Raw genomic sequence first — 57,671 nt, forward strand, 5'->3', positions numbered from 1 at the left:
GTAATCTCGGTGCTTTCTGGTAATTCCTGGTTTTCTCCAGGTATCGCATCTGAGATTTTTTTATATTCTTCTTCATCAATATTCCAGACATTATAAGTAGTTGTAATATCCCGTAACATTAATCCGAATTTCCAGTCATTTTTCTCAAACTGAAGACCAAAATCAAATCCAAAACCCCAGGAATTTGCAAATTTTCCAATAACACGCCTAATGATTTTAGCATTTACACCGTATTGAAAACCTTCAATAGGTAATTTCCTGGCATATGAAAATGTAAAACCATAATCTGCTGTAGAGAACAAACTGATACGATTGTAATCAATATTACCCTGATTGTCGATCAATTGAGTGGTGTCCATAATGTCATCGACCCCAAAACGAATCATCGAGATCCCCCAGGCACTCCTATCATCAATTCGGCTTGCATATCCAATATAATCGTATTGCGCAATATTCGCAAAATAATTGGCGTGCATTAATGAGATTTGATGATCTTGAAGATGTGTTAATCCGGCTGGATTCCAATAAACAGAATTGACATCATTAGTCGAAGCAACAACAGCACTTGACATTCCCAGAGCTGCAGCATCAACCCCAATATTCATAAACTCATTCGAATATTTTCGAACCGTTTGCGCATAATGAGAAGTGCAATTCCAAAACAATAAAAATACTAAGATTTTTTTCAACGTATTTATTTTTTCAAACCTAAGCTTGTTTAAATTTTCACCAAAAATATAATTTTTTACCGAGCTTATTTCTTCCTTTTCATAAATAATATAAAAGTAGGACGTCAGAATAAAAAACTCTATTAAAAACGCATATAAGAATGACTTATTATGCTAAATTTGCTCTTTAATCTTCAAAATTATAAAAGATGAATATCAAAAAACACATTCCTAATTTTATTACACTAATCAATCTTTTTTGTGGCTGTGTCGCAGTAGTTTTTGTTTCGGAACAAAATTATGAAATGGCTTTTTATATGGTTTGTTTAGGGATATTTTTTGATTTTTTTGATGGTTTTTTTGCAAGATTATTTAAAGTTTCGAGTCCACTTGGATTGCAATTGGATTCTTTGGCAGATATGGTAACCAGTGGAGTTGTGCCGGGATACGTTATGTTTTCGATGTTTACAAATAGTGCTCACGAATTAGGAACAAATCCAGTAATTCCATTTCTAGGATTTATTGTCACCTTAGGTTCATGTTATCGATTGGCTAATTTTAATATCGACACGCGTCAAACGGATTCGTTTATTGGCTTGCCAACTCCGGCAAATGCACTTTTTATTCTGAGTTTGCCTTTGGTTTTAAAATTTTCTGATTCATTAATGATTTTGGAAATTTTAACCAATCAATGGATTTTGCTTGTTATAACCTTATGTAGTGCGTACATTTTGAATGCCGAAATTCCGCTGTTTGCCTTAAAAATTAAAAAGTTTACTTTCAAAGACAATGTGCTTCAGATTGTGTTTTTAGCAATCTCTATTGTTTTGCTTTTGTTACTTCAATTTAGTGCAATTCCTGTAATTATCATTTTTTATGTATTGTTATCAGTCATAAATAATAAATTTTTGAAAAAGTAGTTTATCCGGAATGGCAAGAAAAACCACTTATCGCAAAACCACTTCCAAAAAAACCGGCAGATCTATTTTTAGCAGAATACTGCGTTTTATTTCTTTCTCGGTTTTTGCATTACTTTTTGTTGCAATAATCTATCATTATCGTAGAGGATTAGCCTATTATCTTGGCTTTAAAAGCAATAAAATGTCTGAAAAAGAAATTGAAGATAAGCGATTGTCTGATATCCGTAATTTTCAGGTTCTGGCAAAACATGAAGGAAAATCAATTGGATTGGATGTGTCGGAATATCAGGGCAAAATCAGTTGGTCGTATGTAGATACCTTAGAGCAAAAATATCCGTTGGATTTTGTATTTATCAGAGCAACAGTAGGCAGGGACAGAAAAGATTTTCAGTTTAAACGGAATTGGATTGGTGCCAAGAAAAACAATATGATTCGTGGAGCGTATCATTATTATCGTCCAAACGAAAATTCTATAGAGCAGGCTGATCTGTTCATTAAAACAGTAAAATTAGAAAAAGGCGATTTACCTCCTGTACTGGATATCGAAAAACTGCCAAAAAATCAATCACTGGATAGTCTCAAAAAAGGACTGAAACGCTGGTTGTTAAAAGTTGAAAATCATTATAAAGTACGGCCAATAATATATACCGGAGAAAGATACTATTCTGACTTTTTGGAAGATGAGTTTGGTGAATATCTTTTTTGGATTGCCAATTATAATTTTTACAGAGAAAAAATCGAAGACGAGTGGCTGTTTTGGCAGTTTACTGAAAAGGCAACTGTTCCTGGAATTGAACGTACAGTGGATATAAATATTTACAACGGAGATTTACAGCAATTGCAATATATAACAGTAGATTAGTTTTTATTGTGAATAGTAAGTTGCAAAAAGAAAATTGGTAAGAATTAAAACAACTATTTTAGTTCTTACCATTTATAATAGCTTAAAAGAATTTTTAGAATTCTAATTTCTTCTTTCTTAATTCGAAATTTTGACCCAAATAAACCCGGCGAACCATTTCATCTTCAACTAGTTCTTCAGGAATTCCTGCTTTTAAAATTCCTCCTTCAAACATTAAGTATGTTTTGTCAGTAATTGCCAAAGTTTCCTGAACGTTGTGATCTGTAATCAGGATTCCGATATTTTTGTTTTTTAACTGCGCTACAATTCTTTGAATATCCTCAACTGCAACCGGGTCAACTCCTGCGAAAGGTTCATCCAATAAAATGAATTTTGGATCTGTAGCCAAAGCGCGTGCTATTTCAGTACGTCTGCGCTCTCCACCCGAAAGCAAATCACCTCGATTAGTACGGATATGCTCTAAGCTGAATTCTTCGATCAAACTTTCCATTTTTGCAATTTGAGCTTCTTTAGAAAGCTTCGTCAATTGCAAAACACTTAAGATGTTATCTTCTATGCTTAGTTTTCTAAAAACAGAAGCCTCCTGTGCCAAATAACCAATTCCTTGTTGTGCACGTTTGTACATTGGGTAATCGGTGATATTTAAATCATCAAGATAGATATTCCCCTGATTTGGTTTTACCAATCCCACAATCATGTAAAAAGAAGTTGTTTTTCCGGCACCATTTGGTCCCAAAAGTCCAACAATTTCCCCCTGATTTACTTCAACGGAAATTCCTTTTACAACACTACGCCCTTTATAGGTTTTGATTAAGTTATCGGCTCTTAATTTCATTTGTTCAATTAGATAATTAGGTAATTTGAAAATGAGATAATTTCAATCCCAGATCGGCAAAATAAATAAAAATTAATTAATCAAATAAATGAATTAACATATCGTGTTAAATTATCTAATTGACTAATTGTCAAATTATCTAATTTTCCGACTCTTCCAGAGCTTCCCAAAATTCGTAAGCTCTTCTCAAATGCGGAATTACAATTGTTCCTCCAACAAGAGTTGCAATTCCCATTGCTTCCATCATTTCTTCTTTGGTAACGCCTTCTTTATGACTTGTTTCTAAATGATATTTTACACAATCATCACAACGTAAAACAGCAGAGGCCACTAAGCCCAACAGTTCTTTTGTTTTTACATCCAAAGCGCCAGGTGCATATGCATTAGTGTCTAGATTAAAAATTCGCTTTACAATTTTATTGTTGTCAGCGAGTAATTTTTCGTTCATTTTAGAACGATAGTCGTTGAACTCTTGAATGATATCAGACATTTTCTTTCATTTTATTTTTATAAACAATCCTTGAGATTAGGATGCTTACTTCGTAGATAATTAACATTGGTACAGCAACAATTGTCTGGCTCACAACATCCGGAGGTGTAACGATTGCAGCAATAATCAAAATAATTACTACAGCATATTTCCAGTATTTTCTTAAGAAAGAAGGAGTTACTAATCCTAATTTGGTTAAGAAATAAATAACTATTGGTAATTCAAAAAATAAAGCACTACCAAGAATACTTGTTTTTACCATTCCCATATACGATTCAAGCGTAAATTGATTTTTTACAATATCGCTGACAGAGAAAGTTGCAACAAAGTTTACAGACATCGGTATTACAATATAATATCCGAATATAACTCCCAGGAAGAAAAGCAATGAAGAAGTAAAAATAAATACTCTTGCATTTTTACGTTCTTTCTCATATAGAGCAGGACTGATGAATTTCCATATTTCCCATAATATATAAGGGAAACCTAAAATAAATCCGGCTAAGATACACATCCAGACAAATATATTGACCTGGCCTTCCATTTCAGTATTTTGAATAATAAAATTCAGTTCTGTTATGCAGATACTGTCTGCAAATCCCAATTGATGGGATAAGTCACAAAACCATACATAAGTGAAAAATGTAGGTCTGATAGGACCCAAGATAATTTGGTCAAACAAATAATCACTTATAAAATAAGTTGCAAAAGCCATTATCAATATTGCAATTGTACTTCTAACCAATAACCATCTTAATTCTTCAAGATGATCTAAAAACGACATTTCGCTAAGATTTTTCTTTGCCATTATACAATTCCCTCTTTTAAAATGTCATGTAAATGCAATACCCCTTTGTATTCGCCATTGTCAGAAACAATCAATTGTGTTATCGAAAAATCTTCTAAAATATTCAGGGCATCTACAGCCATGGTGTTTGAAGAAACTAGTTTTGGGTTTTTACTCATAATATCTTTGGCGGTTAAATCGGCTATTGAATCTCTGTCGTTTAGCATTCTTCTTATATCCCCATCGGTAATAATTCCTATTATTTTGTCATTTTCGATAACGGCAGTTACGCCAAGTCTTTTTTCGGAGATTTCAAAAATTACTTTTTTGACTGATGTCTCCGGTGAAACCGTAGGTTTTAAAGAATTCTCAATCATATCTTTTACACGAAGCAATAGTTTTTTTCCTAAAGCCCCACCCGGATGATAAACCGCAAAATCTTCAGGTTTAAAATCGCGCATTTCCATAAGGCATACTGCCAAAGCATCACCCATAACAAGCTGTGCTGTTGTGCTGTTTGTAGGAGCCAGATTTATAGGGCAAGCTTCCATATCAACAGTAGTGTTTAAAACATAATCAGAGCCTTTTGCTAAAAATGACGTTATATTCCCTGTCATTCCAATCAGAGTATTTCCAAAACGCTTCAATAAAGGAACTAAAGCCTTTATTTCAGGGCTATTACCGCTTTTAGAAATGCAAATGATAATGTCATCGTTCTGAATCATACCTAAATCACCATGAATCGCTTCAGAAGCATGAAGAAACATGGAAGGTGTTCCGGTTGAATTAAATGTGGCAACCATTTTTTGTGCAATGATGGCGCTTTTTCCAATTCCCGTAACAATTAATCGGCCTTTTGTTTCGTAAATACGTTGGGTTGCCTCGTAAAAATTTTCATCAAGAAAATCAATTAGCTTTGTAATTGCTTCGCTTTCAGAGAGTATTGTTTTTTTTGCGATGGCTAAAATATTTTCTTTTGTAATCAAATCAGAAAAGTTAAAATTTGTGAATGTGAAAGAAATTCGTATCTTTATGATGCAAATTTATACAAAATACCATTAATATAAAGAATGAATTCAAACGAAATTGAAATACATAAAGAATTAAAGAAGTATTTCGGCTTTAGCCAATTTAAGGGTTTGCAGGAACAAGTCATTACAAGTATTTTAAATAAGAAAAATACTTTTGTAATTATGCCAACCGGAGGCGGTAAATCTCTTTGTTATCAACTGCCTGCTTTAATTCAGGATGGGACAGCTATCGTTGTTTCTCCTCTAATTGCTTTAATGAAAAATCAGGTCGATGCCATTCGAAGTCTTTCTTCTGAAAATGGAATCGCTCATGTACTGAATTCATCTTTAACTAAAACAGAAATTGCTCAGGTTAAAAAAGATATTACCTCAGGTTTGACTAAACTTTTATATGTTGCACCGGAATCTTTGACAAAAGAAGAATATGTAGCTTTTTTACAAAGTGTGCCTATTTCATTTGTAGCAATTGATGAAGCACATTGTATTTCCGAATGGGGACATGATTTCAGACCTGAATATCGCAATCTGAAAAATATCATTAAACAGTTAGGGAAGGTTCCAATTATTGGACTTACTGCTACTGCAACTCCAAAAGTTCAGGAAGATATTCTGAAAAATCTTGATATGTCTGATGCGAGCACTTTTAAAGCATCTTTCAACAGGCCTAATTTATATTACGAAGTTCGTACTAAAACTAAAAATATCGAATCGGATATTATTCGATTTATCAAACAGCATAAAGGGAAGTCAGGAATTATTTACTGCCTAAGCCGTAAAAAAGTAGAGTCTATTGCCGAAGTTTTACAAGTTAACGGAATCAGTGCTGTTCCATATCATGCAGGTTTAGACGCTAAAACACGTGCCAAACATCAGGATATGTTTCTGATGGAAGACGTTGATGTAGTAGTTGCTACAATCGCATTTGGAATGGGAATTGATAAACCGGATGTTCGTTTTGTAATTCATCATGATATTCCAAAATCACTTGAAAGTTATTATCAGGAAACAGGCCGTGCAGGCCGAGATGGAGGAGAAGGACATTGTCTTGCTTACTACTCCTATAAAGATGTAGAAAAGTTAGAGAAATTTATGTCTGGTAAACCAGTAGCTGAACAAGAAATAGGTTTTGCTTTATTGCAGGAAGTTGTGGCTTATGCCGAAACATCAATGTCAAGAAGGAAGTTTTTATTGCATTATTTTGGTGAAGAATTTCCGGATGATGGAGATGGAGCTGATATGGATGATAACGTGCGTAATCCTAAAAATAAAATTGAAGCCAAAGATCAGGTGGTTAAGTTGTTGGAAATTGTTCGTGATACCAAACATATTTACAAATCAAAAGAAATTGTTTTTACATTAATAGGTCGTATCAATGCTGTTATCAAAGCACATAGAACAGATACTCAGTCTTATTTTGGTTCCGGTTCTGATCATGATGAAAAATACTGGATGGCATTGTTGAGACAAGTACTTGTAACAGGCTATTTGTCAAAAGATATTGAAACATATGGTGTTGTAAAAATTACTCAGGAAGGGTTGGGCTTTATTAAAAAACCAGTCTCTTTTATGATGTCTGAGGATCATGAATACAACGAGTCTGAAGATGAGGCTATTGTTACTGCATCAAAATCATCTGGAACTGCAGATGAAGTTTTGATGGGAATGTTACGTGAGTTGCGTAAAAAAGTAGCAAAAAAACTGGGTGTTCCTCCTTTTGTAGTTTTTCAGGATCCATCTCTTGAAGATATGGCTTTAAAATACCCGATTTCTTTAACAGAATTATACAATATTCACGGAGTTGGTGAAGGAAAAGCCAAGAAATATGGTAATGATTTTGTTGCTTTAATAAGCCGCTATGTAGAGGATAATGATATCATTCGCCCTGACGATTTAGTAGTAAAATCTACCGGAGTCAATTCAGCCAATAAATTATATATCATTCAGAATATAGACAGGAAATTGCCATTAAGTGATATTGCTTCTGCAAAAGGACTTACAATGGATGCCCTGATTAAAGAAATGGAAATGATTGTGTATGCAGGAACTAAATTAAATATTAAATATTGGGTTGATGATATGCTTGATGATGATCAGCAGGAAGAAATTCATGATTATTTCATGGAATCAGAATCCGATAAAATTGAAGATGCCCTTAAAGAATTTGACGGAGAATATGATATTGATGAGTTGCGTTTAATGAGAATCAAATTTATTAGTGAAGTAGCGAATTAAAATAAATTCCAAATTCCATTTCTTTGGGAAAATCAAATAAAAAATTCCAAATTTCAAACTTTCTATAGTATTGGAATTTGGAATTTTATTTTAAGTATTTTATTTTTTGGAGTTTTATTCCGCATAAATCTCCCCACGATGTGGTTTCAAAGCATCTCTTACCAGGATCATATTTTCATCAGTGACAACCATAAAGGCTATGGCCTGCATTTCATTGATGATTTTAAAGCCCGTAATGTTTAAAGGGAGTTTTTCAATTGCGATATATTCTTTCAGATGAATTTCATGGTGTTCAGCTGTTTTCGCTGAAGAAGGTCCCCGAAAATCCCAAATCAGTTTTATTTTTCTTGACATTATTTATAGGTATAAAGTTTCAAAGAAGCAAAGGTACAAAGTCTCAGTTCAAAATGTTATTTTTGCAGCTTCTTTTCATAAATAGAAAAGCTAACAGAATAAATAAGATACAATGCCAAAAGAACTTTTACTTCAGGTAACTCCGGAAATTGCAGCAAACGAAACACTGCTAAAAGACTATTTGTCTAAACAAATAAAAGTTTCTACAGTAGAAATTCAGCATGTCACGATTTTAAAAAGATCAATTGATGCTCGTCAGAAAGCCATCAAAATCAATCTGAAAGTACTTATCTATCTAAAAGGAGAAGTTTTTCAGGAGGCCAAAATAGAATTACCCATATATAAAGATGTTTCTAAAGCGCAGGAAGTAATTGTAGTTGGAGCAGGTCCGGCTGGACTTTTTGCAGCATTGCAATTAATTGAATTAGGCTTAAGGCCAATTGTATTAGAGCGTGGAAAAGATGTTCGCGGACGCAGGCGTGATTTAAAAGCAATCAATGTTGATCATTTGGTTAATGAAGATTCGAATTATTGTTTTGGAGAAGGAGGAGCAGGAACCTATTCTGATGGGAAATTATATACACGGTCTAAAAAACGTGGAGATGTTACCCGAATCTTGGAGCTTTTAGTGGCTTTTGGAGCTTCTGAAGATATTTTGGTTGAAGCACATCCCCATATCGGAACTAATAAATTGCCTAAAATTATTGAAGATATTCGAAATAAAATTATCGAATTTGGTGGTCAGGTTTTGTTTGATACCAGAGTAACGGATATTTTAGTAAAAAATAATGAAGTAGAAGGAGTTGCGACTCAAAACGGTGAAAGGATTCTTGCAAATAAACTAATCTTAGCTACGGGCCATTCAGCCCGTGATATTTTTGAGTTATTAGATAAAAAGAAAATTTTCATAGAAGCAAAACCTTTTGCTTTAGGAGTTCGTGCAGAACATTCACAGGAATTAATCGACAGTATTCAATACAGCTGTGATTATCGTGGAGAGCATTTACCTCCTGCACCTTATTCGATTGTAAAACAAGTTAACGGACGTGGAATGTATTCATTCTGCATGTGTCCGGGGGGTGTAATTGCACCTTGTGCAACAAGCCCGGGTGAGGTGGTAACAAATGGCTGGTCACCATCAAAACGTGATCAGGTAACTGCAAATTCCGGAATCGTTATAGAATTGAAATTGGAAGATTTTAAACCTTTTACAAAATTCGGTGCTTTGGCAGGAATGGAATTTCAAAAAAGTATCGAACAAAAAGCGTGGCATTTGGCCGGGCAAACTCAAAAGGTGCCGGCACAAAGAATGGTTGATTTTACCCAAAATAAAGTTTCAGCTGATATTCCGAAAACATCCTACGTTCCTGGAACAACTTCGGTAGAAATGGGACAGGTTTTTCCTGGCTTTTTATCACAGATTTTGAGAGAAGGTTTTAAAGAATTCGGTAAATCAATGCGTGGTTATTTAACGAATGAAGCAATTCTGCATGCGCCGGAAAGCAGAACTTCATCACCGGTTAGGATTCCGAGAGATCCTTTGACTTTAGAACATCTGCAAATAAAAGGTTTGTATCCGTGTGGTGAAGGAGCAGGTTATGCCGGAGGAATTATATCGGCTGCAATTGATGGAGAAAAATGTGCTTTGATGATTGCTGAATCTTTGAAATAATTTGCGGCAGAAAATAAAAGGTTTGTTGGATACAGAATATATGGATTTTAATAATCCAAAAATTGAAACGCAGGAAATTGGAATTAAAGATTTTAAAACGGTTTTACAGGGAATCTGTCAATATATGAAGATTGAAATTCCACAGATATTGAACCGCCTTCTTTAGGGAATTTGCTATGAGCAATGGAACTTACAACAGAAACTTTTACAGATTTATAAAACTGGTTTCGAGAGAAAATGCAGATTAAAAACTACTGGCGAGACTACCTGAAAATAGTTTAAAGATTTTCAAAAAGAAACAAAAGAATATCATGCAAAAGGTGAATGTTATTTTGAGTTTTTCGAAAGTATAAATGTATGGAACAGCGACTGAAAATTTCTTTTTTTATGTAATAAATGTCAATTTTACGCTTCTGTCTGAAAAAAAAATAAACATTTGTTACATTCTGTTTTTGATGAAGTTTTCTTTTATAAGATTAAAAATTCATAATGATATATTTTTTTTGTATGTAATTACTTTGTAATTGTGTTTTTTCTTCAAATATTTGGCGTAAATCTTTAAAAAAACCAGAATTTTCTATTTTAAATTATTCAAAGATTTGCTGTTTCTTTCTGCTATTTCTTAATGATGTTTGTTAAATTTTGATTTTTAATCATGAATTGTCATTTTTGAGTGGTTTTTTTTAAGGAATAAAAAAAAATATTAAAAAAAATATAGTGAAATTAAAAAAAAAATATAATTTTATGCAATCGATTACAAAAGGATATTTGCTTGCATTTTATTTTGGTGGAAATTATTCTAAACTTGCTTTTTAATTTTTTCTCCAGGGTATTATTCTCTTGAAATTATAGTATTATTTAATCCAAAAACAGCAAAAAAAATGAAAAAAATTAGAACTTATCTTTTATTACTATTAACAAGTACTACTTTTCTAATTCATGCTCAAAAAGCGCCAAAAATAGATTTGACTTTATGGAAGCTGACAATTCCTGAAGGTTCTGTTACAACATATAAAGCACCAAAAATTTTGGATTATGCTGAAAATAGAGAAATTACAAAGTTTATGTTTAATGATTTGACAGATAGGTCTTTAGTTTTTTATGTGTATCCTTCTATTAAGTCTAAAAGATCTTTTAATAAAACAGATTTAAAGGAACAAAACTCTTTTGGTGGTGATGCAAGCTGGTCTTTTAAGCAAGGGGCTAAATTAAAAGCGTCGCTTAAAATGGGTGAAATTTATAAAAAAAATGATATGCACCCACGTGTTATATTTGCTCAGATAGGTGGAAGATTAAAAGAAGAACAAGTTAATTTAATAGGGGCAAAAGATAAAACAGCCCCATCAATCTTAAAAGTTTTTTGGGACAATGGATATGTGAAATTAAGATCAAAAAGACTTGCTGATCCTTCTATTACCGGAGTTGATGTTTTAAAAGAGGATTCCTGGATCGATGATGATGGTTATACTTTTAAAAATAAAGTGGATTTTGATAAATTTACATTTCAAATTGAAATCAGCGATGGAAAGATGGAAGTTAGCGTGAATGGTGAAAAAAAGGTGTATTCTGGAGGTGATTATAAATTATGGAATTCATTTGATAACTATTTTACTGTAGGATGTAATCTTCAGGGTGATGAAACAGGAGCGTTTGCGAATGTGAAATTTTACTCGTTAGATGTTACTCACTAAGAAATTAGGATTTCTAATAGAAATTAAAAAGTCTGTATCATTTATTGATACAGACTTTTTTTTATGATTTAATTCAAGAGTTTGTTTTAATATTTCTTTTTTAATTTAGCTTTAAAAACTTTTTCAAATTTTTCTATTTTAGGTTGTATAACCATTTTACAGTATGGCTGATTTTTGTTGTTCGCATAATAATTCTGATGATAATCTTCAGCTTTATAAAATTTTATGAGAGGCTCTATTTTTGTTACAATCGGTCTGTCATAGACTTTTACTTTATTAAGTTCCGCAATAATACTTTGGGCTGCTCTTCTCTGATCTTCATTTTTATAGAAAATTACAGAGCGATATTGAGTTCCAACATCTGCACCTTGCCTGTTTAATGTTGTAGGATCATGTACCGTAAAGAAAACTTTGAAAATTTCATTAATATCGGTTACATTTTTGTCGTAAGTAATTTGTACCACTTCCGCATGACCTGTTGTTCCTGTGCAAACTTCTTCATAAGTTGGGTTAGCTACTTTTCCGCCAGAAAAACCTGAAACAACAGATTTAATTCCGTCCAAATTTTCATAAACAGCCTCAACACACCAATAACATCCTCCGCCAAGTGTAATGGTTTCCAGATTTGATGTATTTTTTGTCTTATTTTGCTGTGGGAAAACACTAATTGATAATGCAATAAAAAAGATTAAGATTGTATTTTTCATGTGGTAAATTATTTTTGAGAATCAGGAATAAAATCAAGTGCAATCGAATTCATACAATAACGTTTTCCGGTTGGTGCAGGACCATCATCAAATAAATGGCCTAAATGTCCGTCACATCTTCCGCAGAGCGCTTCGATTCTTTCCATTCCAAGTGAATTGTCATTTTTGTAAACAACGCTTTTTTTATTGTCTTGTTCAAAAAAGCTTGGCCATCCACAACTGCTTGCAAATTTTGTGGTTGATCTAAAAAGTTTATTTCCGCATGAAGCGCAGTAATAAGTTCCTTTTTCATTGATATTCCAATATTTGCCTGTAAATGGTCTTTCAGTATCGGCTTCGCGCATTACTGCATAAACATCTTCTGGTAATACTTTTTTCCATTCAGAGTCGCTTACATTTAATTTAGTTGTAGCTGTATTTGAATAATAAGGATTTCCGGGTTTGTTGATTTTGTTTTCTACAGCCCTATATTCAGATTCTTTTTTTGTGTTTTGCCCACAAGCCTGTAAAATAAAAAGCGGAATTAAAAAACAAATGCTAAAAATTATATTTTTTGTTTTCATGTTTTAAGATGTGTTAATCTGCATTTCAAAGTTACAATGAGATTTCTTGTAAAAAATACATATAACCTATTATTCAGATATATTTAAGTGTGTTTTAACTTTTTATTTATTTACGTAAAAGGTAAAGTTGCAGATTTTATCTATGATTTTTAAAGGTTTTTTTATTAAAAACAAAATTGCAAATTGTTGTAAATCTGGCAAATATGATAAAATCTGGCTTAGTTAAACTTTTCACAATCTTTTCTGAGATTTTTAAGCCATTTCTTTTTTCGTATTTTTGTTACATCAACACGCCTTATGATAGAAGAAAACGTAATATTAGTTAATCAAAATGACGAGCAGATTGGCTTAATGCCAAAGTTAGAAGCACATGAAAAAGCAGTTTTGCATCGGGCTTTTTCAGTTTTTATTTTAAATAGTAAAAATGAAATAATGTTGCAGCAACGTGCACATCAGAAATATCACTCACCTTTACTCTGGACAAATACTTGTTGCAGTCATCAACGTGAAGGTGAGTCAAATATAGAAGCCGGCACCCGAAGATTGTTTGAAGAAATGGGTTTTAGGGCTGAATTAAAAGAGCTTTTTCATTTTATATACAAAGCGCCTTTTGATAATGGTCTGACTGAACATGAACTTGATCATGTCATGATTGGATACTACAACGAAAGTCCTGCTGTCAACTTAGATGAGGTTGAAGACTGGAAATGGATGAAGATTGAAGATATAAAAGCAGATATTGAAAAACAGCCTGAAATTTATACTGTTTGGTTTAAAATAATATTTGATGAATTTTATCATTATTTAGAAGACCACAAATTATAAGAAAACCTACTAACGAAAACCTAAATGAGAGTAACCATATCCAGAAAAGCGCATTTTAATGCTGCACATCGATTGCACAGGAAAGATTGGACATCTGAAAAGAACGATTTAGTTTTTGGAAAATGTAATAATCCCAATTTTCATGGTCATAATTATGGTTTAACAGTAAGTGTTACAGGAAAAATTGACCCGGAAACTGGTTTTGTTTTAGATGTGAAAGTATTAGCGGATATTATACTCGAAGAAGTGGAAATTCCGTTTGATCACAAAAACCTGAATCTGGATGTTCCGGAATTTCAGGATTTGAATCCAACTGCAGAAAATATTGCTGTTGTGATATGGAATAAAATTAGAAAAAGAATTCAATCCGATTTTGATTTAGAAGTCGTTTTGAATGAAACAGACCGCAATTTTGTAACTTATAAAGGAGAATAAAGAATGTCGTTAAAAATAGGGGATATAGTTCCGAATTTTACTGTAAAAGATAGTCATGGTGAAGTTTTTGAAAGCCAAAGTGTTTTGGGACGAAAGCCGCTTGTGATTTATTTTTACCCAAAAGATAACACGCCTGGTTGTACTACCGAAGCATGCAGTTTTAGGGATCAATATGAAGATTTTAAGGATTTAGGAGCTGAAGTAATTGGAATTAGCAGTGATAGTGTAAAATCGCATCACAAATTTGCCAAAAAACATGAGTTACCATTTATTTTATTATCAGATGAAGATAAGAAGTTGAGACATCTTTTTGGGGTTAAAAATAATTTATTCGGACTTTTACCAGGAAGGGTCACGTATATTATTGACAGGAATGGCGTGGTAATATTGATTTTTGATAGTATAAATGCTGCCAGCCATATACCAAAAGCTTTGGAAACAATTAAGGAATTAGTATTGTAGATTAGCAAATTTGAATTATTGGAAGATTAAATTAAGATATTAGCCAAAAAATAAAACGTATGAAACTAAAAGCTTACCCTTTACAATTTGAACCGATTTTAAAAGAAAGAATCTGGGGAGGAGAAAAACTGAAAACTATTCTTAACAAGCCGATTGTTTCAAAAATTACTGGAGAAAGCTGGGAATTGTCGACTGTAGAAGGAGATGTAAGTATTGTAGTAAATGGAGATTTGAAAGGAAAGTCTTTAGTGGAGCTGATAGATCAACAGCCGAATGAAATTTTGGGAACTAAGGTCTATGAACGTTTTGGGAAGCAGTTTCCTTTACTTTTTAAATATTTAGATGCACGCGAAGATCTTTCAATTCAGGTTCATCCAAACGATAAATTAGCCAAAGAAAGACATAATTCTTTTGGTAAAACCGAAATGTGGTTTGTAACACAAGCTGATGCTGATGCAAGAATTATTGTTGGTTTTAAAGAAGATTCAAGTAAAGAGGAATATTTAGAGCATTTAAATGGTAAAACTTTGGTTTCTATTTTAGACGATGTAAAAGCTAAAGCTGGTGATGTATTCTTTTTGGAAACAGGAACTGTTCATGCTATTGGTGCTGGATTAGTAGTTGCCGAAATTCAGCAAACATCTGATATAACATATCGTTTGTATGACTTTGATCGCAAAGATGCACAGGGAAATACGAGAGAATTACATGTTGATTTGGCACTTGATGCAATTAACTATAATAAAGTAAATACGCAAAAAAAATACGAAACAAAAGCAAATACATCAAATGTAGTAGTAGATTGTCCTTATTTTACAACCAATTTTATTCCATTAGAAAATAAAGTTGAGGTTTCTAAATCCGGAGAAACATTTACGGTTTATATGTGTATCGAAGGAAGTTTTGAAATTGAATACGACGGTTTTAAGCAATCGTATAAAAAAGGAGATACAGTTTTGGTGCCTGCTGAGATAAATGCATTTGTTTTGAATGGAAATGCTTCAATTTTAGAAATTTACATTTCTTAACATATATTCTAAACATTATGCGTACTTTTGCAAACGCAAATTAAAATTATAATAAAATGGCAAACGTTAAAAATTTAAAGAAAGACATCAATTTCGTATTAGGAGATATTATTGAGGCAGTTTATTTGTTTGAGATGTCTACAACAGGAAATCCTACACCGGAAACGAATGCTTTGGTTGATGAAGCTATTAATGCTTTTGATACTTTGATCACAAAAGTTAATGCTAAAAATGTTGAAAACAAAAAAGCACACTTCAAGCAAATCAATGTTGAATTAGAACAAACTGCTAATCAATTGATTGCTAAAATCAACGAATTGTAAGCAAAAAAAAAGTATAAAAAGTTCAAATATATTTTGGAAAAACCAAAAACCGCCTTATATTTGCACCCGTAATGAGTCGCCAGCGTAGCTCAGTTGGCTAGAGCAGCTGATTTGTAATCAGCAGGTCGTGGGTTCGAGTCCCTCCGCCGGCTCAACAAAAAAGAAGCCATCACTTTTGTGATGGTTTTTTCCGTTATAATGAAGGGCAGTCTTATTTTTGGAACTTAAAAACCGCTAATAAATGTGCTTTAATGAGTCGTCGCCAGCGTAGCTCAGTTGGCTAGAGCAGCTGATTTGTAATCAGCAGGTCGTGGGTTCGAGTCCCTCCGCCGGCTCAAAAAAACCATCACAAAGTGATGGTTTTTTTTTGGGGAATAAATTCGAGTTTTGCAAAAATCAAGGATCGACCCAAAACTTGTGAATTAGTAAAAAATAAGTATAAAAAAAGCGCCCCGATTATAATTTAGGACGCTTCTGTTTTTTTTTTTTTTTTTAGTTAATGTTTTAATGCGCTTCTAACCAATCTTTGCCCAATCCTAATTCAACCTCCAAAGGAACTGCCATTTTAAAAGCATTTTCCATTTCGTGCTTGATCATTGGTTGGATTTTTTCGAGTTCATCATTGTGAACATCGAATACAAGCTCATCATGTACCTGAAGTAGCATTTTTGATTTCCAGTTTTCTTCCTGAAGTTTTTTATGTATATTGATCATTGCGATTTTAATCACATCTGCAGCGCTTCCTTGAATTGGAGCGTTAACGGCATTTCTTTCAGCAGCGCTTCTTACTACGGCGTTTGCAGAGTTTATATCTTTTAAGTAGCGACGACGTCCTAAAATAGTTTGTACGTAGCCGTTTTCACGGGCAAATTCAACCTGGTCTGAGATGTATGATTTCAATCTTGGATAAGTGTTGTAATAAGCTTCTATCAAAGCTGCACTTTCGCTTCTTGATAATGAAGTCTGATTGCTTAATCCAAAAGCGGAAACACCGTATATAATTCCAAAGTTTACAGTTTTTGCATTGCTTCTTTGTTCTCTGGAAACTTCATCCAATGGCACATTAAATACTTTTGCTGCTGTTGCTTTGTGAATATCTTCTCCATCCTGAAACGCTTTAATCATATTTTCTTCACCGCTTAAAGCTGCAATGATTCTTAATTCTATTTGCGAATAATCCGCAGAGATTAAAGTATGGTTTTCATCACGGGCGACAAAAGCTTTACGAATCTGACGTCCTCTTTCAGTACGAATTGGAATATTCTGCAAGTTTGGATTGTTTGAACTCAAACGACCTGTTGCTGCAACTGTTTGCATATAATCAGTGTGAACGCGCAGTGTTTTTTTATCAACTTGTTCAGGTAAAGCCAAAATATAAGTGCTTTGTAGTTTTACCATCTGTCGCCAGTCTAAAATTTCTTTTACGATTGGGTTGTCATTGGCTAAATAGGTCAAAACTTCTTCGCCGGTAGCATACTGGCCAGTTTTGGTTTTCTTTTGTTTAGCACCTCCAATTTTAAGTTTGTCGAATAATATATCGCCTAATTGTTTTGGCGAAGCTAAATTGAATTTTTCGCCTGCAGTTTCGTAAATGTTTTGTTCTAAAGTTTTGATTTCAACATCCATTTCTTTTGACATAGCACTTAAAAATTCAACATCCAGACGAATTCCTTCTGTTTCCATTGCTGCTAAAACACTTACCAACGGAATCTCGATGTCTTCAAACAGTTTTTTTGTTTCTGTTTTATCTAATTCGGTTGTAAATATTTCTTTTAATTGTAAAGTCACATCGGCATCTTCTGCAGCATATTCCTTGATTTCTTCAAGTGCAACATCACGCATTGATATTTGATTTTTACCTTTTTTTCCAATTAAAGTTTCAATTGATTTTGGAGAATATTTTAAATACGTTTCGGCTAAAATATCCATATTGTGGCGCATATCAGGATTGATCAGATAATGCGCAATCATAGTATCAAAAAGTTTTCCTTTTACAATAACGCCATAATTAGAAAGGATTTTTAAATCATATTTTAAATTCTGACCAATTTTTTCAATGTTTTCATTCTCAAAAAAAGGTCTGAATTTGTCGATCAGAACCTGAGCTTCTTCCTGGCTTTCCGGAAACGGAACATAATATCCTTTTCCTTTTTCATAAGAAAATGAAATCCCCACTAATTCAGCATGTAAAGCATCTAAGCCAGTGGTTTCGGTGTCAAAACAAACAGAATCTTGTTTTAGTAAATTTTGCAAAAGCAATTTTATTCCTAAATCACCTTCTATCGCCTGATAGGAGTGAGGAGTGTTTTCTAAAGTACTATAAAACGAAGTTCTTACATCTTCTGTATTTTCTTCGGTGCTTCCTCCTCCAAAAAGATCAAATTGATCTTCATTTTTAGGCTGTGGTTTTTTATATAATTTAATGTCCGGAGTAGCTTCAGCTAATGTATTTCCGCCTCCGACTTTAAATAAATTGTCAAATTGTTCAGCCATTCTTCTAAATTCCAATTCCTGAAAAATAGCATCGGTTTTTTCGATATCTGGACGAGATAATTCGTAATCGTCTTCATTAAAAACAACATCGCAATCGCAAATAATGGTTGCCAGTTTTTTAGATAAAATTCCTTTTTCCTTATTGGCTTCAATGTTTTCTTTCATTTTGCCTTTCAGTAAATGAGTGTTTTCTAGAAGGTTTTCCATTGTGCCAAATTCTTTCAGGAATTTTTTAGCAGTAACTTCTCCAACACCAGGAAGTCCCGGAATATTATCTACAGCATCACCCATCATTCCAAGAAAGTCAATTACCTGCTCAGGTCTTTCAATTTCAAATTTTGCCAAAACTTCAGGTATTCCCCAAATCTCGATTCCGTTACCCATTCGGGCTGGTTTGTACATGAAAATATTTTCAGAAACTAATTGGGCAAAATCCTTATCAGGCGTTACCATAAATACTTTGTAGTTTTGTTTTTCAGCTTGTTTGGCTATTGTTCCAATTAAATCATCGGCTTCGCAGCCGGCAATTTCAATAATCGGAATATGCATGGCTCTCAGTAAATCCTGAATGTATGGAATCGCAATTTTAATCGCCTCAGGAGTTGCATCACGATTAGCTTTATAGTCAGAAAACATTTCTGTTCTAACATGGCTTCCTTCTTTGTCAAAAGCAACGGCTAAATGATCCGGTTTTTCACGTTTAATAACATCTAAAAGGGAGTTCATAAAACCCATAATGGCAGATGTATCCATTCCTTTAGAATTGATTCTCGGATTTTTTATAAAGGCATAATAACCGCGAAAAATTAAAGCGTAGGCGTCTAGAAGAAAAAGGCGTTTTTGAGTTGACATAGAAAAAATATTAGTGTGTAAAAATAAACAATTGGGTTTTAAAAAACAGTTTGTTATTTGAAATTATCTTGAGCTTTGGCAGTTAATTTAAATATTGAAATTAATTTTATTAAATCACTTCACATTCTAGTTAAAATTTTGATAATAGAAAGCGGTAAAATTTTCATTCTTTGTTACTTTGTTTAAAACTGTAAATAATGATCCTTCGTTTTGTAATTCTGTGTGCCCTTTTTTTGTTTATTGAGTTCTATTCATATCAGGCCTTCCGTACCTTAATCAAATTGAGATGGGTTTTGGTTAGTTATCAAATTATAAGTTTAGTGCTTTTAATTTTTATCATCTATTCGTTTACGCATTTTGACCGTTCTGTTGGGCAAACGAAACAGTTCATGTTTACAACAGGTTTAATGCTGTTGGTTTATGTGCCTAAAATTGTTCTTACCCTGATTATGTTTGGAGAGGATATTTTTAGAGTAGGAGCTAGTATTTTAAATTATTTTATGTACAATACTCCGAGGAAAGAAATAATGCCAGATCGTAGAAGGTTTATTAGTCAATTGGCTTTGGGTTTGGCAGCAGTTCCGTTTTTATCTTTGATTTACGGAATATTTGAGGGAAAATATAACTTTAAAGTGTTTAAGCAAACGATTTTTTTTCCTGATTTACCGGATGCTTTTGATGGATTTAAAATTACCCAGATTTCAGATGTACACAGCGGTAGTTTTGATAACCCGGAAAAAATAAATTACGCTATTGATCTTATTAATGAACAGGAATCAGACATGATTTTGTTTACCGGGGACATTGTTAATACGCATGCTAAAGAAATGCATCCCTGGATAGATTCTTTTAACCGAATAAAAGAGTATAAATATGGAAAATTCTCGGTTTTAGGGAATCATGATTATGGGGAATATGTTAGCTGGCCTTCTGAAAAACAAAAGGATGAAAACTTTCAGGAAATTAAAAAGCTTTATGGGCAAATCGGATTTAAATTAATGCTGAATGAGCATGCTTATATTCAAAAAGGGCATGATAAAATTGCTTTGATTGGAGTAGAGAACTGGGGGGTGAATTTTAAGAAAGCTGGAGATTTAAATAAAGCTTCTGCTGAAGTTGCTCACGAGGATTTTAAAATCTTAATGAGCCACGATCCGAGTCATTGGGATGCGGAAATTAAAGACCATCCTAAAAACTTTCACTTAACATTATCAGGACATACGCATGGAATGCAGTTTGGTGTTGAAATCCCGGGTTATTTTAAATGGAGTCTGGCGCAATATATTTATAAGCAATGGGCTGGATTGTATGAAAATGTTGGAAGATACGTTTATGTTAACAGAGGCTTTGGTTTTCATGCTTATCCTGGAAGAGTTGGAATCATGCCTGAAATCACCGTTATTGAACTAAAAAAAGGTAACAATGTGGCTTAATTCGGTAAAAATGCTACATTTGTATAATGGTAATCTCTTTTTGTAGATTTAAAAATATTTAAATTTTTGGTTTTATGTCAAAATTTGGAGAACTAATAAATGCTCAGGTACCTGTGTTAATTGATTTTTACACAGACTGGAATGAATCGTCAGTTTCTATGCATCCTGTGATTAAGGATGTTGCGGCCGCGCTTGGTGATAAAGCCAAGGTTATTAAAATTGATGTTGATAAAAATCAGGAATTAGCCGAGGCTTTGCGTATTAAGGGTCTTCCTACGCTGATGATTTATAAAGAAGGGCAAATGATCTGGAGACAATCGGGTGAATTGGATGCGAATACCATCATCGGAATTGTTCAGGAACAGTTTGGGGTGTAATAACTTCTTTTTTTTTGCATGTGGTTATTCATCGGATAACATCAAAAGCATACCCATTTTCTTTTAAAAAATGTAAAGTTTTAGGAAGAGCAAATTTTAAATTTTGCGATGCCTTTATACTGTCATGAAATACAATTACACTTCCGGATGTTACATTTTTGGTAACATTTTCAAGGCATTTTTCAGGAGTAATACTTTGGTCGAAATCTGCGCTTAAAACATCCCACATTACAATCTTATAACCTAATTTTCGAAGAATTTTCGATTGTGCTTTTTTTATCTTACCGTAAGGAGGGCGAAATATCATGTTACATGTTTTTTCTTCTTCTAGAACTGCCGCACAATTTTTTACATTTTCGATGTAGTCATTGGTGTGGCTTTTCCATCCATTAATATGATTCATTGTATGGTTTCCTATAGAGTGACCATCGGTAATTAATTTTTCAAATAAGGCCAAATTGGCTTTAATGTTTTTTCCAATACAGAAGAAAGTTGCTTTTGCGTCAAATTTCTTCAATTCAGATAAAACCCAGTCTGTAATTTCAGGAGTAGGTCCATCATCAAACGTGAGGTATATTTTCTTTTCCTTGTTTGGAATATCCCAACAATACTTAGAAAATACCCTTTTAATGAATGAATTTGTTTTGACCCAGTAAAAGCTCATTTTGAAATGATTTAGAGATATGTAAAATTAAAAAATGCAGTGCTATTTAACTAATAGCGCTGCATTTTTTTAATCAATATATTTTTCGTATATTATTCTTTTTCTCGTCCAAAACGTTCGAACACATTTACATAAGTGTTGAAGGTTTTTTTATGGTTATTATAAAAAGCTAAATCCTTATTATCTTTCATAACCTGAAGCAGGCTTCTGTAGCGTTCAATATCTGTTATGATGTCAATTGCTAAGTCAGATTGATCAGCTCCGCTTAAAGTGGCATAATAATTAAGATTCTCTTTGTATTTCTGAACCAATTTATTTAATAAATCCTGAGCTTTTTCTTTTTCGCTTACTTTGTAATAACCGCCTGCAAAAGGTTCAACCAACGAATAGTATCCATATTGGTCTAAGGGCATTTTTGTCATCGCCAGATTGATAATGTTTTTGGCTTTATCTATTTTGCCTTCAGTGATAAGCTGGTTCATTAATCTGGAAAGATTTGTACGATATGTGATACTGTTTCTTCTGGTTTCTGGGTCGTGATAAATATTGCCGTTACTGTTTCCCCAATCCCATTTTGTTACGATGTCGTACATTTTATCAGCATCAATTTGTCCCATGTCCATTGGACCTCCATCTTTTGAAGGAGTGTTTTTAATTGGAACTAATTTATAAACCATTCCATCTAATTGAAGATAATCTTTTAGCCATAAATAATCTTCATCATCAAAAGCACCTCCGCTAAAATAAATAGGTCTTTTCCAGTTATTATTGGCTAAAATATCCAGCATCATCAGGCGGTTTTTATATATAGCGCTTCCTTTGATGTCTATGTCCATATACGGAACAATAGAGTCGTTATATTTAGGGTTGACTACCTTGTTGTTGATAATTGTGTTTTTGTCAACTGTGATTCTGATTTTATTGGTTGGGAAAAAGTGAATGGTTTGTCCGTTTTGCAAACCAACAGTTGATTTTGGATGTTTTATAAAAGTAATAAAATCCTTAATATCCCAACGGGTCTCTACTTTTGGAATGTGAGCGACATAATCTAATTTGTCTCCTACATATTCCGCATGTGTGAAAGATATTGGTAAAGGGTTAGATTCGTATGATTTGGCTTTCATCTGATCAATATACCAATCAGTCATGAAAAGACTTGTGTTTACAATTTTTACGTCCGTACGAATGCCTTCGATTTCCTGAGCATACCATAATGGAAAAGTGTCATTGTCCCCAATTGTAAATAAAATGGCGTCCTTGTCACATGATGTCAGATATGCTTTTGCCATTGCAACAGCGGTATATTTGCCTGATCTGTCATGGTCATCCCAGTTTTGAGAAGCCATTAAAACAGGAGCTGCTAATAAGCTTCCGGCAATAATAATTGGGCCTGCAATTTTAGGTGCAAGATATTTTTGAATGGTTTCGTATAAAGAATAAACTCCGAAGCCAATCCAGATTGCAAAAACATAAAAGGAACCAACCAGAGCATAATCTCTTTCGCGAGGTTCAAAAGGTCTTTCGTTTAGGTAGATTTTAAGTGCGATTCCTGTAAATAGAAACAATACTAAAAGCACATAAAAACTTTTAAGGTCTTTGTTTGCATGATACATAAGTCCAATAAGCCCTAAAATGAACGGTAAGAAATAATAAGCATTTCGCCCTTTATTGTTTAAAACATCTGAAGGTAAATTGTCCTGAGATCCCAAGTGCAATGAATCTAACGCTTTAATTCCGCTAATCCAGTTACCGTCTAAGTTGTCGTATTTTCCCTGAACATCACTTTGACGTCCTGCGAAATTCCACATCAGATATCTCCAGTACATATATCCAAACTGATATTCAAACATGAAGCTGAAATTATCAACCGTTGAAGGTTTTTCGATGATTAAATAATCACTGTAGCTTCTTAAGAATTTTACATAACCTTCGTTGTCGATTTGTTTTTGGGCATAAGCTTGTCTGAATTCGTGAACCGTTTTTTCAACTTCGTTACGCAGTTGTGCGATGGCTTTGTTGTATTCGTCTTCACTTAACTGACTGGCATCAACTCCGTATTTTCCTAAATCTTCTTCATAAGGATAATTAGGGTTTATTTTAAATTGAGGTGGATTAGTGAAATTGATGTAATTTTGAATATGCCCAGTTTCTGTACTCCACATTCTAGGCAAAATCGTTTTCTGATTATCGTCACTATTCTGCTCTGCATTTTTATAATTGTTTGTGATGATGTATTTCCCGGTTTTGTAATCTCTTTCGTAGTTTGGTTTTTTATCCAGATATGGTGTTTTTTCATCCAGTCCGGCAAAAACTTCGGTGTATTGAGGTCCATAAAATAATGGGTTTACGCCATATTGTTCACGATTATAATAAGCTAAAACTTCGGTAGCATCGGATGGTTTGTTTTCGTTGATAACTGTATTGGCGTTTGCACGTACAGGCAGCATCATCCAGGTAGAAAAACCAATTAAGATAAATAGGATGCATAAAATAATAGTATTGTAGAAAACAAAGCCTTTTTGTTTGGTGTATTTTAATCCAAAATAAAAGAAAGCGATAAAAAGCAAGGCAACAAAAATAGTTCCTGAGTTAAAAGGCAAACCCATGCTGTTTACCATGAATACTTCGGTTTTACCAAAGAATGCCATGGTCAAAGGAAGAAGTAATTTGAAAATAAACAATAGAATTGCAATAACTACAGCATTGCCAATAATGAAATTTTTTATAGTAACTTTTTCGTAATGTTTAAAGAAGTAAAGAAAACCAATGGCAGGAATAGTTAATAATGCCATAAAGTGAACTCCAAACGAAAGACCAATAACAAGAGAAATAATAAGTAGCCATTTGTTTCCTTTTGGTTTGTCCATATCCTGCTCCCAGCGTAATCCAAGCCAAAAAAGCAATGCGATTAATAAGGATGCCATCGCATAAACTTCGGCCTCAACGGCATTAAACCAAAAGCTGTCAGAAAATGTATAAGCTAAAGCCCCGACAAAAGAACTTCCTAAAATTGCGATTGAATTATTTTGATCGATTTCGGTAAAACGTGCTATAATCTTTTTCAAAATCATAGATGATGACCAAAACATGAATAGAATGGTAAAAGCGCTTGAAAAAACAGACATCATATTTACCATTAATGCCACATGTTGATTGTCGATTGCAAACATAGCAAAAAATGCACCCATCATTTGGAATAAAGGCGCTCCGGGTGGATGACCAACTTCAAGTTTAGCTGCTGTGGCAATATACTCGCCACAATCCCAAAAGCTCATGGTAGGTTCAACAGTTAGTGTATAGGTTATTAAAGCGATTGCAAATGCAAACCAACCAATAATTGTATTCCATTTATTGAAATTGAATTGTGCCATATTAAGGTGTTAAATTTTGTATGTTTTCTATTTTACAAAGAAAATGTTTTTTTGTGTAAAGAAACGAGCATTAACAAAAAATTCTACAAAACTATTTGGTGAAATTAAAGTGTTGTTTATGAAATGCTTGTGCTTTTTTTGGTGGTTTTGAATAAAAAAAACGAAAAAAAAATTAAAATTTTTGCTCAAAAAATTTGCACAAACTAAATAAAGCTTTAAATTTGCACTCGCTTAACCGCACTACTTTATTGGTCTATGGTGTAATGGTAACACAACTGTTTTTGGTGCAGTCTTTCTAGGTTCGAGTCCTAGTAGACCAACTTAAAAGCCTCTCAATCGAGAGGCTTTTTTTATGAAAATTTTCTGTTAAATGGATGGAGGATTAAAAATTATATTATTGAAACTTCATTTTCTGAATTCTTATTGCGTTCAAAATAGCCAGCATTGCCACGCCAACATCTGCAAATACGGCTTCCCACATCGTAGCTAAACCACCTGCACCAAGAATCAAAACAATGGCTTTTACTGCAAATGCTAATACAATATTTTGATAGACTATTTGTTTGGTCTTTTTGCCAATGTTTATCGTGGTAAATATTTTTGCAGGCTGATCATTTTGAATAACAATATCTGCGGTTTCAATAGTTGCATCGCTTCCTAAGCCACCCATTGCAATTCCGGCATCGGCAAGGGCAACAACCGGCGCATCGTTTACACCATCGCCAACAAAAGCAATTTTTAAATTTTGGGACTTTAGTTCTTCGACTTTTTCGACTTTGTTTTCAGGAAGCAAGTCTCCATAAGCCTGATTGATATTTAACTCTTTGGCAACAGCATCAACAACGGCTTGTTTGTCGCCTGAAAGCATTACGGTTTTGATGTTTATTTTGTGCAAACTTTCAATAGCTTGTTTGGCATCCTCCTTGATTTCATCGGCTATTAGAAAATATCCTGCGTATTTTTGATTGATCGCAATAACGATAATACTAAAGGGAATATTGTCGATTTCAGAATCATAACTGATATTGAATTTTTTCAGCAGTTTTATATTCCCTGCCAGAATTTCGTTTCCTTCAACCTTTCCTTTTAAACCATGTCCTGCAATTTCTTCAACATCGCTTACGATTATATTTTTTTCTGAACCATTCGCATATTCAATAATAGCTGTTCCAACAGGATGTGTTGATTGTGTTTCAAGTGCAGCCGTATATTTAACTAAATCATTTTCAGGAATACCAACAGCTACAACTTTTTGAACTTTAAAGACACCTTTAGTCAGCGTTCCCGTTTTGTCCATAACCACAGCCTGAATAGATGCCATTATATCTATGAAATTAGAGCCTTTAATTAAGATTCCATTTTTGCTGGCTGCACCAATTCCGCCAAAATATCCTAACGGAATTGAAATTACCAATGCACAAGGGCAGGAAATAACCAAAAAAATTAAAGCTCTGTACAACCAATTGTTAAAGCTGTAATTTTCGACAAATAGCATTGGAATCAAACAAATGCCGATTGCTAAAAACACCACTATTGGCGTATATATTTTAGCAAACTTTCGGATGAATAGTTCTGTCGGTGCTTTTTTTGCTGTGGCTTCCTGCACCATTTTAAGTATTTTTGATAATTTACTGTCGGCGTAAACTGCTGTAACTTTAATTTCTACAACGGTATTCAGGTTAATCATTCCCGCAAGAACAGTTTCATCTTTTTGTTTTGTATCAGGTTTGCTTTCGCCGGTTAAAGCAGCTGTGTTGAAGGAAGCGTTATCTGAAATTAATTTTCCGTCCAATGCTAATTTTTCACCGGGTTTCAATAGGATAATTTCTCCAATAGTAATTTCGGATGCTTTTTTAGTAATAGCATTTCCATTTTCGATTACCGTTGCACTGTCTGGTCTTTGGTCTAACAATAATTTGATATTATTTTTCGCTCTTTGAACTGCCAGTGCCTGAAAGACTTCACCAACAGTATAAAACAGCATTACGGCAACGCCTTCAGGATATTCACCAATGGCAAAAGCGCCAATTGTTGCAATTCCCATCAACAAAAATTCAGAAAAGATTTCGCCATTGCGAATGCTTTCAAAAGCTTCTTTTAATACCGGAAAGCCTACCGGGATGTAGGTTAATGTATACCAAGACAGTCTTACATAGCCTGTAAACCAGTTTTGTGGAAAATAGCTGTCAAAACCAATAGCAATAAGTAATAATACAAAACTAATGATTGCAGGAAAAAATAGTTGAAATGTAGTTTTGTTTCCCGCTGAATGGTCATCTCCGTCATCGTCAGAATGGTTTTGAGGCTCATTGTCTGTACAACAACATCCTGCATGCTTATTGGTTTTCTGATTTGTTTTTTCTTCCAATGTACAGCAAAGTTGTTTGCCGTTTTCATCGTATGTATGTTGGTGTTCCATGTTTTTTTATTTTAATGTTCGTGTTCTCCGCCACCTTTCATTGCTGATAAAAGATAGAAAGCCCCTTTTGTTACGATTTTGGCATCTTTAGGAATTGGCGAAACAAATTTTACTTCTGTATAACCCAAATCGGTTGTTCCAGGAACAACTTCAATTGCTTTAAAATAAATTTCATCGTGTCCTTTTTCTTTGCCGGCAACTTCTTCAGAATGTTTTTCACCTTCTTTATGTTCGTGAACTTCTTGTTTTTCAACTTCCTCAATATACACAAAATATTTATCTCCGTTTCTCACAATCGCATCTTTTGGTAATGCAGGTACAGTGGCGTTTGCGATGCTAATATTGGCAGAAACATACATTCCGGAAATCAAATCTTTACTATCGTCCGGATTAATTTTTGCGTGAACAGCAACGGTTTTACTTTCGTTAGAAAACGATTTGTTGATGCCAAATATTTTTCCTTTAATGGATTTATTTCCTTGATTTGTCAAAATAAAATCTATGGTTTGCCCTACGGCAATCGAACCTAAATCTTTTTCATAGACATTCAGATCCAGGTGCATTTGGCTATTATCGACTACTTCAAAAAGAATGGTTCCAGTTTCGGCAAATGCTCCTTTGGCAATACTTATTTTTCCAACATAACCAGATATTGGCGAAACAATAGGTACTAAATTAGAACCATTTGTATTCATATTCAAGGCTTGCAATTTATTTTTTGCAGCTTTGGCTTTTGCTCTTTCTACGGCTAATTTGGCCTTAACTTCCTGGAGTACTTTTCTCGGATTTACATCTTCGTCGCTTAATGTTTTCTGGCGATTGTATTCCAGTTGCAGGTATTCAATATTGGCTGTAGCCGAATGATAATCTTCCTGCATTTCAACAACTTCCAAATTTTGAATCGTTGCCAATACTTTTCCTTTATTTACAAATGTACCTTCTAAAACCAAAATATCCTTCACAGTTCCTCCAATTAAAGTAGAAATATTTGCCATATTCTGAGGTGGAACGGTGGTGTAACCATTGGCTTTAATGATTAAATTAAGATTTCTGTTTTCGACAGAACCGGTTTCAATGCCGACAGTTTTAAATTGTACCTGCGTTAATGCTACTTCCGTTTCAGATTTTTCTTCTTCGTGACCTGATTCTTCAGTTTTTTTGTTGTTGCAGGAAATTAGAAAAAAGAAAAAAGAGACAAGAATATAGATGTATTTATTGAATTTTATATTTTTCATTTTAATCATTTTAATTGTTGGAAATGGATGGGAATTGCAGTTGAATAGCACTTTGATTATAAGCATTGGTAGCTTCGGCACTTTGTTTTTTAATATCAATTGCCTGATTTAAAAAACTGATGTACGACCAATAACTCATATCGCCATTGGCATAACTTTTTTGAGCTGTTGCAATAATTTGTTCTGCATATTGCAATCCTTCTTTTTGATAATATTCCAAAGCTCTTTGTTGCTTATTGTAATTGTTTTCGAGTTCCTGTATTTGCAATTTCAAAACCAGTCTATTTTTATCTAATTCTAATTCTGATTGCGAAATACTAATGGCTGATGCTTTAGCTTTAGCCGAATTTACTCCGCCAAATAAAGGAATTTGTAAACCTGCTGTAAATCCCTGATAATAAAATTTAGTATCAATACTTTGGGCAAAATAGCCTACGCCTAGTTTTGGTGTTCGCATTGCTTTAAATGTGTTGGCTTCCTTTTCATATACCGAAATTTGCTGTGTATAATAATCTGTTACAAGGTTTTCAACTTTTGATTCATTGCTGTTCTCTGACTTTAAAAACTGCATTGGAGTAGTATTGTCAGGCACAATATTTTCTTCTGTCTGAATAAAAAACTGTAGTTGTTTTTGATAAATAGCCAAATCATATTCGAGTTGGATTTTTTGTGTTTCAATTTCTTTAGACTTTGCTTTGGCGCTAATGACTTCAATTTTTCCACTTTCGCCAGTTTCAAAACGCAATTGAGCGTTCTTTAGAAATTTGGCATAAATAGCAAACAATTCATCGTTCAGTTTTTGAATAGAAACTCCATACAAATACTGATAGTAAGCGATTGTTACCGCTTTTTCAATTTCATATTCGGATAAAGCTTTTCGTTTTTCGGCAAGTTTTACTAATTCTTCCTGAAGCTGCCGATTCGCTTTCGTAATTTTTCCAATTGGAAAGTATTGCTGCAATGAAATATTATGATCATAATCGGCGCTATTGAATTGTCCGCCCTGATATTGCACTTGCAAAGGATCGGCTTGAAATGCGGTCTTTTTCAGGGCAGTTTGTTTTTCGATTTCTTTGTCGGCAATTTTTAGATTGATATTATTGGATTTTGCCATTTGAACAGCTTCTTGTAATGAAATTGGTTTTGCATTTTGAGCAAAAGAAAAGCCGCTGATTAATAAAACAATTAAAGTAACGATAGGTGTTTTCATCTTTTTTCTGCCTTTAATTCCTTTTTCAAACAATAAATATAAAATAGGTAAAACAATAAGTGTTAGTAATGTTGCTGATAATAATCCTCCAATAACCACTGTTGCCAATGGCTTTTGAACTTCAGCTCCACCGCTTGTTGATAATGCCATTGGCATAAATCCTAAAGAGGCAACTGCCGCAGTCATTAAAACCGGACGCAAACGTGTTTTGGTTCCCATTAAAATTCGTTGCAAAGGATCTGTTATTCCTTCAGATTTCAGTTGATTGAAATAAGAAATCAATACAATTCCATTTAAAACTGCTATTCCAAAAAGGGCAATGAAACCAATTCCTGCTGAAATACTGAAAGGCATTCCCCGAAGCGATAAAGCAAAAACACCTCCAATTGCTGATAGGGGAATAGCGGTAAAAATTAGTAATGATTGTTTCATGCTGTTGAATGTGAAAAACAATAACACTAAAATTAATCCTAAAGCTATTGGTAAGACTACCGAAAGTCTTTTGGTGGCTTCAATCAGGTTTTCAAATTGACCGCCGTAGGTTACGTAATACCCCGCCGGTAATTTAAAATCCTGATCTAATTTTTGCTGGATTTCTTCAACTACGCTTTTAATATCACGGCCACGAACGTTTAATCCAACGGTAATTCTACGTTTTCCATCTTCCCGTGAAACCTGTACCGGACCTTGCTCATAAGAAACTGTTGCCACTTGTGAAAGCGGTACCTGTTGTCCGTTCGGTAACGGAATAAATAAATTGCTGACATCGGTAATATCGGTACGATTTGCTTCATTCATTCGTACTACAACATCAAAACGTTTGCTTTCTTCATAAATTTTTCCTGCACTTTCTCCGGCAAAAGAAGAACGGATTATTTGGTTGATGTCTGTAATATTCAGGCCATACAATGCAATTTTATTGTAGTCGTATTTAATAGTGATTTGAGGTAATCCAGTTACTTTGTCGGCTTTTAAATCACCAATTCCTTCAATTTTATTGATTTTCGAAATTAATTCAGTTGCTTTTGCATCTAAAAGATCCAAATCGTCTCCGAAAATTTTAATGGCAATATCACTTCGGCTTCCTGTCATTAATTCGTTAAAACGCATTTGAATAGGTTGTGATATTTCGATATTCGCTCCCGGAATCGCTTCCATTGCTTCTTTCATTGCATTGGCCAAATCTTCCCAATTATCATAATCGCCGACCCATTCGCTTTTATCTTTCAAAACAATAATCAAATCGGCACTTTCAATTGGCATTGGATCGGTTGGAATTTCGCCGCTACCAATTTTGGCAACAATGGTTTTTATTTCGGGAAATTTTGCCTTTAGAATTTTTTCGTACTGGGTAGTTGTTTTTACCATTTGCGAAAGCGAACTTCCTGTCATAATGGTTGTATTGAGAGCTAAATCACCTTCTTCGATGGTTGGAATAAATTCGCCTCCCATATTTTGAAAAATCACTATTGCTAATACAAATAAGGCTAAGGAAATTCCTAAAACAGCTTTTTTGAAACGTAAAGCCTTATCTAAAAAAGGGATATAAATTCCTTCGAACCAAGTCATCATTTGATCACTGAAATTAGGTTTGTGTTCTGTATTTTTAGAAAGAAACAGCGAACTCATCATTGGCACATAGGTCAATGATAAAATAAAGGCACCTATAACTGCAAAACCTACTGTCATTGCCATTGGTTTGAACATTTTTCCTTCTGTTCCTATCAATGCAAGAATTGGCAGATACACAATTAGAATTATGATTTCGCCAAAGGCAGCACTGTTTCTGATTTTTGAAGCTGAATTGTATACTTCGCTATCCATTTCTTCCTGAGTCAGCTCTTTCTTCTTTTTGAGTTTATGTAAGTGATGCATCGTGGCTTCGACAATTATAACAGCTCCATCAATGATGATTCCAAAGTCGATGGCTCCTAAACTCATCAGATTACCGCTAACTCCAAATGCATTCATCAGAATTACGGCAAATAACATTGCCAACGGAATAACAGAAGCTACAATTAATCCTGCCCTAAGGTTTCCCAGAAATAAAATCAATACAAAAATTACGATTAAGGCGCCTTCGAGTAGGTTCTTGGTCACTGTTCCAATAGCATTGTCGACCAATTTGCCTCTATCGATAAAGGCTTCGGCAACAACACCTTCTGGCAGACTTTTATTAATTTGAATCATTTTTTCATTAATTCTGTCAACAACAGCATTTGAATTTTCGCCTTTTAACATTAAGACTAAACCACAAACAATTTCCCCTTTGCCATCTTTGGTTGAAGCGCCATAACGCAGTGCAACACCTTCGCGGACTTCGGCTACATTTCGTATTAAAACAGGTGAACCGTTTCGATTGGCAACCACAATATTTTCTAAATCTTTGACTCCTGTTGCCATTCCGACACCGCGAATAAAATAAGCATATTGGTCTTTTTCTATGTAGGCACCACCTGTATTTTGATTGTTTTTTTCGAGAGCATCAAAAATATCGGTAATCGTTACACCTAAACTATTCAGCTTATTTGGATTAACAGCAACTTCATATTGCTTTAATTTTCCACCCCAGGTGCTGACATCGGCAATGCCTTCAACTCCTTGTAATTGTGGTATGATGATCCAGTCTTGTATGGTTCGCAACTTTATAGCATCGTACTTGTGTTCATAGCCTTTTTTTGCATAAACATCATATTGAAAAATTTCTCCAAGCCCTGTTGATATTGGTGCTAATTCAGGTGAGCCAACATAAGCAGGAATATTTTCTTTGGCCTGATTAATGCGTTGAAAGATTTGTTCTCTTGCCCAATAAATATCTACATCGTCTTTAAAAACTACTGTAACTACTGAAAGTCCAAAACGGGAAATGCTTCGTAACTCGATTACTTTTGGAATAATTTTTACAGCTTGTTCTAAAGGATAGGTAATTAATTGTTCTACTTCCTGACTTGCCAAAGTGGGTGCAGTAGTGATGATTTGAACCTGATTATTGGTCACGTCCGGCAACGCATCCAGCGGTAATTTTTTAATTGAATAGCTACCCCATGCAATGAGCGCAAGGGTAAATAATAGTATAATGAATTTATTCTTTATACTGAATTGTATGATTTTGTCTAACATTGAAAATATATAATGAATTAGAAATCGAGCAAAATTTCTTTCGCTATAATTTGTGAAAAGATCACAAGTTTCTAACCCGAATTCCGATAGCTATCGGAACGGGCATCATTATGCTATTTGCGGCGGTTGCCAAATACTTCCGAAGAAATTGGAAGAAAAAATGGAATTGTAAGTAGGTAATTGTGTTTTAATACTTTTGAAAAGTATCGGGAATTCAATTAGTATAGATTGTGTGTAACTCACCACTTGTGAACCGCAACAGCTGCAAATACAAAATGGAGAACACGAATCATTTTCTTTATCATGAGAATGTTCATCTTGGTTTGATGCAAATTCTGTTTTATTATGTGCCGAATTATCTGCTTTCATATCTGCACAGGGCATACACGAAAGTATCAGGAAAATAATTGATAATATGGCGTTTGTCAGTTTCACGGTTGTAAAAATAAGATATTCTTTTACAACTATTTGAAATACATTTTATAAAAAACAAAAAGTCCTGAAATTTTCAGGACTTTTTGTTTAAAATATTGAATTATTTATTTTCTGCCTTTTTGATATCATTCACATACTTGGTCAGCTTTTTACCGTAAAATGATTTTGATACTTTAGGAGTCATCGATTTTTGAATCGTATCCAGAAATTTAATATTGATATCGTAAATTTCTGCCAGAGCTATATAAGGTGCTATTTCGTGATCTTTATTGTTAATAGCAAAATTGGTAGCAAACAAATATTTTCTTTTAATGTTAGAGTCACCTTTTGCCATAATACTGTCAATTGCTTTTTGATCCTGTCTTTTCAAGGCTTTGAATTTTGCTTCAATTAATGAAAGGTTTTCATCTTTAAAGCGAGAAGCTACTTTTAGGTATTCTTCATATAGTTCATGATTTTTTGAACCGGTAATTTTCGCACCATTGATAAAATTATCAAGATTTGCATCAATGTTTACGTTTCCTGGTTCAGCAAAAAACATAATATTATTATCTAATGAATTGGTAACTCCACGATCCAGAAATAAATAAAGCATTTCAGGTGATTCAAGTTTTATATTGGTTTCAAAAGCTGAATTTCCATCAATTTTAATGCTGTCAATAGCTACCAAAGCGGTATCATTATATCTTTGGATGTATAATTTTCCCTCTTTTAATCCTTTTATGTTTCCTGTAAGATGTAAACCGTCGGTTGATTCTTTTTTATCACATGAGACAGCTAATAAGGCAATTGCAATAAATGCAATAAATGTTTTTTTCATTGTTTTTCGATTTGGGTGCAAAATAAAGAAATTTTTTAAATGAAGTAGATTGAAGGTTTAATTTTTCAGAAATAAATGGAATTGAGTCTTAAAGTTAAATTTTTCCTTTTCCGATTTTAACATTGAGCTAAAAACTAAGTGCTATCTTTGCAGGCTAATTTTTTAAAATAAAATAAAAATGTCACAAAAAAATGCCCTGAAAGGAGTTTTTCTGGTTGCTTTAGGTGCTACAAGTTATGGTATGCTGGCTACTTTTGTAAAAATGGCTTACGCAGAAGGTTTCACTACTGCCGAAGTTACAACAGCTCAATTTATATTAGGAATCTCAGGTATTTTACTTATTAATGCTTTTCAAAAGCTAAAACATAAAGAAAATGTAGTAAAAGCAACGACAAAAAATATTTTTAGTTTAATGCTGGCAGGAACTTCGATGGGTATGACTAGTTTGTTTTATTATTTGGCGGTAAAATACATTCCGGTTTCTATTGGTATTGTTTTGTTAATGCAAACGGTATGGATGGGTGTTTTGCTGGAAATGATCCTGGAAAAGAAATTTCCATCATTTCAAAAAATAATAGCTGTTCTCATTGTTCTTGTTGGAACTCTGCTGGCAACTAATATTCTTAACAATGACATTGAATTAGATTGGAGAGGAATTGGATGGGGTGTTCTTGCAGCTGCATCATTTACAACAACGATGTTTACTGCAAATCGTGTAGCTGTCGAAATTTCTTCGGCACAGCGTAGTTTGTATATGCTTTTAGGAGGCGCTGTTATTGTTTTTTCGTTTGCACTGGCTACGCAAAACACGCCTTTTAATTTTTCAATTTTTCTGAAATGGGGCATTGTGCTTTCACTTTTCGGAACTATAATTCCTCCAATGCTCATGAACGCAGGATTTCCATTGACCGGAATAGGCTTAGGAAGTATTGTTTCGGCACTTGAACTTCCTGTTTCTGTAATGATGGCTTTTGTTTTATTGAATGAAGAAGTAATTTTTCTGCAATGGATTGGAATTGTACTCATTATTTTAGCTATTATTATAATGAATATTAAATTCAAGAATAATAATTGATTGTATTTATTTGTAAAAAAAATCACACTTTGAAGTAAAAGTCTTTAGAAATTATTAAATTCGATCAAAAATCTGATTATCATGTATTTACCATGGCATTTGTATTTGATGGCTTTTCTTTATATTGTTGCCGGAATTAATCATTTCAGATCTCCGGAAATGTATATTAAAATTATTCCTCCTTATTTTTCAAACCCCAGATTATTAAATATTTTTAGTGGAGCTGCCGAAATAATTTTAGGCATTCTCCTGGCACTTCCTTTTTTGACTCATTTTGCTGCATGGGGAATTATAGCTTTGCTGATTGCTGTGTTTCCGGCAAATCTTTTCATGTATCAAAACAAAAAGGCGGGTTTTGGTTTACCAAAATGGATTTTATTGCTACGTATGCCCTTACAACTTTTGTTGATTTTATGGGCATACCAATATACCTTTTAACTATTAACCATTATTAAAATTATTTATTATGAAAAAGTTATTTGCAGAGTTTTTCGGAACGTATTGGCTCGTTTTTGGAGGTTGTGGAAGTGCTCTTTTTGCAGCCGGATTTCCAGAGTTAGGAATTGGATTTGCAGGTGTTTCATTAGCATTTGGTTTAACGGTATTAACAATGGCGTATGCTGTTGGGCATATTTCAGGCGCGCATTTTAATCCGGCTGTCTCGATTGGATTGTGGGCTGGAGGAAGATTTTCAGCAAAAGATTTGATTCCTTACATTATAGCACAATGTATTGGTGCTCTTGCCGCTGCAGGAACATTGTTTATTATCTGGTCAGGAAAAGCAGGCAATGCGATAGATAATACTAAAGCCGGAGCTTTCGCATCTAATGGTTTTGGAGCATTTTCGCCAGATGGTTATTCTATGTCATCAGCTTTTATTGCTGAATTTGTGCTTACCTTGTTTTTCTTGTTGGTAATTTTGGGAGCTTCAGATAAATGTGCCAATACTAACTTTTGCGGTATTGCTATTGGTCTAGCCTTAACATTGATTCACTTAATCAGTATTCCAATTACTAATACTTCTGTAAATCCGGCCAGATCATTATCTCAGGCAATTTTTGCGGGAGGAGAGCCATTATCGCAGGTTTGGTTGTTTTGGGCCGCACCAATATTAGGCGCAATAGTAGCAGGAATTATTTATAAAACGTTATTGCAAAATAATGAAAATCAATAACTTTTAGATCTTAAAAAAATAGAAGAAGAAAATCAGCTGTATATTGGTTTTCTCTTTTTTATATGATTCTCAAATTTTCTAAAAATCATATTCTACGTGTATTTGATGATACATATTAGTAAAAGAATAATACACAAATTGAAAAATTTATAAATATCTCCCTGAAAATTCACATGTCGTAAAAAAATGCTAAAATCAATAAAAAAAATATTGTCAATCTGATCAACTAATTATTTTTTTTATTAATATTGATACTTAAATTAAAATCAATCTATTAATCATTAACCTCTATTTTGAATTAATTTTCACGTGATGAAAAAGAGTAACCGCAAAGAGTTGAATTGGGAACAAACTGAAAAGCTTGTTTCGTTGGCATTAGAAGAAAGAAATCCATTTGAAATTATAAAAAAAGAATTTGGATTGTCAGAAAAAGAAGTTCTGGAAATAATGAAAAAGAAAATGCCTCTTGAGAAATTTGAGATGTGGAAAAAGAAGGCAATAGCTAATAAACCAAAACCCAAACCAGTTAAAATAGACGATTTTGATGAAGATTTGGACGGAAAGTACTATATAAAAAATAAATTAGACTAACTAAAAACTCCTGAATTGCAGGAGTTTTTTTATTTATATCTTTACTGTAACAGTTTTACAATTTGTAAGACTTATATAAAAATTAAACTTTACAATAAATGAAAAAAATAATTTGCACATTAGCGCTTGCAGTTACCTTTTGGAGCTGTAAAACGGGGACGTCAAGTGCTGCGAAAAATAACGTTGCTGTCAATATCAACCTTACAGATGTAAAAGATGATAAAGTTTTGGTAACAGTTACGGCACCCGAGATAAAAACGGATGAAGTAATTTACAGTATACCAAAAACAGTTCCCGGAACTTATTCTACAGATAATTACGGTAAATATTCTGATGGTTTTAAAGCTTTCGATGCTAAAGGAAATGCTTTAACTGTAAAAAGGATTGATGATAATTCATGGTCAATTTCAGATGCAAAAAAGCTAAAAACAATTACCTATTTAGTTGGAGATACTTTTGATACAGAAAAAGGAACCGGTTTTGGAAATGATGATGTGTTTTCGCCAGCCGGAACAAATATAAATGCCGGAATCAATTTTATGGTTAATACACATGGTTTTGTGGGGTATTTTCAGGACAAATTAGATATTCCTTACAAAGTTACGATCACACATCCTGAAACACTTTGGGGAGCAACTTCAATGACAGATGAAGATGCGAGCAAAACAAGTGATGTTTTTACAACTCCCCGTTACGCTGTTTTGGTTGAGAATCCAATTATGTATTCTAAGCCTGATTATACTACATTCAACGTTAACGGAATGGATATTCTGATTGCTGTTTATTCTCCTACAGGAAAATTTACCGCTGAGAGTATTACTCCGGAAATGAAAACGATGATGACGGCTCAAAAAAACTTTTTAGGAAAAGTAAACGCTACCAAAAAATACACAGTTTTATTGTATCTGTCAAGCATGGCTAAAGACGATGCACATGGTTTTGGAGCTTTAGAACATCCTACCGCTACGACGGTTGTTTTGCCTGAATCGATGCCGAAAGATAAATTGGTGGAATCAATGAAAGATGTGGTTTCTCACGAATTCTTCCATATTGTGACCCCATTAACCATTCATTCTAAAGAAATTCAGTATTTTGATTATAATGCTCCAAAAATGTCTGAACATTTATGGATGTATGAAGGTGTAACGGAATATTTCGCTAATCTTTTTCAGATTAATCAGGGTCTAATTAATGAAGCTGAATTTTATACCCGTATTGCAGATAAAATCGAACAGGCTAAAGGTTTAAATGATACGATGTCATTTACAGTGATGAGTAAAAATGTATTGGAACAGCCTTATAAAGATCAATATTTGAATGTGTATCAAAAAGGTGCTTTAATCGGAATGTGTATTGATATTATCATCAGAGAAAAAAGCAACGGAGAGAGGGGAATTCTTGATTTAATGCATAAATTATCTGAAGAGTATGGAGTTGAAAAGCCATTTAATGACAATGAACTTTTTGATAAAATCACAAAATTAACCTATCCTGAAGTTGGGGAGTTTTTAAAGACTTATGTTGCCGGTACAACTCCGATTCCATATGATCAATATTTGGCAAAAGTAGGTGTAACTAAAGCATCTGAGAAAAAAGCCGGTTCAGTTTTCTTAAAAGGTCAGGTTCCATACATAGGGATAGATCCAAAAACAAAAGAAATAAGTGTTCGTCCGGATCTTGAGTTAAATCCGTTTTTTACAAACTTGAACCTTAAGCCAGGAGATGTTATTTTGTCTATAAATGCTAAACCATATTCATTAGATAATATTTATGATTTAATTGGTGAGAGCGAAAACTGGAAAGAGAATGATCCAATTGCCGTTCAGATAAAACGTGAGGGTAAAGAACAAGCCATTAAAGGAACTGTAAAATTGCCGTACGAAGAAGCAGAAACATTCAAAGCTACGGATGCATCAAAAGAAAAACTTAAAAACGCCTGGTTAAAAGGTTAGAAATAAGTGATGTCAAAATGAAAGCCCCTGAAATTTTTTTTAGGGGCTTTTTGTTTTCTTGTGATTTATAAAAATTAATTCTTTAATATAGATTGTATATTTTAAAAGTATATGAAATGTTAATTACGAAAAAAGTAGTAATTTGTACTCTGATATTTTAAAGTATACTTAAATTTGCAGTCCAATTTTTAACAAATAAAAAAAAGAGTATGTATCATTCAAAAATAGCGGGCTTAGGATATTATGTTCCTTCAAATGTTGTGACAAATGATGATTTGTCTAAGATTATTGATACCAATGATGAGTGGATTCAGGAACGAACCGGAATTCAGGAACGAAGACATATTATTCGCGGAGAGGATACCACAACTTCGATGGGAGTAAAAGCGGCTAAAATAGCAATTGAACGTTCGGGCGTAGCCAAAGAAGATATTGATTTTGTTGTTTTTGCTACATTAAGCCCTGATTACTATTTTCCGGGTCCGGGAGTTTTAGTACAGCGTGATTTGGGTTTACGGACTGTTGGAGCTTTAGATGTCAGAAATCAATGTTCAGGTTTTGTGTATGCTATTTCTGTTGCGGATCAATACATTAAAACCGGAATGTATAAAAACATTTTGGTAATTGGTTCAGAAGTACATTCAACAGGTTTAGATATGACAACACGCGGACGAGGAGTTTCGGTAATTTTTGGAGATGGAGCAGGAGCGGCCGTTTTAAGCCGTGAAGAAGATTTATCAAAAGGAATTTTATCGACACATTTACATTCTGAAGGGCAGCATGCCGAAGAACTGGCTTTGCAGGCGCCGGGCATGGGGGCACGTTGGGTAACTGATATTATTGCCGATAACGATCCTAATGACGAAAGTTATTATCCATATATGAATGGACAGTTTGTATTTAAAAATGCTGTTGTTCGTTTTGCCGAAGTTATTAATGAAGGTTTAGAAGCAAATGGTTTACAGGTGTCGGATATTGATATGCTGATTCCGCATCAGGCGAATTTAAGAATCTCGCAATTCATTCAGAATAAGTTCAAATTATCAGACGATCAGGTTCATAATAATATACAAAAATACGGTAATACAACGGCTGCGTCTATTCCGATTGCTTTGACAGAAGCTTGGGAACAGGGAAAAATCAAATCAGGAGATACAGTTGTTTTAGCTGCCTTTGGAAGTGGATTTACATGGGCAAGTGCTATTATCAAATGGTAAATTAATCCTCAGAAATTATATAAAACCTGTTTCGTTTTGAAGCAGGCTTTTTTATATTTGGTTCTGTTGAATTCCAGTTTATACAATGAAAAAAAACCAACTCGAAATAGCCTGTTTTAATTACGAATCGGCTTTGATAGCACAGGACAATGGCGCTGACCGAATAGAATTGTGCGAGAATATGACACTTGGAGGTACAACCCCTAATTATGTTTTAACAGTAAGAGTTCGCGAAAAGCTTTCCATAAAAATGCACGTTATTATAAGACCAAGAGGTGGAGATTTCTTTTATACGGATGAAGAAATTGTTGAAATGAAGCAGGATCTTAAACAATTTAAAAAGTTAGGTGTTGATGGTTTTGTATTTGGAATTTTAAACGAAGATGGAACTGTCAATAAAAAGAAAAATCAGGAACTGGTCAATTTGGCTCATCCGCTTTCCTGTACTTTTCATCGTGCTTTTGATGTAGTTAAAGATGCCGAATTAGCTTTAGAAGATATTATAAATTGTGGGTTTAAAACCATTTTAACTTCCGGACAGGAAATAAACGTTGAAGAAGGTATTTTTAATTTGGAGAAAATTCAAAAATTAGCCAATAACAGAATTGAAATCATGCCCGGTGGAGGATTGAGGTCTTCAAATATTAAGTTATTGCAGGATAAATTAGAACCTACTTTTTATCATTCGTCAGCTATCACGGATAATACAGAAACAGCAAATCCGGAAGAAGTAAAAGAAATTCGAAATTTTTTATAAATGATAATCAATAAAAAATGCCTGAAGTTGGCAAACTCCAGGCATTTTTCTACAAGTACTAATTAAAAAATATTCAAAAAATTAAGGTTATGGCTAAAACATTCCGCCACCGCCTTTATTGGTGTTGTCTTCTCTTTGTTTGCGTTGCAGGTTTTTAATTTTCCCGCCTCCAAAATTATAGGTTAAACCTAAATAAACTGTTTGGCTTTCCCATGTAAATTGTCCGGATTGCGGATAAGGATATTGAGTATCAAAAGCATATTTCATAGTGTTGAAAACATCATTGAAACGTAAGCTTATATTCATTTTATTGTCTAACAATGTATAGCGTGAACCGATATCCATTTTGTACATTGATTTTCTTTCCTGTTGTATATCTTCAACTGAACTTCTGTAAAATCCGAATAATAAAAAGCTTAAACGTTTTGTAGCTTTAAAGTTAGAATTCATACGGCCATTAAATGCTGCAACTGTAACTTTTCTTTCAATAGGATTACTGATATTTGTTGTTTCGTCATACAAAAACACAACCCCTTGCTGGTTAATACTTGAAAAATCAATAGCCGGCTGAATGTCCCACCATTTTGTGATTTTGTAATTAAAAGAAACTTCAAATCCGTATGCAGTATTGTGATCATAATTGGTAAAAGTCAAAATTTGTTTGTTACCATTTGGATCTGATTCATCAGGATATATAATTCTGCTAATCTGATCATTGATGCTTCGAACGAATACACCTGTTGTAAAGCTTCCTTTTTCTAAAGTTCTGGTATAATTTACTTCAACAGAATTGGTGAACTGGGGTCTTAATTCAGGATTTCCAAATGAGGTAACTAACGGAGTAGAGAACTCGCGAATAGGTTTTGTCTGCTCTAAACTTGGGCGGTCCACACGGCGGCTGTAACTGAATTGCAAAGTGTTTTTCTCATCCATATTAAAAGTTAAATAAGCAGATGGGTACAGTGTAAGATAATCATCATCAAACTTTTCGAAACCATGATTTAAATTCGCAGCCACTTTATAACTTTCAACACGAAGACCTAATTGATAACTGATGTATTTGAATTTCTGACCAAAAGTTGCATAAGCAGAATAAATATCAGTATCATATGTATAATTAGAAATTCTGTCGGCAGCGGCAACCAAAGGATTGTTTGTTGTGTAATTGTTCTCTGATCGGGTATTTCTCGCTTCTGCACCCGCTTCAAGTGTAGTCTTTTCGTTTAATGGATTTACATAATCAACATTAAAAGTGCTTAATTTTCGTTTATCATTTATAAAGTCATTATAAACAATATTACTGGATGTATTATCAGTTTTTGTTGTTTCAGTATCAAAATTAGCATTTTGAGTTTCTTCTGTATTACTATAATTACCTTCAAAATCCAGCGTATGGCCTTCTTTTTTAAAGATATGTTTGTAGGCTAAATTGTAAGTTCCGGTTTTGTTTGGGCCCTGATATTTTGCTTTTTGATAGATATTGTCAATTCCTTCAGGTGAATTAACGTAATCAATATCAGTATCGAATAATCCAAGTCCGGTTGCTTTATTTTGAGTGGTATAAAAAGACAAAGTATTATGGTCGTTAATTAAATAATCCATACCAACTTTATACAAGTATGAATCGTCTTCATTCGAAATATCTAAATCCTGAGTAATAGTTTTATCCCTTTTTGAAATAAATCCGTCGTTAAAATGGGTTCCAAAATTATTACCTGCATTTCCAAAGAAGTTTACTTTTCCTGTTTTGTAATTCAGATCCAATGACTGATTGTATTTTGCAGTCTGTCCGAAGGTAATTCCTCCACTATAAGTTCCGTTGAATCCTGTATTGGCATTTTTGTGCAAAACAATATTGATGATTCCCGACATTCCTTCCGGATTGTATTTGGCACTTGGATTGGTGATCAGTTCAATTTTTTTGATTGAAGTTGACGGAATCTGTTTTAGCAATTGAGCCGGATCAAGATTTGTTGGCCTTCCATCGATTAATACACGTACATTGTCGTTTCCGCGAAGCGAAAGTTTACCGTCCTGATCTACATTTACAGACGGTATATTATTCATAATGTCAGATGCAGAAGCCCCGGCAGTCGTCAGATCTTTTCCAACATTAATCACTTTTCGATCAATTTTCTGCTCAATTGTAGAACGCTCTGCTACAATATTTACTCCTTTTAGCTGCGTTGCTTCTTCTTCAAGAGAAACATTAACAGTAGCCGATTTTTTATTGTCGCTTAAAATTACAGATCCGATATATTTTCTAAATCCAATATACTGAATTTCGATTGTGTAACTTTTCAGAGCAAGGTTTTTAAATGTAAAATTTCCATTGTCGTCTGTATTTACTCCTGAAATGACTTTTCCGTTGTCTTTGATCGAAACTGTTGCATAAGAGATGGGAGCCTTATTCGATTTTTCGATAATTTTACCGGAAACCGTTCCAGAGTTTTGTGCCTGAGCTGTTGCAATTACGCTCAGTAATGCAAACAGAAAGAATTTTAATTTCATAATTTGTTAGTTGATTATTTTGATTTGATTGATGATGATTGTGTTTGAAATTTGCTAATAAGACCTTTTTATTAAAAATTTGTTACAAGATTTTACCACAAAAAACTAAAATTTATATACATGCCCTGTTTTGTAATGCATTAGCGTTTTGCTTTTTTGATAATTTTAACAATTATAGTAGGTTTGTTTTTAAGGATTTCTAATTGTTTTCTGGTATTTAATATGTTTTTCGTTTTCTCTAATTGATGAATAAGCAGTATATTTGCTCACTTTAAAATAAGTTTACATGTCATTATCACAAATTCTTACTCCTTCTATACAAAACGCCATTCAGGCATTATTTGATATTACAATTGAGAAAATCGAATTTCAGGCTACGCGAAAAGAGTTTGAAGGCGATATTACAATGGTGATTTTTCCTTTATTGAAATTGACTAAAAGCAATCCTGCCGAATTAGGAAATAAAATTGGAGATTATCTTGTTGAAAATGTGGCAGAAGTTGCAAGATTCAATGTTGTTTCCGGTTTCCTTAATATCGTAATAGCAGATAGCTATTATTTGAATTTCTTTAATGGAATAAAAGACAATACTAAATTTGGATATGTAGTGCCCAACCCTGAAGATAAAGCGATCATGGTCGAATATTCTTCGCCAAATACCAATAAACCTTTGCACTTAGGGCACGTTCGTAATAATTTATTAGGCTATTCTGTAGCAGAGATTATCAAAGCTTCTGGTAAAAAAGTATACAAAACCCAGATCATCAACGACCGTGGGATTCACATTTGTAAATCAATGCTTGCCTGGGAGAAATTTGGAAATGGTGAAACTCCCGAAAGTTCCAATTTAAAAGGAGATAAATTAGTCGGTAAATATTATGTTGAATTTGATAAAGCGTATAAAGGTGAAATCAATCAATTGATAGAAACGGGCAAAACTGAAGAAGAAGCAAAAAAGCAGGCACCAATTATCCTCGAAGCGCAAGATATGCTGAAGAAATGGGAAGCCGGAGACGAAAAAGTAATTGCACTTTGGAAAAAAATGAACCAATGGGTTTATGACGGTTTTGCTGTAACATACACCAATCTTGGAGTCGATTTTGATAAATTTTACTATGAAAGTAATACCTATCTGTTAGGAAAAGACGTTGTTCAGGTTGGACTTGACAGAGGAGTTTTCGAGAAAGATCCTGATGGTTCAGTCTGGATTGATTTGACCGACGAAGGTTTGGACCGTAAAATTGTCTTGCGTTCTGACGGAACTGCTGTTTACATGACTCAGGATATCGGAACTGCAATTCAGCGTGTAAAAGACATGCCGGATGTTGGCGGAATGGTTTACACCGTAGGTAATGAGCAGGATTATCATTTTAAAGTTTTGTTTTTAATTCTAAAGAAATTAGGATTTGACTGGGCTTCAAGCCTGTATCATTTATCATACGGAATGGTTGATTTACCATCAGGAAAAATGAAAAGCCGTGAAGGAACTGTGGTAGATGCTGATGATTTGATGCATGATATGATGGCAACAGCAAAACAAATTTCTGAAGATTTAGGGAAACTGGACAGTTATTCAGCTGAAGAAAAGGCTAAATTATATAAAACAATTGGACTTGGAGCTTTAAAATATTACATCTTAAAAGTAGATCCTAAAAAACGTATTTTGTTCAATCCGGAAGAATCAGTTGATTTTGCAGGTAATACAGGTCCGTTTATTCAATATACCTACGCAAGAATTCAATCTATTATACGTAAAGCTGATTTTGATTTTTCTGCCAAAACAAATATCGAAGTGATTCACGAAAAAGAAAAAGAACTACTTAAACAAATCGAACTTTTTCCGGAAGTGATTCAAAATGCGGCACAAAACCATAGCCCCGCTTTGATTGCAAATTATACCTATGATTTGGTAAAAGAGTATAATTCATTTTATCAATCGGTACATATTTTGGGCGAAGTCGATTTGACTAAGAAGATTTTCAGAGTACAGCTTTCGCAAAAGGTGGGTGAGGTCATCAAATCTGCTTTTACGTTGTTAGGAATTGAAGTTCCTGAAAGAATGTAAAGAATTTAATCTCGAAAAATAAACAATAAAAAGAGCCGATAGTCCTAAAACTATCGGCTCTTTTACAACTAACACAAACATTTTTATTTTACGAACTTTTCGATTATCGCATCCGTTTCTGCTTTTGTTGCGTTTGGTTTCAAATCAAACAAAAGTGAGTATAATGCCTTTTTATCTACTTTAGCAGCTAAGTTCAGGTCTTTATTTCTTTCAAAAAGAGTCTGCCATTTATCACGAACATTTTTCCAAAGAGCATTGTTTTCCTTCCACCATTTTTGACCGGCAATACATTTAATATCCGGAACTTTAGTATAAACATCCATTCCTTTTTCCTGAGCCAGCAAAACATCTTTTCCACTGTCATCACGAACCAATTTGTCATTATCCTGTTCATGGTTCCATCCTGTAGCAGTAATTTCATGAATGTTTCTTCTTTTTAAAACATTATAATCATTACGTTTTGTATGTTCTCTTCTTGGCAGGGGAGCATCCGTTATGTTTGCCCAATAGTCCTGACCATCAACGTGTACCCATGTTGCAGTTCCTTCGTATCTAGGACTGTCATCTACCTGATATACTTTTTGAGTCCATTGCCCTTTTACAGCTTTTTTATCCAGTTTTTTATACTTCCATGAAGTGTTTTTATCGAACAAATACAAATCGGTGTTTTCGAACAGCCAGTCTTGTCTCCAGTGTTTGATGATCATATCGTCGCTTACAATTAATAAATGCTGCATAACGATTTTGTTTGGAGTATCTTCTACTAATTCTACCCATTCCAAAGCAGATTCATGTTTTGTCTGAGAAGGTTTATAAGAAGCTGAATCCTTTGCATACTGAAAAGTTTCTGCAAAATTAAACTTCACTTCATAGCATCCGCACATGGATTTGATTGATTTAATGTCTTGCTGCTTTTTGTCCTGGCTGAAACCAAGGCTGCAAGCTAAAGCCATTACGGCTGGAAAATAGAGGCTTTTTGTAATCATAACTACGTTATTATATGTTTTTAAATTTTTTGGCAAATATATAAATTTTATTTAGAATAAATAAAAATAATGTTATATTTGCAGCATTATTAAGACTTAATAAAAATAATGAAAATAAAATTTACCCTTTTTGCAGGATTGCTTTTTTGTACTTATGCTATTGCCCAGCAAAAAGATAGTATTGCTTCTCAGGAAAAACTTTCTGAGGTTGTTGTAACCGGACAATTTGAACCACAATCGATTAAGAAATCTGTTTTTAATGTTCGCGTTATCTCAAAAGAAGATATTAAACAATTAGCGGCAAATAATCTTTCAGATGTTCTTAACCAATATCTAAATATTACAATTCAAAATAGTGGAAGCGATGGTCGTTCGACTGTTTCTATGTTTGGATTAGATTCACAATATTTTAAGATTTTGGTTGACAATATACCATTAGTAAGTGATACCGGAATGGGAACTAACGTTGATTTGACTCAGGTAAATCTTGACGATGTTGAACGTATAGAAATCATTGAAGGTTCTATGGGAGTTACACATGGAGCAAATGCTGTTAGTGGAATCTTAAATATCATTACTAAAAAAGGTGGTGGATATAAATGGCAGATTAGTGCGACTTTACAAGAGGAAACAGTTGGGAATGAATATGCGTTTTTTGATAAAGGGCGTCACATTCAGTCAGCTAAAGTTGCTCATAACTTTAATGGAAATTGGTTTGTAAACGTAGGAGGAAATCGCAATGATTTTGCAGGTTTTTATGACGATAAACAAGGAAAAGATTACGATATAAATAATGGTTTGCGTGGGTATAGCTGGTTGCCAAAAGAGCAGTTGGTTGGAAATGCTCTTGTTGGATATCAAAAAAATAATTTTAATATTTTTTATAAGTTTGATTATTATGGAGAGAATGTAGATTATTATAACCCAATCTTAAATCCACAGGATAATTACCCATTTCCTGAAACTTACTTTGCGAGAGACAAAAGATATTTAACTAATCGTTTTTATCATCATTTAAATACAAATGGAAAGCTTTTTTCTAAGTTAAATTATAACGTTTCAGTTTCGCATCAAAAGCAGGAACGTGATGTTGAAAAATTTAATTATCAAATAGAAACTCACCAAGAATTTGGTAATGCGAGAGAAACATATCAATCTAAGGAAGTATTGTATTCAACCGGGACTTTAAGTAATTTTTTTGATAGTAAAAAAGTTGATTTTCAGTTAGGATATGAAATCACAAACGAAAATGGATTTTATGGCGGTTCTGCCGGAATTTTTTTTGACGATAATTTGCAGCAGTTAGAGGTTAGAAAAAGACTTGAAAACTATGATGTTTTTACAGTTGCTGAGATTAATTTGTCAGATAAATTTTCAATTCGTCCAGGACTTCGTTATTCAATCCAATCTGCTTTTGAAGATCAATACGCTAGTTCTTTGGGGTTAAGATATCTTTTCAAAAAGGGACTAGAGGTAAGAGGTTCTTTAGGGAAATCTTACCGAATTCCAAATTTTGATGAGCTTTATACATACATGGTTGATAGTAATCATAACATACAAGGCAATCCTGATTTGCTGCCGGAAAATAGTACATCTTACGAAGTAAGTTTTAAGAGATCCTGTTATTTTGATTCAGGTGCTCAGCTCGCAAATAATTTTGCAGTGACCTTCATGGACGTAGATGATAGAATTGATATGGTTTTGACACAGACTGTTCCTACTTTGAACTATAGATATGTAAATATTAATAAGTATAAGATGTGGAATGTTTCTACCACCGAACAATATTCTTATAAAAATTTGAATCTAAAAGTAGGAGCTGCTGTTGTTGGAATTTCGAGAAAATTAGATTTAGCAGCATTGAATCTAACCTCTGATGATAAATTTTTATATTCTTTTCAACTAAATTCTAGTATCTCTTATAAAATTCCAAAATGGAATACTTTGTTTGCTCTTTATTACAAATACAATGGACAGCAACAACAATTTGTTGCCGGAACAGATACAGATGGAAAAGCTAAATTCTTTTTAAATCAAATCCAGCCATATAGCTGGATGGATGCTTCTGTCCGCAAGTTGTTTTTTAAGAATCAATTTGAAGTTACAGTTGGAGCAAGAAATCTATTTAATATTACAAATGTTCAATCGGTTCAAAATGGCGGAGGAGATGTGACAGGAGGTGCACATGCAGTTGGAAACACTGATCTTTTATTAGGTTACGGGCGCTCTTATTTTCTTAAACTCACATATAATTTAAATCTTAATTAATAAATCCCATGAAAAAAAACTTTATCTTAATTCTTTCTTTTGTATTACTTGTTTTTGGAGCTTGTAATAACGATGATAATGTAGTTCAGGAAAATGCAGTTGCATTTGCAGCAACATCTCTAAACCTTACTGCAGCAACAACTCCAATCGAAATTAAATTTGCTTCTCCAACAGCTTCAGCTGGATCATTAACATTAACTGTTACTCAAACAGCTGTAGCCAATGGTACAGATTTTACTACTTTGCCTGCAATAACGGCAAATACAGTTGTAATTCCTTTTGCAAAAAATGTTTCATCTGTATCTTTTACTTTCAATAAACTAATTGATGCTGTTGAAGGACAAGTAAAAAATGTTGTTTTTACTATAATAAGTGCAACGATTGATAATACAATTATCACAGTTAGTGAAAATAAATCTATTCAGGTTAGTTTTAACGAGACTGCTTCTTTAGGAAGTTCTTTGTCTCCTGAAGTTGGTGGGCCATTAGAGCCAAATCAAGTTTATGTTGATTTGAGTAGTGGAATGATGACAAAAGCAGTAAGATCTTCTTGGGAATTAGGGTTTTATTCTGGAACTGAATTTAGAGTTGCATTAAACAGTTCTATAAATATGGCAGCGAAAGAATTGTCAACTACTAACATTGATGAAGTTCAGGTTGAAGATAATTCTATGATTATTTCTCAAGGAAGTGGAGTTGCGACCCAAATTGATGATCCAACAGGTGACATCTTAAAAACTGCGATTGCAGAAGTTTCAGCGACAGATGCTAACAATAAAGTATATTTAATATATTTAGGAAATGCTACAGCTGCAGCAGATCCTGTTTTAGGAAAAGAAGGTTCAGTTGGAGGAGCAGCAAGAGGATGGAAAAAAATTAGAGTTTTAAAAAGTGGAAATGATTATAAAGTTCAATATGCTGATATAGCCGCAACAACTCATGAGGAAGTTGTAGTAAGTAAAAATACAGCTTACAACTTTACGTTCTTTAGTTTACTAGATAAAAAAACGGTAAGTGTTGAACCTCAAAAAGTACAATGGGATATCAATTTCACAACGTTTACAAATATTATTCCTGGTGCTACAGCGACTCCATATTTCTATCCAGATTTTGTTTTGAGTAATTTAAAAGGTGGAGCAAAAGCATATCAGGTTCTTGTTTCAGATGCTGTTACGTATGATAATTTTACATTAGCAAGTGTTGATAATGCTAAATTTACTGCAGACCAGAGAAATATTGGATCTAACTGGAGGGGAACTAGTGCTACTGTAGGCGGAACAACAGTTTCACAGTTTGTTCTTAAAACAGATCGCTTCTTTGTTATAAAAGATCCAGCGGGTAATATTTATAAATTAAAATTTACAGGTGGAGCATTAGTTAATCTAGAAAGAGGACATCCAACATTCCAATATGCTATCTTGAAATAAAAATAATACTAATAACCTCGGATATTATTATTCGAGGTTCATTCTCAGATAAACAATATTTAACTTTTCAATTAGTTAATAACTTGGTTTTTTTATTTTTTTTTGATAGAGGTTAGAGTTTTTTCTAGCCTCTTTTTTTATGAATTTATAATTCATTTTCATAAATACGATATGCAAACATTACTAATTAAAACTTTAAACCTTTGCACCTCTGAATCTTTGAAACTTTCTAACTTTGTTCTATATTTGCAACTTCAAAAAAAACAATACTATGTTTGATAATTTAAGTGATAAATTAGATAAAGCGTTCCATATATTAAAAGGACACGGTAAAATTACAGAAGTAAACGTTGCCGATACCTTAAAAGAAGTTCGTCGTGCGTTACTTGACGCCGATGTTAACTTTAAAATTGCAAAAGATTTTACTGCAAGAGTAAAAGAAAAAGCAATCGGTCAGGATGTATTAACGACCCTTCAGCCAGGTCAACTATTGGTGAAGTTGGTAAAAGATGAGCTGACTGAATTAATGGGAGGCGATGTTGCCGGTGTAAACCTTTCAGGAAATCCAACAGTGATTTTAATGTCAGGATTGCAAGGTTCGGGTAAAACGACTTTCTCTGGAAAATTAGCTAATTTTCTAAAAACTAAGAAAAATAAAAAACCACTTCTTGTAGCGTGTGATATCTACCGTCCTGCGGCGATTAATCAGCTTCATGTTGTGGGAGATCAAATAGGTGTTGAGGTGTACTCAGAACCGGAAAATAAAAATCCTGTAGAAATTGCTCAAAACGCAATCAAACATGCCAAAGCAAACGGTTTCAATGTGGTTATCGTCGATACAGCAGGACGTTTAGCAGTAGATCAGGAAATGATGGACGAAATTGCTCGTGTTCACAAAGCAATTCAGCCTCAGGAAACCTTGTTCGTTGTCGATTCTATGACAGGGCAGGATGCTGTAAATACTGCAAAAGCTTTCAACGATATCCTGAATTTTGATGGAGTTATCTTAACGAAATTAGACGGTGATACGCGTGGTGGAGCAGCGCTTTCCATCAAATCGATTGTAAACAAACCAATTAAATTTGTTGGTACCGGAGAAAAAATGGAAGCTATTGATGTTTTCTACCCGGAACGTATGGCTGAGCGTATCTTAGGAATGGGAGACGTTGTGTCTCTTGTTGAAAGAGCTCAGGAACAATTTGATGAAGAAGAAGCGAGAAAACTTCAAAAGAAAATCGCTAAAAACGAATTTGGTTTTGATGATTTCCTTACGCAGATTCAACAAGTTAAAAAAATGGGTAACATGAAAGACCTGGTTGGAATGATACCAGGTGCTTCAAAAGCCATGAAAGATGTTGAAATCGAAGATGATGCTTTCAAGCATATTGAAGCGATTATTCACTCAATGACACCGGGAGAAAGAAGCAAGCCCGCCATTATCGATGTAAAAAGAAAAGCCAGAATCGCTAAAGGTTCGGGAACTAAGGTTGAACAGGTAAATCAGTTAATGAAACAGTTTGACCAAATGAGTAAGATGATGAAGATGATGCAGGGACCGGGCGGAAAAAACCTGATGAAAATGATGGGCGGTATGAAAGGAATGCCAGGCGGAATGCCGAGATAAATAAAATTTGTTTAAGGTTTAAAGTTTCAGGTTATTTGAAGTTTTAGACCTTAAATTTTATAATAAAATTGATTAATAAAAAGAGTTTCTGCATTTAGAAACTTGAAACTTTAAACTTGAAACCTTTTAAGAAAATGCAAATACTAGACGGTAAAAAAACATCTGAAGACATTAAAAACGAAATCGCAGCCGAAGTTCAATCCATAAAAGCAGCAGGAGGAAAAGTACCTCATTTAGCAGCAGTATTAGTTGGAAATAACGGAGCAAGTTTAACTTACGTGGGAAGTAAAGTAAAATCCTGCGAGCAAATTGGTTTTGATTCCACTTTAGTAGCTTTGCCTGAAGATATTACCGAAGCAGATTTATTAGCAAAAATTAAAGAACTAAATGAAGATGACAACCTGGACGGCTATATCGTTCAGTTGCCATTGCCAAAACATATTGATGAAGAAAAGATTCTTTTAGCAATTGATCCGGACAAAGATGTAGACGGTTTTCACCCGACAAACTTTGGAAGAATGGCTTTAGAAATGGAAACATTTATTCCCGCAACCCCTTTCGGAATCATGCAATTATTAGAGCGTTATAAAGTTGAAACTGCTGGAAAACACACTGTAGTTATTGGTAGAAGCCATATCGTAGGCCGTCCAATGAGCATTTTGATGAGCCGTAAAGGAAATCCTGGAGACTCAACAGTTACTTTAACACACAGTCGTACTAAAAACTTAGAAGAATTCACTAAAAATGCTGACATTATCATTACCGCTTTAGGAGTTCCTGAATTTTTAAAAGGAGATATGGTAAAAGACGGCGTTGTAATTATTGACGTTGGAATTACCAGAGTTGACGATGCTTCCAACTCAAAAGGATATGTGATTAAAGGCGACGTTGATTTTGATGAAGTAAGTAAAAAAGCATCTTTTATCACACCTGTTCCGGGAGGAGTAGGACCAATGACAATTGCGATGTTGCTTCAAAATACACTCTTAGCTAGAAAAATCAGAAGCAGAAAATAATATTTCATAGAATTCATAAACAAAACCCATTCACACGAATGGGTTTTATTGTTTTAATATTTAATTAATAGTTTAAAGTTTTGGTTCTTAAAAATAAAAGATACTTTTGCCACACTAAAAAAACACTTCTCCAAATGGACGATTATTATTCGTTAGTATTAAATTAAAGTAGCTTTTGAAATCTTTCAAAATGCTGCAATAACACCTGTATTTTGAAATGAAAGCCTTTTACACAAACAATAACGGATTAATTGAAATCCCAAAATGGACTCCAAACTGCTGGATTAATATAGAATCTCCAACAGCAGTAGAAAAAGCATATTTACTACAAGAACTTCAAATTCCAGAAGCATTTTACAACGATATTGAAGATATTGACGAAAGACCCCGTATCGAAATCGAAGATGGATGGACACTAATTATTATGCGCGTTCCGATAAAAAGTAACGACATTAAACTACCTTTTCAAACTATTCCGCTTGGGATCATTTTTAGAGACGATATCTGCGTTACGATTACTTTTTATAAAACAGAAATCATCTCAGACTTTGTTTTATACTCTCAACGAAAAAATATTGAAATCAAAGACAACCCGGATTTGGTTTTGCGATTGTTGCTTTCATCCAGTGTGTGGTACTTAAAATATCTCAAACAAGTCAATCAAAAAATAAAACTGGCCGAAGATAATTTGGAGAAATCAATCAAAAATGAAGAATTGCAGGCATTGCTTCAAATCGAAAAATGTCTGGTTTTCTTTATTACATCGCTAAAAGCAAATGACGTTTTATTCCATCGAATTAAAAATTTAAAAGCACATAAGGCAAATTACGATTTGGATTTATTAGAAGATGTTGAAATCGAGTTGAGCCAGGCGCAGGATACAGCCAATATTTATAGCAACATCCTAACCGGAATGATGGATGCCTACGCATCTGTAATCTCAAATAACATGAACAATATCATGAAGCAGATGACTTCAATTTCTATTATTTTGATGATCCCAACTTTAATAGCAAGTCTGTACGGAATGAATGTACCAAATGGGCTGGAAGAAAGTAAATTTGGTATCTGGATTCTACTTTTTGTTTCTGTTGCTTTGTCAGCTTTAGGAGTGTTTTTATTTAAAAGAAGAAGATGGTTTTAATGAGAATTTAAAAATAAAATATATAAAGGCCTGTTCATTTGAATAGGCTTTTCTGTTTTATATACTTAGGTCGTGACCGTATTTGCTAAAGATCTGCATTCCTGTAGAAATAATTTTCTCATCAATAAAAATAAAATCGGATTTTTATATTGTCATTTCAAAATAAAACATAACTTTGCAACACAAAGTACTTTATTTATGAATCAGCAGCACCAGGAAGATTTAGCACATATTCGTTCAATGATGGAACGCTCTTCAAGATTTATATCCTTAAGCGGACTCTCAGGAGTTTTTGCAGGTTTGTCAGCTTTGATAGGAGGATTGTATGTTTATCAGTTGTTTAAAGCCAACGGAATGGATTATTTAAATGACGAGCACAGGTTATATTCGACCAATCTGGTTTCAGAATTATTTTGGATTGCGATTATAATTTTAGTCAGTGCATTTGCATTCGGAATCTTTTTTACCATTAGAAAAAGTCGAAAATACAATTTACCAATCTGGACCTCTGCGACAAAAAAAATGCTGTTCAATCTCGCGGTTCCGCTTGTGGCAGGAGGAATATTTTGTCTGGCATTACTCTATCACGGATATTTTGGTCTGGTTGCGCCATCTACTTTGATTTTTTACGGGCTTGCTGTTATAAATGCTGAAAAATATACTTTTTCAGATGTTAAATATTTAGGTTTTTGTGAGCTAATTTTAGGATGTATTTCTCTTTTTTATATTGGATATGGTTTGATTTTTTGGATCATAGGCTTTGGTATTTTACATATCTTGTACGGACTAATCATGTTCAAAAAATACAAATAACCAATGGGAATCATTGATAAATTAAATAAAGATTTTGAAAGCCGCGTCAGATTGGGGATTATGTCCGTTCTGATGGTCAATGAATGGGTTGATTTTACCGAAATGAAGACTTTATTGAATATCACAGACGGTAATTTAGCCAGCCATTCATCGGCACTTGAAAAATCGGAATACATTGAAGTAAAAAAAGAATTTGTTGGTAAAAAACCAAAAACTTCTTATCAGGTGACACCGCTTGGACGTGCCGCTTTCAAAGAGCATTTATCGTATCTTGAAAAATTAATGAAACCGTAATAACTATATTTTTTTGTCTAATAACTTTGAAAAACAAAGTACTTTTAAATTAATTGAAATGAAAAAACTACATTTTATTTTAGTCAGCAGTTTACTATTTACGCTGCTTTTTTACAAACAGGAATTAGGTGTTAACCTTGGTATCTTCGGATTAGCACTAACGGCCTTAATTTGCTATTTCTTCCAGGATCGGTTTACCCACAGGTCACATTTGATTTTGGTGATTACCTCGATATTGTCTTGTTATGCTTTTGCCTGGTATGGTGATTTTGCTTCTTTTTGGGCTTTGGCATTGTCGCTGGTCTTTTTGCAATTCAAAACACAGGAGCCTAAACTTAAATTGCTTCAGGTATTTCCACTGATATTCGTAAACGGAGTTGCTTCTTTAGGGCGTATCTTAATGTTTAGCCAATACCTTCCGAAAAGGAAAGTAAATAACGGTTTTGCCAAAAAACTGATTGCCTATTTTATTATTCCGGCAGTATTTCTGGGATTGTTTTTTATTGTTTACTCTTTCGGAAGCAACCACTTTTCCTCTCTGTTTACAGACTATGAGTTAGATCTTGACCTCTGGCAGCTTTTAGTAATTAGCGTTTTAGGATTTTATATTTCATTCAATTTTTGGAATTACTGGATTCCTGAAGTATGTTACGAAAAAAATCAGCTGTTGGACAATGATTTTAACGATGAAATTAAAACTCAAAACGAAAGTTCTTTTTCGTTTCTTGATATTGACTTCGAAAGAAAAAGCGGCGAGATTACTTTAGTACTTTTAAACATACTGATTTTGGTCTTTATTGCTACATACAATTACGAGCAGTTTTTTGAAGCTGTCCAAAAAACAAACCTGAGTTCAGATACTCACGAAAGGGTAAATTCAGTTATTTTCTCAATTATTATGGCTGTTGGAGTAATCTTATTTTACTTCAAAGGCGGATTCAATTTCGATATAAAAGCAACAAGTTTAAAGAAATTAGCCAAAATCTGGATTGTCCTGAATGGTATTTTGATCTTAAGCACGATTGTTAAGAATTCAGAATATGTTGCATTTTTTGGATTAACATACAAAAGGCTGGGTGTGTATGCATTCCTGATTTTAGTCACGATTGGTTTAGTTTACGCTTTTCTAAAAATTGTTAGACAAAAAACAAATGCCTACCTTTTTAACCAAATGGTCTGGTATTGCTACGGACTATTGTTATTGTGCAGTTTTGTCAATTGGGGAAATCTGATTACCACTTATAATATCTCGGTAAACAAAGGAGTCGAACCGGTATTTTTAAGTGATTTAAATTTTAATGATGAAGTGAGAAGGGAATATTTTTTAAAGAATAATTTGAATGGTAAGGTCAAAGAAGCAGCAAGAGAATACGAGATTGATTCTTATCAGCAAAAATCGTTTTTATCAAAACCACTGTATTATGCTTTTTTGAAAGATAGATAGTTATAAGAAACTAAATCCTGCTTTATTTTTATGGAGTAGGATTTTTTGTATAAAATATTCGTTTTTATTGTAAAATACAATTTTTTACTTGATAAAAAGCAAATAATAACGTTGAATGAACAGGTAAGCAAAAGTTATTAAGAAATACTTTGTTATATTTGGCATCTGTAATTTTCTGATTCTGTCAGTTAAATATGCCTTAATTAGTAAAATTATATGAACTAAAAAATATTTATTAATTTAACCTTAAAATTATTACCATGGAAAAAACTACTCTTTATTCTCCAACTGAAAAAATTTATCCACCTGGAGAACTTTTACCAGTAAAATTAGACCCAGATAGTGTAGGAAAGATAAAATTTCCTGAAAGAACAAATAGAATGCTTTTATCTCCACTTGTTGAAGCTTATTTTACCAAAGAGAAACAGCTTCTTGTTAGAGCGGTTGTTTTTATTGCCAAAAAAGAAGAGGAAAATTTAGATTTTCGTATTTATCAAAATTGTTACATTGATCTTGAAGGGAAGCCACAATTGCAATTTTTTGTTGCTTATGATTTAGTAGAAACAAAAGAAACCACCTTTTTTGTTTACGAAGTCGCTTTTACAGTTAGTAGCATACCATATGGACCTGATGCATTGTCTAAAATAAAAACAATTGAAACTTTCCTTTGGGATATAGATCCGGTAACTTCAAGAGGAACCGTAACTGTAGTTCAGGACGGTAATTAAAATGAACGTTAGTTTCTTTTTGTTAAAGATAATGATTAAAATTAAATCTTTATTTTTAGTACTGATTTGTTTTCCTGTTCTTGTTTTTTCTCAATTGAAATCAAATAGTAATTTATTCAGATTTGAAATTAAAAATAAGGCAAAAGAATTCAATAAGGAAATAAATTTTAATAAAGCCCAATATTTTTTTTTAGAAAGCAACTGGGATTCTACATTAGTATATTCCATGAAGCAATTAAGTAGTTCCGATAATAAAGAATTAAATGATTTT

The 57,671-nt window shown here is 33.6% G+C and carries 49 protein-coding genes and 3 tRNA genes (2 of these 52 only partly in view); 34 read left to right on the plus strand and 18 right to left on the minus strand.

Annotated features, from left to right (window positions below; all coding sequences use genetic code 11):
• Window positions 1-689, minus strand: partial view of a putative type IX sorting system protein PorV2 gene (locus DMB68_RS16805; RefSeq protein WP_449404079.1) — the 5' portion only. The gene continues 379 nt to the left of window position 1, outside the view; only the first 689 of its 1,068 coding nucleotides appear in the window; the start codon lies at window positions 687-689; its stop codon lies off the left edge, out of view.
• Between the two features lie 188 nt (window positions 690-877).
• On the opposite strand from DMB68_RS16805, the gene DMB68_RS16810 reads away from it, so the two are divergent.
• Both DMB68_RS16810 and DMB68_RS16815 read left to right on the plus strand, forming a co-directional pair.
• Entirely contained in the window at window positions 878-1,588 is a 711-nt protein-coding gene (locus DMB68_RS16810; RefSeq protein WP_110347802.1) for a CDP-alcohol phosphatidyltransferase family protein, read from the plus strand.
• A gap of 10 nt (window positions 1,589-1,598) precedes the next feature.
• Complete coding sequence (locus DMB68_RS16815) at window positions 1,599-2,450, plus strand: glycoside hydrolase family 25 protein (protein ID WP_110347803.1); 852 nt, start codon at window positions 1,599-1,601, stop codon at window positions 2,448-2,450.
• Between the two features lie 94 nt (window positions 2,451-2,544).
• On the opposite strand, the gene lptB is transcribed toward DMB68_RS16815, so the two are convergent.
• The 4 genes from lptB to DMB68_RS16835 form a co-directional block, all read right to left on the minus strand.
• Window positions 2,545-3,285, minus strand: coding sequence for an LPS export ABC transporter ATP-binding protein (gene lptB, locus DMB68_RS16820; RefSeq protein ID WP_031455966.1), 741 nt, complete (start codon window positions 3,283-3,285; stop codon window positions 2,545-2,547).
• 139 nt (window positions 3,286-3,424) lie between these two features.
• Window positions 3,425-3,775 carry a carboxymuconolactone decarboxylase family protein gene (locus DMB68_RS16825; protein ID WP_110347804.1) on the minus strand — a complete coding sequence of 117 codons (351 nt, stop codon included), beginning with the start codon at window positions 3,773-3,775 and terminating at the stop codon, window positions 3,425-3,427.
• Window positions 3,768-4,583, minus strand: a complete 816-nt coding sequence (gene tatC, locus DMB68_RS16830) for a twin-arginine translocase subunit TatC (RefSeq protein WP_031455964.1) — start codon at window positions 4,581-4,583, stop codon at window positions 3,768-3,770. The genes DMB68_RS16825 and tatC overlap by 8 nt, the downstream gene beginning before the upstream one ends.
• Window positions 4,583-5,548 (minus strand): KpsF/GutQ family sugar-phosphate isomerase, encoded by a 966-nt coding sequence (locus tag DMB68_RS16835; protein WP_165830158.1) that lies wholly within the window; start codon window positions 5,546-5,548, stop codon window positions 4,583-4,585. Before DMB68_RS16835 ends, tatC begins: the two co-directional genes overlap by 1 nt.
• An 84-nt stretch (window positions 5,549-5,632) precedes the next feature.
• On the opposite strand from DMB68_RS16835, the gene recQ reads away from it, so the two are divergent.
• Window positions 5,633-7,825: a DNA helicase RecQ gene (recQ, locus tag DMB68_RS16840; protein WP_110347805.1), complete on the plus strand. Its 2,193-nt coding sequence runs from the start codon at window positions 5,633-5,635 to the stop codon at window positions 7,823-7,825.
• Window positions 7,826-7,939: 114 nt separating this feature from the next.
• On the opposite strand, the gene DMB68_RS16845 is transcribed toward recQ, so the two are convergent.
• Entirely contained in the window at window positions 7,940-8,179 is a 240-nt protein-coding gene (locus tag DMB68_RS16845) for a hypothetical protein (protein WP_110347806.1), read from the minus strand.
• Window positions 8,180-8,291: 112 nt separating this feature from the next.
• Here DMB68_RS16845 and DMB68_RS16850 point away from each other — a divergent pair, with 112 nt between their 5' ends.
• From DMB68_RS16850 to DMB68_RS16855, 3 genes are all read left to right on the plus strand, one after another.
• Window positions 8,292-9,851, plus strand: a complete 1,560-nt coding sequence (locus tag DMB68_RS16850) for an NAD(P)/FAD-dependent oxidoreductase (protein ID WP_110347807.1) — start codon at window positions 8,292-8,294, stop codon at window positions 9,849-9,851.
• 1 nt (window position 9,852) lies between these two features.
• Window positions 9,853-10,017 (plus strand): DUF7821 domain-containing protein, encoded by a 165-nt coding sequence (locus DMB68_RS23400; protein ID WP_165830159.1) that lies wholly within the window; start codon window positions 9,853-9,855, stop codon window positions 10,015-10,017.
• A 715-nt stretch (window positions 10,018-10,732) separates the two neighbouring features.
• Window positions 10,733-11,542 carry a polysaccharide lyase family 7 protein gene (locus DMB68_RS16855; RefSeq protein WP_110347808.1) on the plus strand — a complete coding sequence of 270 codons (810 nt, stop codon included), beginning with the start codon at window positions 10,733-10,735 and terminating at the stop codon, window positions 11,540-11,542.
• A gap of 86 nt (window positions 11,543-11,628) precedes the next feature.
• On the opposite strand, the gene msrA is transcribed toward DMB68_RS16855, so the two are convergent.
• Together msrA and msrB are read right to left on the minus strand one after the other, a co-directional pair.
• Window positions 11,629-12,249 carry a peptide-methionine (S)-S-oxide reductase MsrA gene (gene msrA / locus DMB68_RS16860; RefSeq protein ID WP_110347809.1) on the minus strand — a complete coding sequence of 207 codons (621 nt, stop codon included), beginning with the start codon at window positions 12,247-12,249 and terminating at the stop codon, window positions 11,629-11,631.
• Between the two features lie 8 nt (window positions 12,250-12,257).
• A complete protein-coding gene (msrB, locus tag DMB68_RS16865; protein ID WP_110347810.1) occupies window positions 12,258-12,812 on the minus strand; it encodes a peptide-methionine (R)-S-oxide reductase MsrB in 555 nt (184 codons plus the stop codon).
• Window positions 12,813-13,109: 297 nt separating this feature from the next.
• Between msrB and idi the strand changes: the two genes are divergently transcribed.
• From idi to DMB68_RS16900, 7 genes are all read left to right on the plus strand, one after another.
• Complete coding sequence (idi, locus tag DMB68_RS16870) at window positions 13,110-13,637, plus strand: isopentenyl-diphosphate Delta-isomerase (RefSeq protein ID WP_110347811.1); 528 nt, start codon at window positions 13,110-13,112, stop codon at window positions 13,635-13,637.
• Between the two features lie 24 nt (window positions 13,638-13,661).
• Entirely contained in the window at window positions 13,662-14,072 is a 411-nt protein-coding gene (locus DMB68_RS16875) for a 6-carboxytetrahydropterin synthase (protein ID WP_110347812.1), read from the plus strand.
• A gap of 3 nt (window positions 14,073-14,075) precedes the next feature.
• Window positions 14,076-14,534 (plus strand): peroxiredoxin, encoded by a 459-nt coding sequence (locus tag DMB68_RS16880; RefSeq protein ID WP_110347813.1) that lies wholly within the window; start codon window positions 14,076-14,078, stop codon window positions 14,532-14,534.
• A 59-nt stretch (window positions 14,535-14,593) separates the two neighbouring features.
• Complete coding sequence (locus DMB68_RS16885) at window positions 14,594-15,562, plus strand: type I phosphomannose isomerase catalytic subunit (protein WP_110347814.1); 969 nt, start codon at window positions 14,594-14,596, stop codon at window positions 15,560-15,562.
• Window positions 15,563-15,618: 56 nt separating this feature from the next.
• On the plus strand, window positions 15,619-15,885 hold the full coding sequence (locus DMB68_RS16890) for a hypothetical protein (protein ID WP_110347815.1): 267 nt from the start codon (window positions 15,619-15,621) through the stop codon (window positions 15,883-15,885).
• 78 nt (window positions 15,886-15,963) lie between these two features.
• A tRNA-Thr gene (locus DMB68_RS16895) sits at window positions 15,964-16,037 on the plus strand.
• Between the two features lie 109 nt (window positions 16,038-16,146).
• Window positions 16,147-16,220, plus strand: a tRNA-Thr gene (locus tag DMB68_RS16900).
• A gap of 169 nt (window positions 16,221-16,389) precedes the next feature.
• On the opposite strand, the gene polA is transcribed toward DMB68_RS16900, so the two are convergent.
• The gene (gene polA / locus DMB68_RS16905; protein WP_110347816.1) at window positions 16,390-19,230 is read right to left on the minus strand and encodes a DNA polymerase I; all 2,841 of its coding nucleotides are present in this window, start codon (window positions 19,228-19,230) and stop codon (window positions 16,390-16,392) included.
• 197 nt (window positions 19,231-19,427) lie between these two features.
• Between polA and DMB68_RS16910 the strand changes: the two genes are divergently transcribed.
• Window positions 19,428-20,663 (plus strand): metallophosphoesterase, encoded by a 1,236-nt coding sequence (locus DMB68_RS16910; protein WP_110347817.1) that lies wholly within the window; start codon window positions 19,428-19,430, stop codon window positions 20,661-20,663.
• Window positions 20,664-20,737: 74 nt separating this feature from the next.
• Window positions 20,738-21,040, plus strand: a complete 303-nt coding sequence (locus DMB68_RS16915) for a thioredoxin family protein (RefSeq protein ID WP_110347818.1) — start codon at window positions 20,738-20,740, stop codon at window positions 21,038-21,040.
• 28 nt (window positions 21,041-21,068) lie between these two features.
• Here DMB68_RS16915 and DMB68_RS16920 read toward each other — a convergent pair whose 3' ends face one another.
• On the minus strand, window positions 21,069-21,704 hold the full coding sequence (locus tag DMB68_RS16920; protein ID WP_110347819.1) for a polysaccharide deacetylase family protein: 636 nt from the start codon (window positions 21,702-21,704) through the stop codon (window positions 21,069-21,071).
• A gap of 92 nt (window positions 21,705-21,796) precedes the next feature.
• Window positions 21,797-25,075 (minus strand): glycosyltransferase family 117 protein, encoded by a 3,279-nt coding sequence (locus DMB68_RS16925; protein ID WP_110347820.1) that lies wholly within the window; start codon window positions 25,073-25,075, stop codon window positions 21,797-21,799.
• A gap of 249 nt (window positions 25,076-25,324) precedes the next feature.
• Here DMB68_RS16925 and DMB68_RS16930 point away from each other — a divergent pair.
• Window positions 25,325-25,395, plus strand: a tRNA-Gln gene (locus tag DMB68_RS16930).
• Between the two features lie 74 nt (window positions 25,396-25,469).
• Here DMB68_RS16930 and DMB68_RS16935 read toward each other — a convergent pair.
• The 5 genes from DMB68_RS16935 to DMB68_RS16955 form a co-directional block, all read right to left on the minus strand.
• Window positions 25,470-27,494, minus strand: a complete 2,025-nt coding sequence (locus DMB68_RS16935; RefSeq protein ID WP_110347821.1) for a heavy metal translocating P-type ATPase — start codon at window positions 27,492-27,494, stop codon at window positions 25,470-25,472.
• An 11-nt stretch (window positions 27,495-27,505) separates the two neighbouring features.
• A complete protein-coding gene (locus DMB68_RS16940; protein WP_110348048.1) occupies window positions 27,506-28,729 on the minus strand; it encodes an efflux RND transporter periplasmic adaptor subunit in 1,224 nt (407 codons plus the stop codon).
• Between the two features lie 10 nt (window positions 28,730-28,739).
• Entirely contained in the window at window positions 28,740-33,059 is a 4,320-nt protein-coding gene (locus DMB68_RS16945; protein WP_110347822.1) for a CusA/CzcA family heavy metal efflux RND transporter, read from the minus strand.
• Window positions 33,060-33,167: 108 nt separating this feature from the next.
• Window positions 33,168-33,494, minus strand: a complete 327-nt coding sequence (locus tag DMB68_RS16950) for a DUF6660 family protein (protein ID WP_317047370.1) — start codon at window positions 33,492-33,494, stop codon at window positions 33,168-33,170.
• A gap of 100 nt (window positions 33,495-33,594) precedes the next feature.
• On the minus strand, window positions 33,595-34,314 hold the full coding sequence (locus DMB68_RS16955; RefSeq protein WP_110347824.1) for a DUF4369 domain-containing protein: 720 nt from the start codon (window positions 34,312-34,314) through the stop codon (window positions 33,595-33,597).
• Between the two features lie 178 nt (window positions 34,315-34,492).
• On the opposite strand from DMB68_RS16955, the gene DMB68_RS16960 reads away from it, so the two are divergent.
• The 7 genes from DMB68_RS16960 (at window position 34,493) to DMB68_RS16990 (ending at window position 41,080) form a co-directional block, all read left to right on the plus strand.
• Window positions 34,493-35,389 carry an EamA family transporter gene (locus tag DMB68_RS16960; protein ID WP_110347825.1) on the plus strand — a complete coding sequence of 299 codons (897 nt, stop codon included), beginning with the start codon at window positions 34,493-34,495 and terminating at the stop codon, window positions 35,387-35,389.
• Window positions 35,390-35,470: 81 nt separating this feature from the next.
• A complete protein-coding gene (locus DMB68_RS16965; RefSeq protein ID WP_110347826.1) occupies window positions 35,471-35,827 on the plus strand; it encodes a DoxX family protein in 357 nt (118 codons plus the stop codon).
• A gap of 28 nt (window positions 35,828-35,855) precedes the next feature.
• A complete protein-coding gene (gene aqpZ, locus DMB68_RS16970) occupies window positions 35,856-36,563 on the plus strand; it encodes an aquaporin Z (protein WP_110347827.1) in 708 nt (235 codons plus the stop codon).
• Window positions 36,564-36,875: 312 nt separating this feature from the next.
• Window positions 36,876-37,154, plus strand: a complete 279-nt coding sequence (locus DMB68_RS16975; RefSeq protein WP_007803893.1) for a DUF2805 domain-containing protein — start codon at window positions 36,876-36,878, stop codon at window positions 37,152-37,154.
• Between the two features lie 98 nt (window positions 37,155-37,252).
• The gene (locus DMB68_RS16980; protein WP_110347828.1) at window positions 37,253-39,106 is read left to right on the plus strand and encodes a M61 family metallopeptidase; all 1,854 of its coding nucleotides are present in this window, start codon (window positions 37,253-37,255) and stop codon (window positions 39,104-39,106) included.
• 209 nt (window positions 39,107-39,315) lie between these two features.
• The gene (locus DMB68_RS16985; protein ID WP_110347829.1) at window positions 39,316-40,323 is read left to right on the plus strand and encodes a 3-oxoacyl-ACP synthase III family protein; all 1,008 of its coding nucleotides are present in this window, start codon (window positions 39,316-39,318) and stop codon (window positions 40,321-40,323) included.
• An 85-nt stretch (window positions 40,324-40,408) separates the two neighbouring features.
• Window positions 40,409-41,080, plus strand: a complete 672-nt coding sequence (locus tag DMB68_RS16990) for a copper homeostasis protein CutC (protein ID WP_110347830.1) — start codon at window positions 40,409-40,411, stop codon at window positions 41,078-41,080.
• 93 nt (window positions 41,081-41,173) lie between these two features.
• Here the strand turns inward: DMB68_RS16990 and DMB68_RS16995 are convergent, their stop codons facing one another.
• On the minus strand, window positions 41,174-43,591 hold the full coding sequence (locus DMB68_RS16995; RefSeq protein WP_110347831.1) for a TonB-dependent receptor domain-containing protein: 2,418 nt from the start codon (window positions 43,589-43,591) through the stop codon (window positions 41,174-41,176).
• A gap of 286 nt (window positions 43,592-43,877) precedes the next feature.
• Between DMB68_RS16995 and argS the strand changes: the two genes are divergently transcribed.
• A complete protein-coding gene (gene argS, locus DMB68_RS17000) occupies window positions 43,878-45,656 on the plus strand; it encodes an arginine--tRNA ligase (protein ID WP_110347832.1) in 1,779 nt (592 codons plus the stop codon).
• 83 nt (window positions 45,657-45,739) lie between these two features.
• Here argS and DMB68_RS17005 read toward each other — a convergent pair whose 3' ends face one another.
• On the minus strand, window positions 45,740-46,642 hold the full coding sequence (locus tag DMB68_RS17005) for a DUF6607 family protein (protein ID WP_110347833.1): 903 nt from the start codon (window positions 46,640-46,642) through the stop codon (window positions 45,740-45,742).
• Between the two features lie 108 nt (window positions 46,643-46,750).
• Here DMB68_RS17005 and DMB68_RS17010 point away from each other — a divergent pair, with 108 nt between their 5' ends.
• From DMB68_RS17010 to DMB68_RS17055, 10 genes are all read left to right on the plus strand, one after another.
• On the plus strand, window positions 46,751-48,910 hold the full coding sequence (locus DMB68_RS17010; protein WP_110347834.1) for a TonB-dependent receptor plug domain-containing protein: 2,160 nt from the start codon (window positions 46,751-46,753) through the stop codon (window positions 48,908-48,910).
• An 8-nt stretch (window positions 48,911-48,918) separates the two neighbouring features.
• Window positions 48,919-50,337 carry an HmuY family protein gene (locus tag DMB68_RS17015; protein WP_110347835.1) on the plus strand — a complete coding sequence of 473 codons (1,419 nt, stop codon included), beginning with the start codon at window positions 48,919-48,921 and terminating at the stop codon, window positions 50,335-50,337.
• Between the two features lie 271 nt (window positions 50,338-50,608).
• Complete coding sequence (gene ffh / locus DMB68_RS17020) at window positions 50,609-51,961, plus strand: signal recognition particle protein (RefSeq protein WP_110347836.1); 1,353 nt, start codon at window positions 50,609-50,611, stop codon at window positions 51,959-51,961.
• A gap of 134 nt (window positions 51,962-52,095) precedes the next feature.
• Complete coding sequence (locus tag DMB68_RS17025; RefSeq protein WP_110347837.1) at window positions 52,096-52,977, plus strand: bifunctional 5,10-methylenetetrahydrofolate dehydrogenase/5,10-methenyltetrahydrofolate cyclohydrolase; 882 nt, start codon at window positions 52,096-52,098, stop codon at window positions 52,975-52,977.
• A 217-nt stretch (window positions 52,978-53,194) separates the two neighbouring features.
• The gene (locus tag DMB68_RS17030) at window positions 53,195-54,121 is read left to right on the plus strand and encodes a magnesium transporter CorA family protein (RefSeq protein ID WP_110347838.1); all 927 of its coding nucleotides are present in this window, start codon (window positions 53,195-53,197) and stop codon (window positions 54,119-54,121) included.
• Between the two features lie 198 nt (window positions 54,122-54,319).
• Window positions 54,320-54,934, plus strand: a complete 615-nt coding sequence (locus DMB68_RS17035) for a hypothetical protein (RefSeq protein WP_110347839.1) — start codon at window positions 54,320-54,322, stop codon at window positions 54,932-54,934.
• Window positions 54,935-54,937: 3 nt separating this feature from the next.
• Window positions 54,938-55,228, plus strand: coding sequence for a winged helix-turn-helix domain-containing protein (locus DMB68_RS17040; protein ID WP_110347840.1), 291 nt, complete (start codon window positions 54,938-54,940; stop codon window positions 55,226-55,228).
• A 58-nt stretch (window positions 55,229-55,286) separates the two neighbouring features.
• Window positions 55,287-56,672, plus strand: a complete 1,386-nt coding sequence (locus tag DMB68_RS17045) for a DUF4153 domain-containing protein (RefSeq protein ID WP_110347841.1) — start codon at window positions 55,287-55,289, stop codon at window positions 56,670-56,672.
• Between the two features lie 260 nt (window positions 56,673-56,932).
• On the plus strand, window positions 56,933-57,400 hold the full coding sequence (locus DMB68_RS17050; protein ID WP_110347842.1) for a hypothetical protein: 468 nt from the start codon (window positions 56,933-56,935) through the stop codon (window positions 57,398-57,400).
• A 31-nt stretch (window positions 57,401-57,431) separates the two neighbouring features.
• On the plus strand, window positions 57,432-57,671 hold the start of the coding sequence (locus DMB68_RS17055) for an ATP-binding protein (RefSeq protein WP_110347843.1). 1,497 nt of this gene lie beyond the right edge of the window; only the first 240 of its 1,737 coding nucleotides appear in the window; its start codon is at window positions 57,432-57,434; its stop codon lies off the right edge, out of view.

This window comes from Flavobacterium hydrophilum (genome assembly GCF_003202405.1).
Lineage (GTDB): Bacteria > Bacteroidota > Bacteroidia > Flavobacteriales > Flavobacteriaceae > Flavobacterium > Flavobacterium hydrophilum.

Excerpts from the sequence above, each read along its gene's own strand:
- DMB68_RS16910 (WP_110347817.1), top strand. The coding sequence starts at position 19,428 with ATGATCCTTCGTTTTGTAATTCTGTGTGCCCTTTTTTTGTTTATTGAG.
- idi (WP_110347811.1), top strand. The coding sequence starts at position 13,110 with ATGATAGAAGAAAACGTAATATTAGTTAATCAAAATGACGAGCAGATT.
- DMB68_RS16875 (WP_110347812.1), top strand. The coding sequence starts at position 13,662 with ATGAGAGTAACCATATCCAGAAAAGCGCATTTTAATGCTGCACATCGA.
- DMB68_RS16815 (WP_110347803.1), top strand. The coding sequence starts at position 1,599 with ATGGCAAGAAAAACCACTTATCGCAAAACCACTTCCAAAAAAACCGGC.
- DMB68_RS16885 (WP_110347814.1), top strand. The coding sequence starts at position 14,594 with ATGAAACTAAAAGCTTACCCTTTACAATTTGAACCGATTTTAAAAGAA.
- DMB68_RS17015 (WP_110347835.1), top strand. The coding sequence starts at position 48,919 with ATGAAAAAAAACTTTATCTTAATTCTTTCTTTTGTATTACTTGTTTTT.
- DMB68_RS17045 (WP_110347841.1), top strand. The coding sequence starts at position 55,287 with ATGAAAAAACTACATTTTATTTTAGTCAGCAGTTTACTATTTACGCTG.
- DMB68_RS16985 (WP_110347829.1), top strand. The coding sequence starts at position 39,316 with ATGTATCATTCAAAAATAGCGGGCTTAGGATATTATGTTCCTTCAAAT.
- DMB68_RS16850 (WP_110347807.1), top strand. The coding sequence starts at position 8,292 with ATGCCAAAAGAACTTTTACTTCAGGTAACTCCGGAAATTGCAGCAAAC.
- DMB68_RS16945 (WP_110347822.1), bottom strand. The coding sequence starts at position 33,059 with ATGTTAGACAAAATCATACAATTCAGTATAAAGAATAAATTCATTATA.
- DMB68_RS16890 (WP_110347815.1), top strand. The coding sequence starts at position 15,619 with ATGGCAAACGTTAAAAATTTAAAGAAAGACATCAATTTCGTATTAGGA.
- DMB68_RS16955 (WP_110347824.1), bottom strand. The coding sequence starts at position 34,314 with ATGAAAAAAACATTTATTGCATTTATTGCAATTGCCTTATTAGCTGTC.
- aqpZ (WP_110347827.1), top strand. The coding sequence starts at position 35,856 with ATGAAAAAGTTATTTGCAGAGTTTTTCGGAACGTATTGGCTCGTTTTT.
- msrB (WP_110347810.1), bottom strand. The coding sequence starts at position 12,812 with ATGAAAACAAAAAATATAATTTTTAGCATTTGTTTTTTAATTCCGCTT.
- DMB68_RS17050 (WP_110347842.1), top strand. The coding sequence starts at position 56,933 with ATGGAAAAAACTACTCTTTATTCTCCAACTGAAAAAATTTATCCACCT.
- msrA (WP_110347809.1), bottom strand. The coding sequence starts at position 12,249 with ATGAAAAATACAATCTTAATCTTTTTTATTGCATTATCAATTAGTGTT.
- DMB68_RS16990 (WP_110347830.1), top strand. The coding sequence starts at position 40,409 with ATGAAAAAAAACCAACTCGAAATAGCCTGTTTTAATTACGAATCGGCT.
- recQ (WP_110347805.1), top strand. The coding sequence starts at position 5,633 with ATGAATTCAAACGAAATTGAAATACATAAAGAATTAAAGAAGTATTTC.
- DMB68_RS16810 (WP_110347802.1), top strand. The coding sequence starts at position 878 with ATGAATATCAAAAAACACATTCCTAATTTTATTACACTAATCAATCTT.
- DMB68_RS17005 (WP_110347833.1), bottom strand. The coding sequence starts at position 46,642 with ATGATTACAAAAAGCCTCTATTTTCCAGCCGTAATGGCTTTAGCTTGC.
- DMB68_RS16980 (WP_110347828.1), top strand. The coding sequence starts at position 37,253 with ATGAAAAAAATAATTTGCACATTAGCGCTTGCAGTTACCTTTTGGAGC.
- DMB68_RS16845 (WP_110347806.1), bottom strand. The coding sequence starts at position 8,179 with ATGTCAAGAAAAATAAAACTGATTTGGGATTTTCGGGGACCTTCTTCA.
- DMB68_RS16920 (WP_110347819.1), bottom strand. The coding sequence starts at position 21,704 with ATGAGCTTTTACTGGGTCAAAACAAATTCATTCATTAAAAGGGTATTT.
- lptB (WP_031455966.1), bottom strand. The coding sequence starts at position 3,285 with ATGAAATTAAGAGCCGATAACTTAATCAAAACCTATAAAGGGCGTAGT.
- DMB68_RS17025 (WP_110347837.1), top strand. The coding sequence starts at position 52,096 with ATGCAAATACTAGACGGTAAAAAAACATCTGAAGACATTAAAAACGAA.
- DMB68_RS16855 (WP_110347808.1), top strand. The coding sequence starts at position 10,733 with ATGAAAAAAATTAGAACTTATCTTTTATTACTATTAACAAGTACTACT.
- DMB68_RS16995 (WP_110347831.1), bottom strand. The coding sequence starts at position 43,591 with ATGAAATTAAAATTCTTTCTGTTTGCATTACTGAGCGTAATTGCAACA.
- DMB68_RS16940 (WP_110348048.1), bottom strand. The coding sequence starts at position 28,729 with ATGAAAAATATAAAATTCAATAAATACATCTATATTCTTGTCTCTTTT.
- polA (WP_110347816.1), bottom strand. The coding sequence starts at position 19,230 with ATGTCAACTCAAAAACGCCTTTTTCTTCTAGACGCCTACGCTTTAATT.
- DMB68_RS16915 (WP_110347818.1), top strand. The coding sequence starts at position 20,738 with ATGTCAAAATTTGGAGAACTAATAAATGCTCAGGTACCTGTGTTAATT.
- DMB68_RS16965 (WP_110347826.1), top strand. The coding sequence starts at position 35,471 with ATGTATTTACCATGGCATTTGTATTTGATGGCTTTTCTTTATATTGTT.
- DMB68_RS16925 (WP_110347820.1), bottom strand. The coding sequence starts at position 25,075 with ATGGCACAATTCAATTTCAATAAATGGAATACAATTATTGGTTGGTTT.
- ffh (WP_110347836.1), top strand. The coding sequence starts at position 50,609 with ATGTTTGATAATTTAAGTGATAAATTAGATAAAGCGTTCCATATATTA.
- DMB68_RS17030 (WP_110347838.1), top strand. The coding sequence starts at position 53,195 with ATGAAAGCCTTTTACACAAACAATAACGGATTAATTGAAATCCCAAAA.
- DMB68_RS16880 (WP_110347813.1), top strand. The coding sequence starts at position 14,076 with ATGTCGTTAAAAATAGGGGATATAGTTCCGAATTTTACTGTAAAAGAT.
- tatC (WP_031455964.1), bottom strand. The coding sequence starts at position 4,583 with ATGGCAAAGAAAAATCTTAGCGAAATGTCGTTTTTAGATCATCTTGAA.
- DMB68_RS17010 (WP_110347834.1), top strand. The coding sequence starts at position 46,751 with ATGAAAATAAAATTTACCCTTTTTGCAGGATTGCTTTTTTGTACTTAT.
- DMB68_RS16825 (WP_110347804.1), bottom strand. The coding sequence starts at position 3,775 with ATGTCTGATATCATTCAAGAGTTCAACGACTATCGTTCTAAAATGAAC.
- argS (WP_110347832.1), top strand. The coding sequence starts at position 43,878 with ATGTCATTATCACAAATTCTTACTCCTTCTATACAAAACGCCATTCAG.
- DMB68_RS17040 (WP_110347840.1), top strand. The coding sequence starts at position 54,938 with ATGGGAATCATTGATAAATTAAATAAAGATTTTGAAAGCCGCGTCAGA.
- DMB68_RS16960 (WP_110347825.1), top strand. The coding sequence starts at position 34,493 with ATGTCACAAAAAAATGCCCTGAAAGGAGTTTTTCTGGTTGCTTTAGGT.
- DMB68_RS16975 (WP_007803893.1), top strand. The coding sequence starts at position 36,876 with ATGAAAAAGAGTAACCGCAAAGAGTTGAATTGGGAACAAACTGAAAAG.
- DMB68_RS16935 (WP_110347821.1), bottom strand. The coding sequence starts at position 27,494 with ATGGAACACCAACATACATACGATGAAAACGGCAAACAACTTTGCTGT.
- DMB68_RS17035 (WP_110347839.1), top strand. The coding sequence starts at position 54,320 with ATGAATCAGCAGCACCAGGAAGATTTAGCACATATTCGTTCAATGATG.